The sequence below is a fragment of the Luteitalea sp. genome (assembly GCA_009377605.1).
GTDB lineage: Bacteria > Acidobacteriota > Vicinamibacteria > Vicinamibacterales > Vicinamibacteraceae > WHTT01.
Window position 1 is genome coordinate 1 of the sequence record WHTT01000035.1, and the last position, 57192, is coordinate 57192.

The following is a 57192-nucleotide window of genomic DNA, read 5'->3' on the forward strand; positions in this document are numbered from 1 at the left end:
AGTAGCCGGCGTTGTTGGTGGTCGCGTGAGTTGCGATTCCTGTCTGTTCATTGGTGACGATGATCGTGGCGTCAGGAGTGACTGCCTCGGTCGCGTCAGTCACACGGCCGGTGATCTGGGCCACCTGGCTGAAGCCGACGTGCGGCCAGGCGAGGAACGCCAGCAGCAGCACGATCGAAGGCCTCGAGCGTCGATGTCGCGTGCGTGAGCTCGTCAAGGGTTTCATCTCAACCTCCACCCAGCAAAGACCGAAGCGGCACGCCTCGGTCACAAAGGACACATGCACTTCGCAGCAGCTGCACCGGTCCAAATTACGGCGGGAGAAGCATAGGCCTCAGCCGGTGCGCAATGAAACCAAACTTAAAACAAATTATGAGAGGAGCATATGCCTGCGATCAGCCCTTGTCAAGCCGAGACGAGGACTCAATGTCAAGAGAAAACTGAGAGAGTTGCGAAGAAGAGGAAGAAGTCGAGGGTGGATTACGGAGAAGGGCCCGTAAAAATAAATAGCGATAAGACACTGAAACGTTTGACATAAATAATGAAGGCAGCGCGGTCATGATCGCCCGGTCGACGGCTGGCCAGCAGCTAAATCGCAAAACAGGGCAGCCATAAACAGGGCCATAAAACAGGCCATAAACAGGACAATTGACTCGGGTCGGGAGCTCGGTTATCTTGTTGAGCGAACAAAAGACGAAACTATGCCTGCTCTCGCCCGTGCCGATCTCGAAGCGCTGCTCCGAGACCGCAAGTTGGATCGGACATTACTGGACACCCAAGTGCCACGGTCTCGGGCCGTGGCAAAGACGGGTGTCGCTTGGTTGGATGCACAGCTTGGCGGCGGTCTTCCTCGTGGAGAGACCTCGGAAATTACTGGTCAGCGGTCCTCTGGGCGCACAGGAGTGCTGCACGCGGTGCTTGCCGCAGCGACTGAGCGTGCCGAGGCCGTGGCCGTCGTCGATCCGCTCGACCGGTTCGATCCGGTGTCTGCAGTGGCTGGCGGGGTGCAGCTCGAATGGCTGCTGTGGGTGCGCGGACCAGCGCTTTCGCCGGGCGAGCTCGCGCGGCGTGCCCCGAACGACGAGCACGATCTACTTGGACGAGCGTTGACGAGCGCGCTCAAGGCGTCGGGACTCATCCTCCAAGCGGGTGGCTTTGGCCTTGTCGTGCTCGACTTGGCCGATGTGCCGCGCCGTGCGCTCGCGCGTGTGCCGTTTACGACGTGGCTGCGGCTCCAACGATCGATAGCGGATCGCAACACCGTGTTGCTCATCGTCACAGGTGAGCCAGTTGCGCGTAGTGCCGGTGGCGTGTCGCTGCGTCTCGCGCACGCCATGCCGCGATGGCAGGGCGAGAGCGATCGCGCGCGCATGTTTGCAAGCTTCCAGCCTTCGCTCGCCTGCGGCGAGCTACCCGCTTCCGCTGTCGCTTCGGCGAGGAATCCTGAATCCTGATGTACCTTGCGCTTGGATCGTCGGCATCCGTGCACGAAGCGCTTTGCCGTGTTGCGGCTGATATGTCGCCGCGTGTCGAGGCGCTTGCGCCGGGGCTCGTGACCGCTGATGTGAGTGGCCTTCGTCGCATGTTCGGTGAGGCGCATGCAATTGCGCGCGCCGCCGAGTGCCTCGCGGCGGACCGTGGCTTGTCCGCGATCAACGTGGCGGTTGCCGGCACGTGGATGGTGGCCGCCTTGCTCGTCCGGACACGCCGAGGGCTCACTGTCGTGTCACCCGGTGAGGAAGCGAGTTGCCTGGCGGATCTCCCGGTGGCCCAGCTCGCCGACATGCCAGCTATCCAAAAGCAGGGGCTCGATTCTCCAGAACCGATTCGCGCGAAGGGCAGGCGGGGGAGAGGCCCCGCGGGTGGAGCGCATCGTCACTACCGCATGGCGCCCAGCCCCAACCTCCATGAGGACGCCGACATGCCGTGTGCCGAGATTGTCGCCACGTTACAGCGCTGGGGCATCAGGACGTGTGCCGATCTCACCCGACTGCCAGCCGACGCACTGCATGCACGGCTCGGTCTGGATGGACTGGCGCTCCAGATGGTTGCACGCGGCGAGGATCCACGGCCACTGATGGCGACTCGTCTTCCCGAGATCTTCGAGGAGACGTGCGAGCTCGAATGGCCTGTCGAAGAGATCGAGCCGCTCTCGTTCGTGCTGGCGCGCGTGCTCGAGCCGCTCTGTCAGCGCTTGGAGCGGCGCGACCGCGGTGTTGCCGTGTTGCGCTTGCGACTGAAGCTCGTCACGCGCACATGGCACGAGCGCGCCATCGAGCTGCCGGCGCCGCTGCGCGATCCAAGAACGCTACGCACGCTGTTGCTGCTCGATCTCGAAGCGCACCCGCCGGACGCCGGCATCGATCGCGTCACGGTGGCCGCCGATGTCGTCCTCGGTCGCATCGTGCAATACACGTTGCTCGGCTCGCATCCACTGCCAGCGCCAGAGCGGCTGACAACGCTCATTGCGCGGCTGAAGGCCCTCGCAGGCGAGGGACGTGTAGGAGCACCACGCCTGCTCGATGCTCATCGGCCCGACGCGTTCACCATGACGGGATTCGAGCCTCCCGTCGAGCAGGCCGTGACCTTACCGAAGGCACGGCTTCAGCTGTGCCGAAAAGAGAGCGCGAGCCTCGCCGACAAAACCGCCGAAGATTCTTGCTCGACCAGTCCTCCCTTGCGACGTTTGCGCCGCCCGTGGCCGATCCGTGTGCGGGTCGTCGAGGGGCGGCCGGTCTCCGTGCAGCTCGGGACCAGTACGCCTGGTGGTGGGCTCGTTCGCAAGGCGGCCGGTCCTTGGCGCACGTCGGGCGCATGGTGGAACGATGCTTCGCGCGGAACGGGGTCCACACGCGCCTGGGATCGCGACGAATGGGATGTCGCGCTTGCCGATGGTGTCTATCGCATCTTCCAGGATCGATCGACCGGCGGGTGGTTTCTCGAAGGAGAGTTGGACTAGAAAAGGAACCGGGCACCTTTTCGGCCCCGAAAAGGTGCCCGGTTCCTTTTTCGCTATTCCGTGCGGAGCGCGCGCACCGGGTCGACGCGCAGCGCTCGCTGGGCGGGAATGTACGTCGCGACGAGCGCCACGACGAGGAGGAGCGCCGACACGGCGCCGTACGTCAGGACGTCGGTCGCTGTCACGCCGACGAGAAATGTCGCAATAGATCGGCTGAGAACGAGCGCAGCGCCCACACCCAGTGCCAGGCCGATCGCGGACAACCGCAAGCTGCGGCCGAGGACGAACGTCAGGATGTCGCGGCGGGACGCGCCGAGCGCGACGCGCACGCCGATCTCGTGCGTGCGCCGCGTGACGATGAACGCCATCACGCCGTAGATGCCAATGGCTGCCAGCAGGAGGGCGATCGTGCCGAACACCACCATCAGGAGCACGTACTTTCGCGGTGTGGCTAGCGACTCGCTGACGACCTCTTCCATCGTCATCATCTGATAAATCGGTAGCGCGGGATCAAGTGCGCGTACGACGGCGCGGGTGGGGGCGGCAAGTTGTGCCGGCTCGCCGGACGTGCGCACCACGAGATCCATAGAGCGTTCCATCCAGCCCCAGAATGGTGGTGGAAGCTGCGACATGGCGATGAACAGCTCGGGTCTTGGCTCTTGCCGGAGCCCAAAGTGCTTCGTATCACTGACCACACCGATGACCTCGACAGGTTCACCCGCATCATCTGGGTGCAGACGAGCGCCGATGGGATCGTCATTGGGCCAGTACTGCCGTGCGGCGGTCTGATTGATGATCGCCACGCGAGGCCGACCCTCGCGATCGTCGGGAGAAAAGTCGCGGCCCTTGACCACGGCGATGCCGAGAGCCCGGAAGTAGCCACGTGTGACGCCGCGGTAGAAGAACATCGGGAACTCCGGTTTGGGCCGTCCGTCGATGGGTGCAACGAGGTTCACGCCGCTGCCCCTTAGAGGCAGCGCCGACGTGGCGCCTGCGCTCATCACCTGAGGGACCGCGCGGATGCGCTCCAGGACGGTCGCGAAGAAGGTGCTCACGTGCGCCGACTCGGGGTACCGCGCCTCAGGTAGAGAGACACGAAACGTCAATACGCCCTCCGTGCGAACGCCCGGCTCCGTCGCCTGCAGCGACAGAAAGCTGCGCATCAGTAGGCCGGCGCCGATCAGGAGTGCTAATGCAAGCGCGATCTCAATCACGACGAGCATCCCACTGACGCGATGCCGTTCTGGGCGGGCGGTACCACGCCCACCTTCGCTCAAGCGATCGCGAAGGTCGGGACGGGATAATTGCCATGCGGGAGCGGATCCAAACAACAGCCCCGTCGCGATGGTCACGACTGCTGCGAACGCCAGCAGGCGCACGTCGAGAATGGACCCGGCGAAGCGTGGCTCTGTATCGGGAAGCAGCCACGGCATCAGTTGTGCGGACCAGGCACCCACGAGCACACCTGCGCCGCCGCCGAGCAGCGCCAATACCAAGCTTTCCACTAGCGATTGCCTCAGGATTCGATGGCGGCCCGCGCCCAAGGCGGCGCGAATGGCGACTTCGCGCTGGCGGCTGGTGGCGCGCACGAGCTGCAGGTTTGCGACGTTCGCACATGCGATAAGCAGTACCAAGGCGACGGCGGCCATGAGCACAAGCAGCGGTCGACCGAGATCGCCGACGAGCGTGTCGTGCATGTCAGTCAGTCGGGCGGACCAGTCACGGTTCGACTGTGGGCGCAGCAGCGCCAGGCGCGCCATGATGGCCGCCATAGCGGACTGTGCGTGCTCGAACGAGACGGCGGGCGCTAGGCGCGCGATCACCCTCAAGAAGCGATTGCCCGGCTGGCTCCTCTCGGCTGGGGTGAGTGCGAGCGGCAGATAGAGCTGTTCCGCTTCTTCCTCGAGTACGACGTTTGGCGGCAGCACGCCGATGACGGTGTGGCGCTCGCCGTTCAGGATCAGCTCGCGATTAAGGACGGAGGGATCCGCACCGAAACGGTTACGCCACAACGCGTCACTCAGGAGCAGCGTCTTTGGTGCGCCGAACGGCTCGTCAGCCGCGGTGAAGTCTCGTCCCAGCGCCGGCCGGACGCGGAGGACCCGGAAGTAATCCGCCGAAACGCGGCGCGCTGGCAGGCGTTCTGCTTCGCTGCCCGCCGTCAGGGCGACCGTGGTCGAGGTGAAGGCCGCCAGCCGTTCGAAGACGCGCTGATCGCGGTGCCAATCGAGGAAGTCGGGCGCGGTGACGCTGATGCGATCCTGTTCCCCCACGGTTTCCCACACGAACACCAGCCGGTCGGCGTCGGGGAACGGTAACGGTCGCAGGAAGACAGCGTTAACACCACTAAAGATCGCGGTCGTGGCACCAATCCCAAGCGCGAGCGTGCCGATGACCGAGAACGTGAGCACCGGCGCGCGACGAAGGGACCGGAGCGTGAAGCGAAGGTCCTGTGTGAGCTCGTCGAGAAACTGCCAGGCCCAAACGTCGCCGGATCGCTCTCGCGCGCGCAGTGCCCCGCCGAGCGCTCTCCGTGCCGTGGTATGCGCTTTGTCTGCGGGAAGGCCGCTTGCCTCGAGCGTGTGCGTCTTCTCTTCGAGGTGAAACGCCAGCTCCTCATCGAGCTCGCGGTCGAAGCGCCGGCGGCGTAGGTAGAACCAAACTCGAGAAAGGAGTGTCCGCACGGTGCTCCCCTTCTTTCCTTGCCGTAGCGCCAGAAGCGCCGTGCGCTACGCGCGCTGTGACACCTGCATCACGCGACGGATGGCAGCGAAGATCTCGGAAAGCCTGGTCTCCTCGACGCCCAGCTGCTGGTGTCCGGCCTTTGTCAGCTCGTACACACGCACGCGGCGATTCGAGGGGGTCGTGATCCACTTTGCTCTGGTCCAGCGCTTGAGCAGCAAGCGCTGCAGCGCGGGGTAGAGTGAGCCTTCCTCGACGGTGAGCACATCCTTCGATACCTTCTGAATGTGCTGCGCGATCGCGTAGCCATGCATTGGCTCGATAGAGAGTGTCTTGAGGATGAGCATTTCGAGCGTGCCGGGTAGCAGCTCACCCCGCCGCATGTCGCGGTCTTTAGTCATAGGTGTCCTGTGCATAGATAATCTATGAGTATAGATGGTCTTTGTCAATAAACTGCGTTCGCACCCCCAGGTGCGACCGCCAGCATCGGTAACAAAATAGACCGCCGGCGGTCTGAACTGTTTACCTGTCGGCCCGCATTCAGGCGGCGACCTATGAGCTGCTGGTCTTGATCCGACAGTTCGATGCGCGGGCGGGCTGGCACACCGGCTTCACCTTCTGCGCCCACTGGCTCAGTTGGCGCACCGGCCTCGAGCTCGGCGCTCCGCCCGCTCAACAACGGGTACGTTTGACGCGCCGTATTCGCGGCCACTAAAGGCGAACAAAAAGCGAATATAATGGTTCAAGCAGCGACCGTTAACGTCAACCTTCTCACGTGCCAGCGCCATGTCCGGGTATATCGAGCTCCATGCAGCTTCGGCCTTTTCTTTCCTCGAGGCAGCGTCGACACCAGAGCGGCTCGTCGACCGCGCCGCGGAATTGGGCTATCCCGCGCTTGCATTGTTGGATCGCGACGGTGTCTACGGGGCGCCACGATTCCACGGTGCGGCAAAGGCGGCAGGCATCCGCGCCCTCATTGGTGCAGAGCTGACGATCGCGGGCGCTGGAGAACGAGCCGCACCCAGCACTGCGCACCAAGCACCAAGAACCAAGCACCAAGAACCCTTTCTATGGCGCCTCCCTGTTCTCGTGGAGTCGCGTGAAGGCTATCGCAATCTCTGCCGGCTCATCACGCGCATGAAGCTGCGCGCGCCGAAGGGAGAAGGGGCGCTCGGATTGGACGAGCTCGACGGGCACACGGCAGGCCTCGTTGCGCTCGCGGGCCGTCCCGCGTGCGACGCTTCCCGCTACGGCGTCGGCGGGTTGCTCGATCGACTGATCGGGATGTTCGGCCGCCGCAACGTGTATGTCGAGCTGCAGCGGCACCTGCGGCGCGACGAGGAGATCGACAATCAGGTCCTGCGCGCGCTGGCCTCCGCATTCCGCGTGCCGATTATGGCAACCAACGGCGTGCGCTTCGCCACGCCAGACGAGCGTCCGCTCCATGACGTGCTCACCTGCGTGCGCCACAAGACGACGCTCGCGGAAGCAGGGACGCGGTTGGCGGTCAATGCCGAACGGTATTTGAAGACGCCGGATCAGATGGCCCAGCTCTTTGCCGACCAGCCGGACGCATTGGCGGCGTCGTCGGAGCTGGCGGATCGCCTGCAGTACACGATGGCCGATCTCGGCTATCGATTTCCGTCGTATCCGGTACCGCCTGGCGAGACGGAGGCCTCGTTCCTGCGCAAGATGACCGACGCAGGTGCTCGCGCACGCTACCACTCGTTCGACGAGCGCGTCGCGCGTCAGCTCGAGCACGAGCTCGCCGTCATTGAAAAGCTGGATCTCGCCGGCTACTTTCTCATCGTGTGGGACATCGTGAACTTTTGCCGGCAGCACGACATCCTCGTGCAGGGGCGTGGCTCGGCGGCAAATAGTGCGGTCTGCTACAGCCTGGGGATCACTGCGGTCGACCCGGTCGGCATGGAGCTGCTCTTCGAGCGGTTCTTGTCGGAAGAGCGCGGCGAATGGCCGGATATCGATCTCGACCTCCCGAGCGGCGACCGGCGTGAGCGCGCCATCCAATATGTTTACGAGCGCTACGGGACACATGGTGCGGCGATGACGGCCAATGTGATCACGTACCGTGATCGCAGCGCCGCACGCGAGGTTGGGAAGGCGCTGGGCATGGATCCCGTGCTCGTGGACCGACTGGCGAAGCTGATGGCGCACTTCGAGTGGCGAGATCCGCGAGACACGCTCCAGCGCCACCTCCGTGAGCTCGGGTACGCGTTTGATGCGGAGACCGTTCGACATTTCGCCGCCTTGTGGACGCGGATTCAAGATCTCCCACGCCACCTCGGCCAGCACTCGGGTGGGCTGGTGATCTGTCACGGACGACTCGACGAGATCGTGCCGCTCGAGAACGCGGCGATGCCAGACCGGGTCGTCGTGCAGTGGGACAAAGACGATTGCGCCGAGATGGGGCTGATCAAGATCGACCTGCTCGGTCTCGGCATGATGGCCGTGCTGCATGACGCCATCGCAATCGTCAATCGAAGCGCGAAGGTCCAAGGTGCAGAAGGGCAGCACCTCGAGCTGGCAAGCGTGCCACCGGATGATCCGCTCGTTTACGAGGCGCTGCAGCAGGCGGATACGATCGGCCTCTTCCAGGTGGAGTCGCGCGCGCAGATGGCGACGTTGCCGCGCCTCAAGCCTCGATGCTTCTACGATCTCGTGGTCGAGGTCGCCATCATTCGGCCCGGGCCCATCGTCGGGCGCATGGTCCACCCGTACTTGCGTCGTCGCAGCGGTCAGGAGCCGGTGACGTATCCGCACCCGTCGCTCGAGCCGATTCTCGCGCGGACGCTTGGTGTGCCCCTCTTCCAAGAGCAATTGCTGCGCATTGCCATGGTGGTGGCTGGGTTCTCGGGCGGCGAGGCGGAGGAGCTGCGGCGCGCGATGGGTTTCAAACGGTCGGAAGCACGCATGAGGAAGCTCGAGACACGACTGCGCGAGGGCATGGCACGACGGGGGATTGCCGGGGAAGCCGTGGAGCAGATTCTCCACGCGATCATGTCGTTCGCGCTGTATGGCTTTCCCGAGTCGCACGCGGCAAGCTTTGCACTGCTCGTCTATGCCAGCGCATACCTGAAGGTCTACTACCCGGCGGCGTTCTTCACGGCAATGCTGAACAACCAGCCGCTCGGGTTCTACCATCCCGCGACACTCGTCAAAGATGCCCAGCGGCACGGCGTGCGCTTCAAGCCAATCGACATACAGGTGTCGCACTGGGATTGCTCGATCGAGGAGGATGGCGCGATCCGGCTCGGGCTGCGCTCTGTGCAGGGCTTGCGAGCGATCGTGGGGCAGAAGATAGAGGGGCATACCTGCGCACCGAGATTCCAGACCCTCGAGGAGCTGATTGCGGCGACCGGCATTCGCCACGACGAGCTCGTCACGCTCGCGAGTATAGGTGCGCTCAACGGGTTCGGCGCCGATCGCCGCGGCGCCCTGTGGGAGGCGGCACGGGCAATCCGGCCAGCCGGCGAGCTGTTCGAGACGTCACTGGCTTTGTCACGACCGCTGCGCAGTCCGCTTCTGCCAATGGCGATGCACGAGCGAACGACTGCCGATTACGAGGGCACTGGGCTGACGATTGGACCGCATCCCATGACGTTTCGGCGTGCAGAGCTCGCAACACGTGGCGTGCTGCGTGCTGTGGACTTGCCGCGACAGCAAAACGGCCGGCGTGTGCGGGTCGCTGGGGCCGTGATTACACGCCAGCGTCCTGGCACAGCGAAAGGCTTCGTCTTTCTCACGCTCGAGGATGAGACCGGTCTCGCGAACATCATCGTCCGGCCGAACGTGTTCGATGGCTATCGATCAATTCTGCTGAGCGAGCCGTTCCTGTTGATTGAAGGCATTCTCCAGCAACAAGAGGGCGTCACATCGATTCGCACCGAGCGCGTCGTTGCGTTGGGTGGGACGAATCCTCCTATCGCTTCGCACGACTTTCACTAGTGGGAGAATAGGCGCATGGGCGGGTCGCTGTTGGTGGTGATGCTCCTGGCCGCGTTCCTCCTGGCTGCAGGCGTCGTTTACCAGTGGCGTGGGACGAAACGGGACATCGAGCGACAACCTGCGCCGGGACGGCTGGTCGATGCGGGCACCGGGCAGCGTCACGTTTATGTCTTGGGTACCGGTAGCCCGCCAGTGGTCTTCGAATCCGGTGTTGCCGCTTCGTCTCTCAACTGGCGGCAGGTGCAAGTCGGCGTTGCCCGGTTCACGCGTGCATGCGCGTACGACCGCGCCGGTCTGGGGTGGAGCTCGCGGCAGGCCGGTCCAACGACGGCTGCTCGTGCGGTCGGCGAGCTACGTGACCTGCTCGCGGCGGTCGGTGTGGCGCCACCATGGGTGCTCGTCGGTCACTCTTTTGGAGGCTACATCGCGTTGCAGCTTGCCTTGGGCCATGCGGACGAGATCGGCGGCCTCGTCCTCATCGATCCAATCACGCCTGAAGACTGGTGCGCGCCGACGCCGAAGCAGCGACATTTGATCGCGGGCGGCCGCCTGTTCTCGTACGTTGGCGCTGTCCTGGCGAGCGTTGGTCTCGTCCGTCTGTGTCTTGCCAGGCTGCAACGAGGCTCCGGCCGCTTGGGCCGGATAGTGCTCCGCCGTTTCGGCCGAACCGCCTCCGCAACAGTGGAGCGCATCGTTGGTGAGGTGACAAAGCTGCCCGCCGAGCTCTGGCCTGCTGTACAAGCGCATTGGAGCCGGCCGAAGAGCTTCATGGCGATGGCAGCCTGGATCGCCGGCGTTCCGGCAAGTGCGCGCTCGTTGAAGGAAGCTCTTGCGCGGGCGGAGAAACGCAGCAGCAGTGAGGGAAGCGCACTGCTCGGCCGCGTCCCGCTGGTCGTCATCAGTGCAACCCACGGTGGCTCGTCGCCACGGCGCGAGCACGAGTCGCTTGCCCGGCTCTCGGAGCGGGGCCGCGTGCTCGTCGCGCTCAAGGGGGGGCACTGGGCCCACCTGGACGATCCCGATACCGTCATCGAAGCCATTCGCGAGACGGTCGAGACCGTACGGCGGGCGCCGCCGGTGACAGCGACGCCACCGGCGGCGCCCGTATAGTAGGACGCCTCGCGAGCGCTGGCGACTCAGTGAGGACGCCTCGGCGAGGCGTCCCTCCCTTAGCTCTTTCGACCCATCAATCGGTCGACGCTGAAAGCGCCGGATCCACGGGAGGCCATGTAGAGGAACAAAAAGCAGTAGAGCACCGCGAGCTCACCCTGATTCACAATCGGCCAGAAGCCGCCAGATGCATGCCCCATGAAATAGGCCACCGCCATCTGGCCGCTTGTGATGAACGCTGCCCAGCCGGTAAAGAACCCGACGGCAACGAGCGCGCCGCCGAAGAACTCAATCGCGCCTGCGACTGTGTTCAGAGGCTCGGGTATCGGGCTGCCGCCGAAGGCGCCGAAGAGCTTTTGCGCGCCGTGGCACGCGAAGAGAATTCCAACGACGATCCGGAGTGCGGCGTAGATACCATCTGAGTACTTGCCTAGAATTCGCTCCATGCGTGGCTCCTGGTTGTGGGCGACCGACTGATGGGTGACCCTCTCATCCAACTGCACGTCGAATGTTACGCTGGCCATCGCGGCGAGGAAACACCTCGACGCTTCTACCTGGGCGAGCGTGCCATCGAGGTTGTAGAGGTTCTCGACCGCTGGCTCGACCCAGACCACCGCTACTTCAAGGTTCGCGGCAACGATGGGGACCTGTATATCCTACGCCACGACGTCTCGACGTTCACCTGGGAGCTCACGCTCTTTCAGCGTCGGTAGCGTGGTCGCTCCGAACGCTGGTCTGGGCCGCGCGCAACGCCTGGATGTCCGCGGTCGCTCGGTCCAAGATCTCGGCGATGCGGCGGCAGACCTCGTCCGAGTCGCGCCGCCAGCTCGCGCGATAGACCTCCTTCACGACTCGGCCCGTTGCCTTGTGAACGGCGCTCATCCCGCTGCCGGCCGCCCGCTCCACGGTCTCCTGCACCCGGTCGAAGATGTCTTCGACGATGCCCTTGTTGTCGCGCAGGAACTGGCGCCCCTCGTCGGTGATCCCGTACACGCGCCGGCCCTGGTCTTCCTTCCCCTGGACCAGGCCGGCATCCTCGAGCCACTGTAGCGTCGGGTAAACGGTCCCCGGTGAGGGTGTGTACCAGCCGCCGAGGCGCGTCTGAATCTCCTTCATGACGTCATACCCGTGGCGCGGCTTGTCCTCGAGCACCTTGAGAATCACGTACTTCATCTCGCCGGAATCGAACCGGCGTCGGCGTCGACCCGCGACGCGGTCGATGTACGAGTCCATGTGGGCTGCAAACGTATGCCAATCGAAACCTGCTGTCATGGCTACCTCTCTCAAATCTCTATACGATATATCGTAACGACATATCGTCACGACATATCTTACTGCATTTGAGAGGCAGGGAGATCCTTCTGAATCGCCTGTTAGACTCATCCACCATCCGGCATCTCGCACCAACCCTGGATCGACGGATAGTCGCGCGTGACCCGAGAAGGCGCAATGTTGAAACGGTCGCGGCCATTTTGGCACTCACCGTGGTTCCGTTGTCGCTCGGCGTTCGGGCGCCAGCAGTGACCGAGTTCGCCGATGATCTCAGGACCACAGCGGAGTCGCACCGCCACCTGTTCTCGATCGACAACGGATCGCTGGCGGGGCCAGGCGGCGATTGGCTGCTCGAGCGAGCTGGCAACGCGCGATTTGCGCTACTGGGCGAACGGCACCATAACCTTGAACGCCGCAGCTCACCGGTGCACTGCTGAAGGGGCTGAGAGCGGCGGGCTACGGGACATACGTTCTGGAGAGTGGGCCGGTGACGACGCGCCTGGTCGTCGACGCTGTCCGAGGAGGCGGTATGTTAGCCGCCGAGGCCCTCTTGAGGGAATTCCCCTTCAGTGTCGCGTTCTTGGACGTGCCGGAGGAACTGCGAGTCGCTGCAGATGCTCTCGCCATGGGCTACGTCGTGTGGGGTATCGACCAGGAGTTTGCCGGTGCGGCGCCCTTGCTCCTGCAACGCCCGGCCCTTCTGTACTCGGCGTCAGCCTCTTCCTCGAAGCGAACTTGGGGCGTCACCGCCGGCGGAGCTCGGCCTCACCGCGCCGCCTCACGTCCTCCCAAGGAATGCCCTGCGACTCTCCGGCAAGTACGCGCCGGGCTCGCTTCTCGATTTCCGCGGCCCATTCAGCTTCGACAGCGGCGAGGTTCTCCTCGGGATCGTCGAGACTGGCGAGCAATTCCGCGGCCACGTCAGCACGTTCCTCAGCCGGCCACGTCAACGCTTCGCGAAGAAGCTCTTGCATGCGTGAGGTCACGTCTCATTCTAGACTCGACCGACGCTGCTCAACAAGGAACACGCCGCGGGTAAGGCGACGCGTTTTGCGGGCCTAACCTTTAGGTCCGGCCGGCGTGGGCTCAGCCGCGCCTGACATCAGCCGCGGACGACTGTCCTGTCGCGCGCGACCGATAGGTCCGGCGGTAGACTAACGGGGGAAGGGGCGTGGCGCACAGCATGGTCGAGGTCCACGCCGTCGAGGAGACAGTCGGCGAGGTAGGCGTGACCGGGCGGATCTACGCGTGCAAGCAGAGCTTCGGCTGTCGACGCCGGTTCGATCTGCGATTCTCGCTCCTGCATGCTCGAGAACGTGCCATCTGGCCGCCGCGGGACGAACCGGCACCAGAAGCCGAGGTGCCAGAGGAGGAACTCCCGAAAGCGGGACCGTCCGTGATCGTCGTCTCCCCAATGCTCGCGGCCCAGTCGCGCGTACTCGCTATAGACTTGCCAGCGACACTCAGCCGATTCGTCGAGAACGCCGTTGCACGCCTCCCGAAACACCCACGGCTTGATGAGCGCGCCGCGCGCCACCATCACGCCCGCGCAGCCGGCCGCCCGCCGTTTGTTGTCGATATCATGGGGGTAGAGGATGTCGCCGTTCCCAATGACCGGCACAGCGACGGCGGCGGCCACGGTGCCGATGGCTTCCCAGTCCGCGGCTTTTCGATACCGCTGGCGGCGCGTCCGGCCGTGAACGGTGATGGCGTCAGCGCCGCCATCGACGGCCGCGCGCGCCACCTCGAGGTAGTTCAGGTCGTCGTCGTTCCACCCCAGACGGATTTTGACGGTCACCGGGATCTGCGCCACGGCCTTCTTCATGGCCTCGACGATTTCGCGGATCCGCTTGGGTCGGCGCAGCAGCGCTGCGCCCAGGCCGCGACGCGTGAACTCGTCGATTGGGCATCCCAGATTCAGATCGACCAGATCGGCGCCCCGCGACTCGGCGAGTGCAGCCGCCCACGCCATCTCTGCCGGGTCTCGGCCTGCGAGCTGTACGCCGAAGCGCTGCTCGTCGGGCGCGCGCTGGATGAGCGCGAACTCGCCGCGCTTTCGCTGCCGCAATCGCCGGGCCACCGCCATTTCACCCATGGTGATGGTTGCCCCCAACTGGTTGCAGAGCCGGCGGTAGGGCAGGTTCGATCCCTTGGTCATGGGCGCCATGATGACCGCCCCGGCCAGCACCTGACGAAAATCGTCCATCCGTTTCATCATACGAAAAGGAAAAAGGAACCGGGTACCTTTTCGGTTCCGAAACGGTCCCCGGTTCCTTTTTTCCACCTGCCCCCGTTTGTCTCCGTTTTTCGGCTAGACTACCGGAGGGCTCAGGAGTCAGGCATGCCGCAACCGTTTTCGGTGCAACGGACAGAGGAGGGTGACATCTCGGTTCTCGCGCTCGAGGGATTCCTGGATGCGCACACGGCTCCCATCTTTGAGCAAGCGATTCAGTCGGAGCTCGATAACGGCCGCTGGCGCCTCGTGGTCGACGGGCAGAAGCTTTCCTATATTTCCTCGGCCGGCTTGGGGGTCTTCATGGGCTTCATCGAGCAGGTCCGGCAGGAGGGCGGCGATCTCAAGATCTGCGGCTTGAACCAGCGCGTGCGCCAAATCTTCGAGATTCTCGGCTTTCAGGCCATTTACGACATGCTCGACACGGTACCGGACGCCATTCGGCGTTTCAGCGAGGTGCCCACCCGGGAGGGATGACGATGGGCTCGATCGAGCAGACCTTCTTGTTGCAGGTCCCCTCGTCTACCGAAAACCTCGCGCTGATTCGAGATTTCGTGACGAGCGTCGGCGAGCAATCCGGCCTGGGTGAGGAAGATGTGTCCAAGCTGGAGCTCGCCGTGGACGAAGCGTGTGCCAATGCGATCGAGCACGCGCACGGGCACGACCTCACGAAGGCCGTGACGGTTCGTGCGACCTTCGACGAACAGAGCTTACGCATCGAGGTGGTTGACGCAGGCAGCGGCTTCGATCTCGGCGCGGTTGCGGACGAGCCTCTCGACCGTCTCACCGCCACGGGACGCACCGGAGGCCTCGGTGTGCGCGTCATGCGCGCGCTTGTCGATGAGGTCTCGTACGAGATCGTCCCCGGCGAACCGAACCGGCTGCGGCTGCTCAAGCACATTCGTCGCTAAGTTCTTGGTCCTTAGTTCTTGGTTCTTGGTGCGCCTATTACCCCGGTGCCAAGGCGGACCAAGCACTAAGGACCAAGGACCAAGGACCGCTACACGCTAGCATGCCGGACGTTTCCCACGATCCTTCGACGAGCCTGACTCGCGGGGCGCGTCTCGGGGCGCTGCTGGAATCCGCGCAGCTCCTGCACGCCTCGCTCGACCTGGACCCTCTGCTCGCGCATCTGATCCGCACTGTCATGGGGCGCCTGCTCGTGACGCGCGCCGTCGTGGCGATTGGCGATGGTGATGCTGCCCGCGTTGCTGCGGTGCGCGGCCTTCGGCATCTCGCGGTAGGGGACGGGTTCGATGCCGAGGTGGCCGAGCGTCTGGGGCTGACGTGTGTCCTCCCTATTGGAAGTCCTCCGGTCGGCCTCTTGGGCCTTGGCCCATACGGTCGCAGCATCGATGCCGACGAAGAAGGGTTTCTGCTCGGTCTTCTTGGTATCGCCGCCAGCGGCATTGCCAACGCGCGCGCGCACGAAGAAGCTCGACGGCTGAACGTCGACCTCGATCGCAAGAATCAGGAGCTGGCGTCGCTGGTCGAGCTCGGGCGCGCGGTGGCGCGAACGACCGATCCCGACGAAGTCGCCCGCGTCCTCGGCCTGACGCTGGCTGGGCAATGGGCGGTCAGCCGCTACGCCGTGCTCGCCGCGCGTGCGGGGCAACAACCGATCGCGCGACAGAAAGGCATGCTGCTGCCGCCGTGCGACCGCTACCTCGAGGCGCTCGCGCCGTTGCCGGACGCCTGCACGCTCGACGAGATCGAGGACGCGGCGCTGCGCGACCTCTTGACGGCGCAGCGTGTCGCGCTGCTGTTCCCCTTGCGGATCGGCGGTCACACGGTGGGATTGGCGGCGCTCGGACCTCGGCCGGGCGGGCAAGGCTACGGGCCGAAGGAGCGTGAGATGGGGGCCGGCATGGCCGCTCAGGCCGTCGTGGCACTGGAGAACTGCTGGAACTTTCGCGAGATCCTCGAAAAGCAGCGGATTGAAAAGGAGCTGGCGCTCGCGGCAAGTATTCAGCGCACGCTCTTCCCGGCGGAGCTCCCACACGTCGACGGCCTCGACATCGCCGCCGCCAGCCGGCCGGCCCGCACGGTTGGCGGCGATTACTATGACGGCCTGCGGGTACAGGGGAGCGGCACACCGTACCTCTTGTGCGTGGCGGACGTGGCGGGGAAGGGCGTTGCGGCGTCGCTGCTCATGAGCAACATGCAGGCGACGCTCCGCGCACTGATCGGATACGACCTGTCACTCGACGCGCTCGCCGTGCGCACAAACGATCTGTTGTTTGTCGCAACACCCGGGAATAAATACGTGACGGCCGTCCTGCTCCTGGCCGATGCCGTGACGGGGCAGTGCCAATACGTGAGCGCCGGGCACAACGACATGTTGGTGCTCAGGAGCAGCGGCGCGGCCGAGTGGTTTCCAGCAACCGGTCTCGCCTTTGGCATGTTTCCGGGCGCCACCTACGAGGCGGGTTCGTTCACTCTGGGGCCCGAAGATGTCAGCGTGTTGTATTCCGACGGGGTCACCGAGGCGCAACGCGCCGACGGCGAAGAGTTCGGCACGGCGCGACTTCTCGGCGCCGTCCGCGCGGTCGCCTCCGCGCAGGCGGAGGCGACCGTCGCGCATGTGCTGCGCGAGCTCGACCTGTTCACGCACGGCGATCCGCAGTACGACGACATCACGATCGCGGTGGCCAAGAAGGTGCAGGTACCATCTCAACCCCGATAGTTCCCGAACTGCAGATCGATTCCGAAGTCCTCATTTTCGAGGAGCCGCATCGCCGACTGGAGATCATCTTTGGACGGTGAGGAGACCCGCACCTGATCGGCCTGAATGGCTGCTTGGACCTTCCTGAGCTTCTGGTCTTTCAAGAACTTGACGATGGCGCGAGATGTGTCCGTCGGGATGCCCTGCTGAAGCGTCAGTGTGCGCCGCACCGTCGACCCGGCGGCTTGCTCTTTGTCCCCGAGCTTGAGATTCTTTGTCGGGACGCCGCGGCGGACCATGCGACCCTGGAGCACATCCCAGAGCGCTTGCAGCTTGAAGTCGTCCTCCGCGGTGAGGACGATGAGGCTCTCGGCGCGGCGGAGATCGATTTCCGCCTTCGAGCCCTTGAAGTCGTAGCGCTGTGCGATCTCCTTCTTGGCCTGGTTCACGGCGTTGTCAACCTCCTGCAGGTCGACGGTGGACGTAATGTCAAAGGATGTTTGCGCGGCCATAGCCGATCAATCCTAGCAAAGACCCATGCGCACGACGAGCCCCCAACCACCACCCCCAGCACCCAACCAGGGGGCCGAGCCCGCATCACCGGCCCGCCCGCACCCGCTCGAGGGGCTCCGGATCCTCGAGTTGGGGCAGCTCATCGCCGGGCCGTTTGCGACGATGCTCCTCGCCTGGTTCGGCGCCGATGTCATCAAAGTCGAGCCGCCAGCCGGGGGGGACCCGTTGCGAACCTGGCGCCAGATGCACCATGGCACCTCGTTGTGGTGGTACATCATGGGCCGGAACAAGCGCTCGGTCACGGCGGATCTGCGCACGGCCGACGCGCGGGACCTCGTGCGGCGACTCGTTGTTCACTGCGATGTCGTCCTCGAGAACTTCAAGCCAGGCCGGCTGGAGGCGTGGGGGCTCGGCTACGAGGAGCTTCGGCGAATCAACCCGAAGGTGATCATGGTGCGACTTTCAGGCTGGGGGCAGACCGGCCCGTACGCCAACAAACCGGGCTACGCATCTGTGGCCGAGGGCATTGGCGGCCTCCGGTACGTCAATGGCCACCCTGACCGGCCCCCAGCGCGGGCGAATCTGAGCCTCGGGGACACGATAGGCGGCTTGCATGCGGCGTTGGGCATCTTGGCTGCCGTCTACAATCGCGACGTGGGCGGCTCCGGGCGCGGGCAGGTGGTCGACGTTGCGCTCTTCGAAGCGATCTTCAACATGATGGAATCGACACTGCCGGAGTACACGAAGTACGGGGCGGTGCGCGAGCGACAAGGCTCGACGGTCAGTGGGATCGTGCCCACCAACACGTATCCTTGCAAGGACGGCACGTACCTCATCATCGGCGGGAACGGCGACAGTATCTTCAAGCGATTGATGCGTGTCGCGGGACGGCCCGACATGGCGGACGACCCTCGTTTCGCGCGCAACGACGGGCGCGTGCAGCATCAACAGGAGATCGACGCCGCCATTGCGGCCTGGGCGTCGCAGTGCAGCTTCGACGAGGCGCTCGCAGCGCTGGAGGCGGCGCAGGTGCCGGCAGGGCCGATCTACTCGATCGCTGATCAAGTGAAGGATCCGCACTTCGCGGCGCGTGGCCTCATCGAGGAGGTCAGCCTGCCGGACGGCGATAGGGTGACGCTGCCCCGACTCGCTCCCGTCTTCTCCGAAACCCCGGGTGGCACGCGGTGGCCCGGCCCGCCACTTGGCGCTCACAACGAAGAGGTCTACGGGGAGCTGCTCGGCCTATCACGTGAAACGCTGGACGACCTGAAGGCGCGAGGCGTGATCTAGTGGGGTCAAGGGGTCAAGGGGTCAAGGGGGCAAGGGGTCAAGGGGGCAACGAATCGAGAGGGTGGAGGATCTCGTTGCGACGACGTGCACCTCGAACATCGTTCGAACCCCCACCCTAGATCCCTTGATCCCTAGATCCCTTGACCCCTAGATCCCTTGACCCCTGACCTTAAAGCCCCGCCCTCCCGTCCACCGGCATGCTCGGCGGCACCGGAACACTCTGCGGTGCTCGCCAGAAGTCCATCATCGACACGCGGTGGACACAGCCGACGGTGCAGAATGGCGCGCACGATTTGGGTGTGAGGAACTCTCGCTTGATGTCATCGACTGTGTACCCGATCAGCGGGACCCCAGGATAACTGCGCTGCTGTGAGCAGTAATGGACGAGACCGTCCTCGCACACATAGAGGTAGCGCGCCCCCGCACGGCAGCGCCACACGTTGGGCTTACCTTCCGCCAGATTGTCCTGGAAGCCACGGATCCCCGAATAGAGGTTCTTGACGATCTGCCAGCCACCGCTGATCTCGCGCGAAACCTCGTCGAACACGCGTCGCTCGACCGGCCCGAGCGGCTTCAGATGGCCGTTCCCGTCGTGGATGATGCCGATCGGTGCCGTCGTCGAGATGTCCGCGACCTTCCAGGACCTCGGTCGTGCGCCCCGCCTGTGGCGTGAGTTCATCATCACGTACCAAGACCGCGTTCTGATCGGCTCTGACGGCAATCCCACTCGCCAGCCGGACGAGTTCTGGATCCCGCACTGGAGATATCTGGAGACATACGACGAGTACTTTTACCACCCGGCACAGATTCGCACACCCGGGGGCTCGCCGGGGCACGGCCGCTGGAACGTCTCGGGTATCGGGCTTCCGGACGAGGTGCTACGCAAGGTGTACTACGAGAACGCGCTCCGGCATCTGCCGTCCCTGCGAACGTCCATAGAGAAGCAGCTCGCCCAACGTCGGGCTTCCGCGAGAGCAGTCGCTCGTCGGTAACGGCTCCATCATGACGATGCATCTGGTCCTGTCGATGCTCCTTCTGATTCTTGTCTCCGCCTGGCATTCAAATCGGTGAAGATCGCGTTCTTTCCACTATGCGGAGAACGAGGGCCTGTCCCTGTTTTCACAGCTCGCCGCGGGCGATCACGGCGGGGTCGAGCAACGACGTGGAGGCGCGATCGGCGAACAGCGTCGTGCCGGCATGCGTGCGCAAGATGGACGCGGGCGCCATCGGGCTGATGCCGTCGCCAAGGCACGCCTTGACGGCCGCCGCCTTACGCTGATCGGACACGATACAGACGATGCGGCGCGCTTTGAGAATCTGCTGAATCGACATCGAGATCGCACGCCGCGGGACCTCGTCCAGCGCCGGGAACCATCCTTCCCCAATCTGCTGCCGCCGGCATGCCTCGTCGAGGTCGACGATCAAGTACGGCTGCTCGGTGTGGAAGTCGGCGGGCGGGTCGTTGAAGGCGAGATGGCCATTCTCACCGATACCAACGAACGCCACGTCAATGGGTGCCGCGGCTATCGCCCCACCCGCCTCTTCGCAAACCCGTGCGGGATCACCCATGCCGTCGAGGAGATGATACGTCTCGATTCCAGTGGGGCGAATCAAGCGCTCCAACAGATACTTTCCAAAGCTGGCTGGGTGCGTCATCGGAAGGCCAATGTACTCGTCCAGGTGGAACATCGCGACGCGTGACCACGGCAGATCGGACCTCGCCGTGATCGCCTCGAGGAACGCGAGCTGCGACCTGCCGGTCGCCGCCACAATGCGAGCGTCACCGCGGGCAGCGACCGCGCCGGCGATAATGTCGGCGGCAACTGCCGCGGCGGCCTGCCCAAGCACCGAGCCATTGTCGAAGACTTCGATCCGCATAAGGCGTCAGGCTACCTCCATACGACGAGCGTGGTGTCCTCGGACGGCTTGCTGCGTGGCACCGACGCTGCGAGCGCTGCTGTCGTTGATGTCCGTGGTGACGTGATACTGACTTAGTACAGCGTTTCGTAATTACGGCGACGTATTTTGTGCAGTTTCAGGCCTAATCTCGGCGATTCCTGCGTCACCGTAATTGTGAAACACGGTACTTAGGTCAACGCCGTGGTTCCCCCATGCTGAAGCGAGATATCCATTGACCGCTTGTTGGTCTTCCATGCACCGGCCGTAAAATCAGGCACTTTCACGGAGGTGCCTTCGTGGGCTACGGACCACTCGCTCAATGGGATGATCGCGCTCCACAGCGCCGCATCATAGACGTCCACTTCCAGCGGAAGGCCGTTACGGAGACAGTCGATCAGGCGCCAATCGCTGGCGGTCACGACCTCATATGACCGTCCTTTGCTGATCGATTTCGCCTGTTTGGCTTTTTCATCGAACCTCTTGACGAGCTCGGGTATGTACTTCTGGATCAGCGCGTCGAACTCCTCCTTCGGGATCCAGCCCTGGTCACTCGTGGCAATTCTGGGAGGGTCCGCGTGATAAATGGCCTTGTCGCCGCTTATCAGTTGGAATCGCGATCCGGGGCGTGGCGAGCTGGTGTCGTGTTGGAGCATGATCGTCCGGCCGTTGTGAGTACGGATGACCGTAATATTCATGTTCCCACGAAATGTTCGGCCGATGTATGGCTTGTAGAAGTCGTCCGCGACCGCGAGCTCCTTCATCTTGTCTCCCAGTGTGAAGTCGTCACTGGAGATCGAGACCATGTAATTCATCTGGTCCCCATAGTTCAGATCCATCATCTGCGCCACCGGCCCCAAGCCGTGTTGCGGATACAGCGTTCCGTTCCTCTTGGCATTCTCGTCCAAGCGCCACGAGCGGAACCCAAACGCCCCATGGTCTGCCTTGTCTCTCAGCCATCGCGCCTCCGTATCGGAGACACGGTCATGCACATAGTTGCCTTCACCATGAACAATCTCGCCGAAGAACCCATCTCTGACCATGCTCAAGACGATGGCCGACATACCGTCATGACAGGAGCCGCACCCCATGAAGCAATGTCGACGCATGCGCTCGGATGTCTCCACCACCTGCCAGCATTCCTCGATCGTGTTTGCCACAGGCAGCTCCGTATAGACATGCTTTTCACGCTCCATCGCGTATGCGGCGATGATAGGATGCAGGCGCCAGGGGGTCGCGATGTAGATCAGGTCGATGTCGTTGCGGTCACACACCCGCTTCCACTCGTCTTCGCCACCGGAGTACGACTCTGGGCTGTGCTGAGCAAACTCGCGAATCGATTCGATCGCTGCGCTCACCCTATCGGGGAACAGGTCGCACAACGCCTTGATCTCTACGCCTTCAATGCCGGCCATCCGCCGCGCGGTGCCGGACCCGCGGCTGCCGATGCCAATGAGGCCGAGCCGGACCGTCTCCAGTTTCGGCGCAGCGTATCCGTGCATATTGAAGGTCTGACGTTGCGCAGGCTGGCGCCGTTCAATATTTGCAGGCTGCCGCATACCTACCACGCCGGCACCCGCGAGGCCGAAAAGCGCTAAGAAGTCTCTGCGGTTGTTCATGTCCATCGTGCCACCACGCCCAGTTGGCTCGGACCATTGAATGTGTAGGTGTTACCAGCCATGCCACGCCGGTCTTAGACGTTCTCCCAATTCAAAATCCTCTTGGCATTGCGCACGTACAGCGACTCCAATACTGTGCCGGATAGCTCGAGGCCGTAGTACGGCCACCACACCCGACCGACCATGTATTCGTCGGCGGTCTCCAACAAGCGCCACCAGCTCTGATACATGGTCTTCTCCATGCCCATGTCGGTGCCAAACAGCACTCGGTCGGCGTACTTCGTGAGGAAGGTCGCCGCGGCACGCGGCGTCCGCCCGATTTCGTAGTCTCGCGCGGAGATATCCAGGTTGAGGTTGGGATACTGGTGGAGGAGCCTCCCCAGCCGGGCGAGGTCGTTGCCCTGATTGGCCAAGTGGCAGGCAATAAACGTCGTCTTCGGATGCTTCTCGAGCAGACGAGGCAGGATGGCCAGCAACCCTTCATAGGAGAGCGCGTCTTCACCAGCCTGATTGAATTGCTGGAAGACCGGCGTGCGCTCCTGAAAGACATCCGGAGGCTCCCACGCGGACAGGTGGTCGGCAATGTGAATGTTCACGGGCAGATTCAGCTCCGCACACATGTTCCAGACACCACCCAAGCGTGGGTCATCGTGGTGGAGCCTCTCACCAGGGGGCAAGTCTGAATCTCTCGTCAGACCATAGCCCTTGTCGGTGATTTCTCCCACGCCGCGAGCGCCGTTCCTGTAACAGCGCTCGAGCTCCACGACAACCCGGTCCGGGTAGTCCGGCTTGCCGATATCAGTGACCTCCAGACCGCAGTACAGTTGAAATCGATCGGGATATGGCTCCAGATACATCTTTAGTAACCGGTCGAAGTCGGAACCGGTTGCTCCCGTCAGGACCACTGATGTCTGAATGCCGACCTCGTCTTGCGTCTTGACCCACTCGGCCAGCGTCACCTCCGCGCTCTTGCCTTGTGCGCGCGCCGGATAGTGGTGCACATGAACGTCGACGACGGGATAGCTGGCCTTGGGGACGAACGTCTCGTCGGTTACCACGGAGGATCTGGGAGCGTAGTCTTTGAGCAACACGCCGTCCATGGGACCGGCGCCGATGGGGACTCCGGGACCACGCCAGGCGCCGTACTTCACTTCCTGCCACTTGGGATCGGTCTGCCACCGCTCGTCGGGCGTGCTCGTCTCACCGGATTCTGAACGGCACGCCGGCAGAATCGTGACACCCGCCACAGTTATGCCAGCCACCCCGCCACGTTTCAGGAAGCTCCTTCGATTGTCGCGCATCGAAACGGGGCGTGTCGTCAACTCCAAATCTGTGAAAAGTGTCACGTAGCGGTGAAATAGTGTCATGCCCAACGAGAGGTGTCAACCCCCGACATGCCGTCATAAACTGCCGACATGTGCGGCTCTCAACACCCTCTCGTTTGGATGAGGCAGGCGTAGAACCGCTCTGGGCTCCAGTCGCCCCACTATCTGCGCGCCCGTTCGAGGCCGTTGTCGTGTGATACAGTTTCGTAGGATCGGGAACTCGAGAACCGGAGCTTAATGCGCAAGAAACCGACGCTTCGTGATGTGGCACGGCTGGCCGGCGTGAGCCCCTCGTCGGTCTCCCGTGTTGCGAACGGCAGTGCGTACGTCGGCCCGACGGTCCAGTCGCGCGTGCGGAGCGCCGCGAGCCAGCTTGGCATCGATCTGACGAAGGCGATGAAGAGTCGCATCATCGTCTTCTTGTTGGGAAACCGCGATGTGCTCCATAGATTCCAGGCGCGGATCCTCGCTGGCGCCGAGGAGTATTGCACGAGCCATGGCTGGGAGCTGTTGTTTCTCTCTTTTCATTACCCTTCGACCACGGCGGTTGGGGAGCTCAGCCTACCGCAGGTTCTGAACAGGAGAGATACGGTTCGAGGCGTCATCTTGGGGGGAACCAATCCGGCGAGCCTCTTGCTTGCTCTACATGAACGCAAGGTTCCCTTCTCGGTTCTGGGAAACAACGTGCTCGGGGAATGGCAGCCTGAGCAGCATGATGTGGTCTTCTCGGATGATGTCCTCGGGGCGTACGAGATGACGTCGTACCTCATCTCACGGGGACACGTGCACATTTGGTATGTGGGCGATGTGCGATTTCCCTGGTTTGCCCGCTGCTTTCAAGGCTATCAGCGCGCGATGGCGGAGGCCAAGCTACAGGCGCGTTGCAGTCAAATCCGCTCGGATCGGCAAGAGCTCGGCTATCTTGCCGTGAAGTCGTTGATCGCATCCGGCGAGCCGGTCACCGCCATATTCGCGGGCAGCGATCAGGTGGCGCACGGTGTCTACCGGGCTCTTCGTGATTTCCATCTGCGAGTGCCCGACAACATCAGCGTGGCCGGATTCAACGATACCGAGGGCGCGATTCTGCATCCCACCCTGAGTAGCGTGCGTGAGTTCCCCGAAGAGTTGGGCAGACATTTGGCCGAGTTCGTGACCACCAGGATCGTCAACCCCGATCTGGATCCCCGACAGCTCTGCATGCCGACCGAGTTAGTCATACGCGAGTCGATCCGACCATCCGAGGCTTTGACGAGCACGAATGCTCGTGCTGATGAGGACGCCCGGCCGGCCGTTGAAACGCAGCGGCGGCTCGGTTGACGATACGGCGTTGCACATGCCCCTCGAGTGCGCGGGCAATCAATGGACAGACGCTGGTAGCGGTTAGCGGCTCTTTCGCCCGTATGCCGAGGGCCGCTGCTGACGCTGGTACGTATCCCTCCAGTCCCCGATATAGTCCTGCGGGAAACGCCTTGTGAGATCGATCTCGGCGACGGCCACAGCCGGACCCTTGTCGAGCGGTGCTGCGGCGAGTATCTCCCCGAGGGGAGAGATGATTTCGCTGGGATAGCTGTAACCGGACGTCACGACATAGAGGCCGGTCTCGACGGCTCGTGCGCGCACGAGCGTCTCCCGGCCGCCCCAGATCGGCATTAGGATCATCTCGACGCCCTTCAGCGCCAGTTCGCGCGCGGCTTCCGGGAACGACGCATCGTGGCAGATCAGCATGCCGACGGTTCCAAAGTCGGTAACGAATACCGGAAAACGGTCGCCAGGCGCGATGCCGAGCGAGAGCTCCTCGAACGGCAGTTGCACCTTGCGGTACGTGCCCGCGATTCGCCCGTCACGGTCCAGCAGGACGGCGGTATTGAACAGATCAGGACCGTCGCGCTCGACGATGCTGAAGGCAATCCATGACCGGTATTTTGAAGACGGCACGGAGAAGACATCACGATGTTGGTCCTGTTGAGGATGATGCCGTTGACATCGTCGCCAAACCAGTGGTCCTTGTCTTCCTCCCATCTGTCATAGTGGATCCGAGCGAAGATGCGATGGTTCGAGGTGAACGCGTGATCGCCACGAATCATATGGACGAAGTAGTCCTGCTCCCCTTTGAGCGACCCGTTGAAGTAGTTGTCGCTACCGTCGGCCGTGCCGGGTCTGTTTGGCAGCGGATACAGATTCGCGAGATTCAGGCCCAGCGCGTCGAGACGGTGCTGTGGAATGATGTTGTTCGGGAACGGCTGACGGGTATAGCGGCCGTTGTAGAGCCCCGGAAGGATCAGCGGGCCGCCGGCGGACGCGCCGTAGCGGTTGTCCTCGTACGTCGGCTTCGGCGTGTTGTCCTTGTTGTTGAAGAAGTTGGCGGCATCGAGCGTGCTGTTCTTCGTGAAGAAATGCATCTCGCCCTTGAGTGTGTTCGTGCCGCTCGCCGTGCTCACGTTGACCACCGAGCTCATGGTGTGACCGATGCTGGCGTCGTACGGCGTCGTCTGCATCTTGAACTCGCTGATCGCGGCAGCCGGCGGCGCGAACGCGTATCGGTTCCTGCCGGTATTGCCTTCGGCGAAGGTATTCGACACGCCGTCGATCTGGTATTCGGTCGTGTAGCTTGGATTGCCGTCGCTGGCGATGTTCCGGAAGTTCCATGCGGCTTTCCATGTGAACTTGCTCGGCTCGATCATGCCCGGAGCGAGCAACGTCAACTCGAGCGCGTTCCCCGCGACGATTGGCAGTTCCTGGATTCTCCTGGGGTCGATGATCTGGCCGAGCGACGCCGACGCGGTATCGAGCAGGGGCGTTCCCCCTTTGACCTCGACGCGTTCAGTGACCGCGGCGGCGCTCATCGTGATGTTCAGCTCGGTTGTTTCGCTGACCCGGAGCTGCACGTCGCTCCGCGACCAGGAGTTGAACCCGGCGAGGTCTGCCTCGATCGTGTAGATCCCGGCTGGGAGAAACGGGATGCTGTACATCCCTTCTTCGTTCGTTTCGGCGGACACACGAACACCGGTCGTGACATTCGTCGCGGAAATCGTTGCGCCCGGTACGATCGCGCCGGACGAATCAAGGACGCGTCCGCGAATCGTTCCTCGGGGATCCTGGGCGAAGGCGGTGCCCAGCATGCAGAGAACGGCTACGAGAGCCGCCACCGTAGATCTCGGCTGCATTCGAGCTTCTCCTGGAGGTCTCAACCATCCCACGGCAAATATGCAGTCCTGCGTCCCCCGCCACGGCGTATCCAGACGGCAAGCCTGTTTCCCTGCTTTGTCCACCCGGCCTCCGGCACCGTCACACTCCCGGCATCTCCGATAGCCAGAATGTGCAGGAAGCGATGGGTATCCTGCCGCGGTGTCTCCTGCGAGCCGTTACCTGTGACCTCGACCCGATATCCTGCGAGCGTCTCGGTGGTCTGGATCGTCGCCTGTGTTGGCAGAAGGGTAACTGCACGCAACTCTCCAGCGCCGTTGACAACGCCGAATTCTGACTGCCCGACGTCTGGCTGGGTGACTGTCTGCATGAGCCAAATCGGGGACCTGCCGGATGGTGTTATCAGAACATGGTAGACCACAAGCAGGTGAGGTTTCATGAAGACCAGGTGCCGAACGAAGCGCTCCAGCTGCGATCTGCGATAGGCGAGGGTGGCATCGACGGCGACATGGGCATGGTCCTTTGCTGACTCAAATGTGACGATATCGCCGGTTTCGAACATGCTGTGACCGGGGTAGTCGGGGTGGCGTTGCTGTTCGTACTGCTCCACATCCTTGACACATCGTGTCAAGTTCGGGGCTCGCAAGTGAGCGTCGGGAGGCGCGGCTGAAAGCCGCGGCTCGCTAGAACACAAGCTTCATGCCCAACTGGATGATGCGTTGATTGTCTCCCACGGTGGCGGTAATCCTTCCGAACTGCGGCGACGAGACGTTCGCATCCGGGAACGCAAAGTTCGGATTGTTGAACAGGTTGAAGGCCTCCGCACGAAACTCCAGCCGTACGCCGCTCGATAGCTGTGTGTTCTTGATCACACCAAAGTCCGTCTTGAAGTAGCCAGGCCCCGTCACGCTATTGCGGCCGGCGTTCCCGAATGTGCCGACTTGGTTCACGGTGAACTTGGAGGTATCAAACCACTCCGCTACCTGCTCGCCACGCGACCGCCCGGAACCGAGCGAGGCCTCCCCGCCGAGAAAGTCGGCCTGGTCGGCGCCGTTGCCGCTGAACGCGTTGTCTTGGCCACTGACGACGGTGAACGGCATACCGCTCTGCCAGATCAGCATCGAATTGACCTGCCACCCGTTCAGAAGCTTGTCGGCGAGCCCCGTCAGGTTGAACGTCGGAAGCTCATAGATGGTCGAGAACTTGAAGTTGTGCCGCACGTCCTCGCTCGCCAAACCGCGCCCGATGCTACGCCGGTCGAACGGGTTCGCGGCGTCGGCGTCATCGATCATCTTCGACCATGTGTAGTTGGCCAGGATGGAGTACCGATCGGAGAAGCGCCTTTCGATGTTCCACTGCAGCGCGTTGTAACTCGCGTTGGCGCCGGAGTCCGTCCGCGTCACGGGGCCGAAGTGCGGATAGATTCTGCGGTCCTGCGTGTTTGCGACAGTTGATGCGCCCGGCACGTAGACGGCGGCGTTCTCCTGCACGTTCACGGGAAGGAATGTCCCCTTGTTACCCAAATAGGCGATGCCAGCCACCCAGCTCTCCCCAAGCTGTCGCTCCAACCGGAGGTTCCACGTGATGAGCTGAGGGATCCGAAAGTCCCGGGGGCGATATCCCCGAATGGCATTGAAGTCGTTGAAGCGGACGTCCGGTCCCGGGATCTCCGGGCCGAAGTTCATCGGAAAGGGATTCGGCACACCGATGCTTCCCCACGGATCGTCGAACGCGACGTCGTTCACCGTGAACGTTCCGGCGAACGGCGCCGTGTTCGTGTAGGGATTCATCGTATGGGTGGCGGGCGGCGTATAGTACACGCCGACGCCGCTTCGCACGCTCGTCTTGCCATCGTCGGTCAGCCGGTAGGCCACACCGACACGCGGACCGATGTTGCCCCAGTTCGCATCCGAGCCTGCCACGGGGCATCCCGAGTCGCCGCCGTACAGCATGCCCTCGGGCGCATTGGGAAACCGATCAGAGCGGAGGGCCGCGCCCGGCTGGAAGCAGACGACCCGACCCTGCCGATCATAGTAGGGGAGGTAGGGATCCCAGCGGACCCCGAGATTGAGGGCGAGTCTGTCGCCTGCTCTCCAGTTGTCTTGGAAGAAGAAGCCCCACTTCGTGCCAAGAAGGTCTTTGAATTCGCCGCCACCCTGCGTGAATGTTGTGGCCCTCCCGAACATGAAGTCCGCCAGCGCGTTGCCAGACAGATCGCCCGTGAAGCTGAAGTTGCCCATCGTCTGGAAGGTGTTGATGTTCTCGTTGGCGACGCGGACGATCTCGAACCCGACGCGGAGCTCGTGCGCGCCTCGGATGTTGGTGACGACTTGGCGAATCGTGAAGTCTCCGCGATTGAAATCGCCTTTGTGGCTCGTGCCAATCGAGAATCCGCCCGACACGGACAGGTTGAGGGCGGGCGGCGCCTGGAAAGGCAACGTCATGTCTTGCGGCCCGAGGATGTTCGATCCCGCGTCGCGAAAGCTGAACGGCGCGCCCGACAGCGAGCCGCCTCGCTGCCGGTTGAGACCGAACGTGGTGTTGAAGAGCAGCGTGGGTGACGCGGTGTACGCGTAGCTGATCGAGATGTTCTGCACCCGCACGGCATTGCCACCTCGCGCTTGCAGAATATGGTCCGCCGGCCCCGGGATGCCCGCCGGGCGGGAGAAGTCGGTGAAGAAGTAGCGTCCGCTGAGCTGGTGGCGGCCCGCCACGTAGTCGATCTTCGGCATGAACTGGTTTTCCGACTCGACGATTTCGAGGCCGGGATACGTCAACTGTCCGTCAGGACCGTTGGGCAGCGGGACGCGGTCGAGAAAGAACGATGAGACAGGGTTCAGCCGGCTCGCAGGTATGTGGTTGTTCGGAAGCGGCCGACCCGTCTCCGGATCCACGAGCTCGGTCGAGAGAGCCGAAAAGTCGCCCCGCCGTTGCGCGTCTGTCGGCACAAAATCGATCAATCCCGAGGGCGTGTTGTTCACCCGTGTGCCTTGATACGTGGCGAAGAAGAACAGCTTGTTCCTCACAATCGGACCACCGAGGCTTCCTCCGAACTGGTTACGTTTCAGCTCATCTCGCTCCGGCGCGAAGAAGTCGCGCGCGTTCAGCCGGCCGTCGCGCAGAAGGTGAAACCAGGTGCCGTCGAGGTTGTTGGTGCCCGACTTCGTCACGACGTTGAGGATGGCGCCACCGGCGTTGCCGTACTCCGCCGTAAAATTGCTGGTCTGCACGCTGAATTCCTGCACGGCGTCCGGATGAGGAAAGGGCAGGCCGGCATTCAGATAGGTGTCATTGTTGCTGGTGCCATCGAGCTGGAAGTTGACCTGGCCCAGTTGTGCGCCACCGGCACCGGCCGTCTCCTGGCCGGGGTACACACCGCCATGTCCGCAGATCCGACACGCGTTCCGGCCCAGATCCACGGTACCGGCTGCCAAGTAAATGAGGCGCTCCGGCCGACGTCCTTCCAGGGGCAGCTCCACGATCTGCTTCTCGTCCACGAGTTGCCCGGCCGTCGCCGTTCGCGTGGGAATCAACTCCGCTCCGCCTCCTACGGTGACGGTCTCGGAGAGCTCCTTCACCTCCAACCTGACGTTCTGCGTCGCCACGCGATCAACGGTCAGCTCGAGGCCTGTCTGGAGATATGGAGTGAAGCCTTCGAGCTCCACGCGAAGCTCATAGGCGCCGACGGGCAGTTGCGGGAACAGATACGCCCCGACCGAATCGGTGATGGCCGTCCGGGTAAAGCCGGTCGCCACGTTCCGTACCGTGACGGTTGCGCCGGCAATCGCGGCGTCACTGGCATCGGTCACGGTGCCGCTCAGACTGGCCGTCGTGTACTGCGCTGTTACGGGTTTCGTGAGGCACACGACGGTGACCGCACACGCCAGCACCCACGTCAGAAGTCCCCAGTGAGCCGATGCCCGTGGCCGGCGAGCCGCCATTTCCAATCCCGTTCTTGCTGTGGAGGGAACGCACTGCTGATAGTCCATGTCACCCTCGACTCTCCTCTCCAAATGCCTACGGGGAGAGAAACATTTCTCAATACCAGGAATCGTGCCGGCAGTAAAACATAGTAGAGAGGCCGTGTCAACCAGCAGTGCTGGAAGCCCTCCTTCATCGTGGGAGGAGGGTTGACGCTATCCAGTTCGGAGGCCCTTCTCTGGGCCGGGGGAGGCCTTCTGACGACGCGACGCCGGCGTCTTGTTGGGCAATATGACATGCAAATGTGAAATATTTCCTGAGGTCGCCTATCATTGAGCTCAACGTCGGCCCGACAGAGGAGGTATCGATGGAGCGTCAGCGGGGTTTCTGGATTCTTGGATGTGCTGGGATCTTCTGCGCGCTACTGGGAGGAGCCGCCACCCAACGCGGGCCGGACCACCGGGCCGGGTCGCTGATGGATGCCAATCACTTCGAGGCGCGCATCCCCGAGGTCGCGGACCGCCAACAATGGGAGGCACGGAAGAAGGAACTCCGGGAGCTGGTGTTGAACAGCACCGGTCTCTGGCCGCCACTTCCCAAGACACCGCTGAGGCCCAAGATGTTCGATGAGAAGCAGGGGGACGGCTTCCGGGTTGCCAAGGTCTATTTTGAGAGCGTGCCGGGATTCTTGGTCACCGGGAATCTCTATCGCCCGGCGTCTGGCAATGGACCGTTTCCGGCCGTCATTACCCCTCATGGGCACTGGCCTTACGGGCGGCTCACCAACTCGGAGAGCGGGAATATTCCAGGCCGATCGATTGATCTCGCGCGAATGGGATTCATCGTCTTCGCCATCGATATGATTGGCTACAACGACAGTTTGCAGCTCCCACACGATTCCTCCAAGAGTCGCGCCCAGTTGAACGCAGACGTGCCGCTTCCGTACGAGCCGCGGCTGTTTCGGGCCGACTTCGACTTTCCGGAGGCGGAGCTGTACGGGTTGAGCCTCGCCGGACTGCAACTGTGGAACGCCGTCAGGGCGGTGGATTTTCTGGTGTCGCTTCCTGATGTCGACCCGCGCCGCATCGGGGTGACGGGGGCGTCGGGCGGTGCGACCCAGAGTTTGCTGCTCATGGCCGTGGACGACCGGATCCAGGTTGCCGCCCCGGTCAACATCATCGGCGCCACGAAGCATCCCGGATGCCGCTGCGAGAATGCTCCCGGGCTCTGGCGAGACATGTCGACCATCGAGCTCGCGGCGACCTTTGCGCCGAAGCCGCTGCTTCTTCCCTCTGCAACGGAGGATCCGTGGACCCACAGGTTTCCCGAGCGGGAGCTCCCGATCGTCAAGAAGTACTACGCGCTCTACGGAGCAGAAGACCATGTCGCCAACGTACATGTGACGGCCGGCCACAATTACAACGCCGAGACTCGAGCCGCCGTGTACGCGTGGTTTGCACGCCATCTGAAGAGCCCCCACGCGGCCATCACCGCCCCGGTGCCGGTGGCTCCGGAGCTGAAAGCGCTCGGCGATCTCCGCCTGTTTCCCGAGCACATCCTGCCGGAGCACGCGCTCTCGGGCCAGGACGTGATTGAGAACTGGATCGCCCAGTCGGAGAAGGATCTTCACGCCGCCCTCCCTGGATCCCCCGCGGACCTGCCGGCATTCGTGTCGACCTTTGGGGCACGGCTGGCGCAGGTCTTGGGTGTCGAGGCCCAGCCGAGCGTCGACATCCGGCCGCTGACGGAGACAACCACCGGGAGACTGCGCTATGAAAGGTTCGTCACGGGGCGATCTGGACGGGACGAGGCCGTTCAGATAGATGTGCTGAGCGCAGACCGCTCATCTCGCGGAACATTGGTCCTGGTACGGAGTCACGAGCTGGAGGGCCTGGTCACGCCGGATGGCACGCCTGCCGCCTATGCAACGGCCCTCGTATCCCAAGGGTACCGCCTCGTGACCATCGGCGGCTATGCCTCAGGCGAGCTACAGATTCCTCGCAAAGACTGGGAGGCCCTGAGCTGGCCTCACGTCTACAATCGGGACCACAGACTGAACGGCATCCAAGACGTCGTGACCGGCTTGGCGTTTGCACGCAAGCGGTGGCCCGACGCGCGTCTGACGCTGGTTGGACTCGGCCGCTACGGTCTGCTGACAGCCTTTGGCGCGGCGATCTCTGGAGTGGCTGATCGGGTAATTGTCGACTTGGCGGGCCGCGACCCAGGTCTTGACTCAGAGCTGCTCGAGCTGCTGCCTGTTGGTAGCCTCCGGCGCGTGGGCGATCTTCGAACGGCCACGCTACTCCTCGTGCGGAAGCCGCTCGACCTCGTGAATCCTGGCCCCAGCTTTGATCGCACGTGGTACCAAGAGCGAGCCGCGGCGGTAGGGCTCGCAGAGAACTTGCGGTTTCGGAAGACCACATCGATCTGGCCGCCAAATCGGTTGCTCGACTAAATGCGATAGCTCAAACGGGGAGGTGACACCTGAGTCGACCGATTAGACACTTGCGATGGTACATCGGTGGCCTTCTGTTCCTCTCGACGGTCATCAACTACATCGATCGGCAGACGCTGAGCGTCCTCGGCCCGTACCTGAAGACCGAGTATCAGTGGACGAACACCGACTTCGCGCTCGTCCTCATCGCCTTCCGCGTCGCCTACGCGATCGGCCAGACGCTCGCCGGCCGTCTGGTCGACCGACTCGGGACACGCACGGGCTCGAGCCTTGCCGTCCTCAGGTACTCCGTGGCAGCGATGGCGACATCGCTGGCGACCGGGCTCCGTAGCTTCGCTGCTTTCAGGTTTGCGTTGGGCCTTGGCGAGGCTGGCAACTGGCCGGGCGCGACCAAGGCCGTCTCCGAGTGGTTCCCGCGACGAGAATCGGGATGGGCAGTCGCCCTGTTCGACAGCGGATCGTCGATTGGCGGGGCACTGGCACCTTGGATCGTGCTGACGATCTATCACGCGTTCGGGAGCTGGCGGCCAGCCTTCCTGCTGACCGGCATGCTCGGGCTCCTGTGGTTGCTCGCCTTCCGCACGCTCTACCGTCGTCCGGAGGATCACGGGAGACTCTCGGTCGAGGAGCGCGAGTACATCCTCGCGGATCGACCGACGCTCACGTCGAGCGAAGAGCAGGCCACGCAAGCCATGCCGTATCGCACGCTTCTCGGATTGCGCCAGACGTGGGGCTACATCCTCTCGAAGAGCTTCACCGATCCCGTATGGTTCTTCATTACCGACTGGTTCGCCATCCTCACCTTTGGGTTGCCGGTGAACGAAGGGCGGTTCTCTTCGGCGGCGGAGATCGACGGCTTCTACCGGCAACTGCTCGAGCAGTTCCGGGCGGTTCCTGGCGTCGTCCGCGCCAGCGTGTGACGATGGACGAGCTCGTCCCGGGGACCGTGGGATTCGTGCCTGGCGTCCCGGGTCCTCCTGTCGAGTGGCGCATCGTCGGGGTGTTCCGCGATGTCAGCAACGTCGAGCGGTTCGACGTTCCTGAAGCGCCGCAGATCTACGTGCCCTTCGCGCAACGCCCGTGGCCACAGGCAATGGCTGCGGTTCGTTCGGCGACCAATCCTGAAGCCTTGCGACAGAGCCTCGCGACCGTGGTTCATGCCGCCGACCCGGAGCTGCCGCTGACCGACGTGCAAACGATGGATGAGATCGTTGGTGCGAGCTTCGCGCCCGACCGACTGAACATCGCGCTCAGTGTGCCTGTGCTGTTGGCTGTGGGGAGCGTACCGCTCACCGCCGCGGCGGTCGCTTGCTACGTGCCAGCTCGCCGCGCAAGCGCGGTGGATCCCATGATTGCTTTGCGCCAGGAATAGGCGGGCATGAGCGAGCAGGAATCCGCAATCGGGCGATCCTCCACAACCGCCGCCGTGCCGTTCATCTCGGTGCACGATTAAATTGAGCGCACGCATTCGTGAGACGCCTTTCTTGGATGCATTAGCATAAGGAGGAATGTTCCGCGCGACGATATTCCCTACACTGGTGGCGTGGCTGCTGATGGCGCCGAGCCTTCTCTCTCGACAGGCACCGCAGCAAGTCACATGGTCATTCGACAGAACTGACGAAATCGGGGGCAACAAGACCAAGCTCGAAGGCAATCCCAAGGTCGTCGACACGCCAATGGGGAAAGCCGTCGAGTTCGACGGCGTAGACGATGCCCTCTGGATCGAGCAGCATCCGCTTGCGGGCGCGTCCACGTTCACCTTCGAAGCGATCTTCAGGCCCGATGGCGGTTCAGCCGAACAGCGGTGGTTTCATCTTGCGGAGCGCGACCCGAAAACGGGATTGCTCGCCAGTCGAGACCGACCCAAGACTGGTCAAGATGCTAACGCGCGGTTCCTGTTCGAAATTCGCGTTCTCAACATGAATCAGTGGTGTCTTGATGCGTTCGTCAATGGACCCGGCTACTCCAAAGCACTACTATTCCGTGGCAAACTTCATTCGATCGGCCACTGGTACCACGTTGCCCAGGTCTACGACGGTAAGTGGTATCGCAGCTACGTCAACGGTGAATTGCAGGGCGAAGCCGAGATTGCATTCACGCCGCAGGGACCTGGAGCGGCATCGGTCGGCACCCGCATCAATCGGGTGAATCACTTCAGGGGTGCGATCCTTCTCGCACGTTTTACACCAGAAGCGCTGGCTGTGTCTGAGTTCCTGACGCTCCCAACGCACCGTCCTTGACGAGCGGGCGAGGGGCGAGGTGCAAGGTGCGAGGGACAACGAAAAGCTAGCGGCCGTAGATAACCGCACCATTGATCGCAATCGTCGTCCCTGTGGATCGCTCGTTCTTGTCCGGACGGGTACGGATCTGCAATGTGTGCAGTCCGGGCTCGAGGCCCGTGACGTGCCAGTACACATCCTCGTAGGTGCGGGGCACCTGCCAAGCGTCGATCTCACCGGCCTTCTTTCCGTCGAGCCAGACATCGGCACGGCCGCCATCCTCGAGGTACCTCCCGGCAATGGGACGATAGACGGTATTAGACCGGTTTTCGGAGGTTGAGGTTAACGTAAACCATGATCCAAAAGTAGGACCGCCGTAAAATTGGCGGGGTTAAAGCTCCGCCCTCCCGTCCACCGGCATGCTCGGCGGCACCGGAACACTCTGCGGTGCTCGCCAGAAGTCCATCATCGACACGCGGTGGACACAGCCGACGGTGCAGAACGGCGCACACGATTTGGGTGTGAGGAACTCTCGCTTGATGTCATCGACTGTGTACCCGATCAGCGGGACCCCAGGATAACTGCGCTGCTGTGAGCAGTAATGGACGAGACCGTCCTCGCACACATAGAGGTAGCGCGCCCCCGCACGGCAGCGCCACACGTTGGGCTTACCTTCCGCCAGATTGTCCTGGAAGCCACGGATCCCCGAATAGAGGTTCTTGACGATCTGCCAGCCACCGCTGATCTCGCGCGAAACCTCGTCGAACACGCGTCGCTCGACCGGCCCGAGCGGCTTCAGATGACCGTTCCCGTCGTGGATGATGCCGATCGACGTCGAAAAACCGAGCTCACGCGCCCGTCGTGTGATGGTGCGGGCATCCTCTGGGTTCTTGATGCCGCCACCCACGACCGAGTTGATGTTGACATCGAAGACGCCGTAGTCGCGGAGCCATGTGAGCTTCTTGTCCAGCAGCCGTAGGCTCTTCTTCGAAACCTCATCGGGCTCTACGTTGTCGATGCTGATCTGGAGAAAGTCCAGCCCGGCGTCGTTGAGCGCAACGATCCGCTTGGGCGACAGCAGGTAGCCGTTGGTGATCAAGCCGGCCATCATCCCGCGCGATCGAATGTGGCCAATGAGCTGGTCGAGATCGGGATGCAGCAGCGGCTCTCCTCCGCTGAACGCCACGACAGAAGCGCGCAGCCGAGCGAGCTGATCGATGCGCGCCAGCATGACCTCGGTCGGCACTGGCTGCGAGACCTTGTCGTACTCGTTGCAATACCCGCACTCGATGTTGCAGCGGCGCGTAGGAATGATGTGGACGAGGAGCGGATGCGACGTCTCGACGAATCCACGCGCGAACTTCCGGACCAGCCGCGCCTTGCGCTCGGCGCGCACGCGCAGGTGCGTCATGAGACGTCGAGGCTTTAGCGGTGCCAGGGCAGTAACCGGCATACTGAGTGAGCGTCGCCGCGGAAGGGCGGCCTGTCCCCTTTTCGCCGAAATTGTAGCAGCTGGCCGGCCTGAGGCACCCTGATGGACCGCTGAACGGGCGAGAATCCGGGTTCATCGGGTCGAAAGGACGCCTCGGCGACGCGTCCCTACCGCTACTAGTTGCTCGCCGAGGACACCCGGTCGCGGACCCGCCTGACGGCTGCGCCGACCTTGAACGACGTGTCGAAGATCGCTCCCACGCGCAAGCCGCCACGCAGCCGATGTCGACCGACCGCTCCCAGCCCCGCCGACGCGATGCAGCCGCACTGCGAGCAGTCAGGCTCTCCTCCAAACTGGCAAGGCGTGACCCGCGCCTCGAGGTCTGACGAGATGCACGTCGTCGTCTTGGCGAAGATGCACTCCTCCGGTGACGGAGGCGGCTCGGAGTAGACCTCGATCATACCCTTGGGCATGGCGAGCTTCGGATACTTCGCGCGGAGACGAAGGAGGTCGCCGACGACGCGCTGGCGATCCTCGGGGGTCAGCATCTCTGGAGACTGCTCGCCGACTTGGGGCGTGTAGAGGCTGACCCAAATCTGCTGCGTATCGTCGTTGCGCGACCACAGGTCGATGAACTCGTCGAGGTATCCGTCTCGACCGACCTGCTGGCGTGTCACCGTGCAGTGGACCGTGATCTGTTGTCCGACGATGTGCTTGAGGATGCGATCGTAGGTGGCCGGTTTGCGGCGCACGTCGTGCTCGGGTGGGAGCCCATCGATCGAGACAACGATCTGGAGGCGGCGAATGGCCGCCCACTCGGGCGGGATCGGCCGGACCGCGCTCGTGACGACCTGTGTGTAGATGCCCATTGCCTCGAGCTTTGGGAGGAGCACGTTGAGCTCCCGATACCGGACGAGCGGCTCACCGCCAACAATGGACAGGTGAAGCGCGCGGTGCTCACGGACGAGCTTGATGACGCCGTCCACCAGCGCGTCCCCGCGATAGTCGCTCATCTGGCGGAGATTGACCTCGCCACCGAGGTGATCATCGCCATACGCATAGCAGCCAGGGCACCGCAGCGGGCACTCGCGGGTGATCTCGATCGACAGGTTGGGCGTGTAGCCGCGAAGGATGCGTCCCCACGCACGAATGATGCCTTCCATGTGCCTCCTCGCCGAAGTGGCTCCCAGTATGACACAAGGTCACAAGGTCACAGGGTGACAGGGCGAGAGGGTGACAGGGTGAGAGGGTGAGAGGGTGACAAGGTGACAAGGTGACAATGGCCGAAGGCACGCAGTTCGTCCTGCCCGTTCACCTTGTCACCCGTTCACCCGTTCACCCCCTCACCCCCTCACCCCCTCACCCTTCACCCCCTCACCCCCTCACCTGATCACCTCGTCACCAACCTCACGCGCGGCGCGAGCGACCAGGCGAACTCGGAGAGACGCGCGGGACCGAGGCGCTCGACCTCGGCCAGCGCACGTGCGGCGTCAACCAAGAGCCGCGCGACGTCGACGCCGAGACAGATGGGCGGCAGGTCACGCAGATAACTGGAGCCGCGCGTCAGCATGTAGACCGTACCGTGATAGTTGCCATCTTGCAGATGGTGAAACGCAACGCCGATCTGGAGGACGCCCTGATACAATCGGCGCACAGGGCGCGTTTCAGCGCGCCACAGGATCTCGAGCGTTTCGTGCTGTTCGAAGTACCGGCCGGCATTGAGCTCCTCGATGCCTTGAAGCAGGAGGGGCGGCGTGGGGTCGCTGCAGCACATTGGGTGAATGCGGAGGGCGAACTTGGGAACGAACGGATCACAACCGAGGAAGTGGTCCAAGCGGCAATGGCTAAAGCGTACCAGATCGGAGGCGGCGTCTCATGCTCGCCTCGTCCAAGGACGGCTCATCGTCACGGCGCCACCGCGGCTCGAGCCGCCGGCGATCGAGCGCCGGCGCTCGCGCGTGCACGGATGGGGCGTCTTCGCGCTCGAGCCAATCTCGAAGAACAAGCGCATCGTGGACTACGCGGGGGAGCTCGTTGCCAATTCGCGAGCAACGCCGCGTGAAGAAAGATACTTGGAAGAGGGCTGCATCTGGTGCTTTCAACTCAATCGTCTCTGGGTGATTGATGCCGGCGTCGGGGGCAACATCGCCCGCTTCATCAATCACTCGTGCCAGCCCAACTGCCATAGCCGCATCGAGCGTGGCTTGATCTGGATCTGCGCGTCCCGCGTCATTCGACGGGGTGAAGAGCTGACCTACAACTACTTTACCGAGGGCGCTGCCGAGATCCCGTGCGGCTGCCGTCCCGGGTGCCAGAATATGCTCTAGCCCACTAGATGCACGTCCTCTACCTCCACGGCTTCGCTTCCTCCCCGAGCTCGTCGAAGGCCCGCTTCTTCGCCGAGCGTTTGGCGACCAAGGGTCTGACGCTCCACTGCCCGGATCTCAACGAGCCAGACTTTTCGACGCTCACGGTGACTCGTATGCTGCAGGCCACCGAGGATGCGATGCGTCGGCTGGCGCCGGACCGCGTCGTTTTGATCGGCTCGAGCCTTGGCGCGCTCGTGGCGTGGCGTACGGCGGTGCGACTGCATCCGGACGCAACGCATCCCGTCGACCGCGTGGTACTGCTCGCGCCGGCGCTCGAGTTCGGCCACGACCGCCTCGGGCTGACGGAGGGAGAGCTTTGCGAGTGGGAGCGGACTGGCTGGCGCGAGGTGCTTCACCACGCATACGGCGAGGTGCGGCGCATCCACTTCGAGATCTATCGGGACGCGGCCCGCTACGATTCCGAAGGAGTCGATGTGCGCGTGCAGACACTCATATTCCAGGGGCGGCGGGACGAGCTGGTCGACGCCGACGCGGTTGCACGATTTGCGCGCGCGCGCAAATCGCATGTCACGCTGCACCTGCTCGAGGATGGTCATCAGCTGCTGAACCACATGGAGTTGATGTGGCGCGAGACGTCGACCTTCCTCGGCCTGGATGCCGACGTCGCGCTACGTCCGACGTGAAGAGTACGCGGCGGAAAGGGGACCCATGTCCGGCCACGACGGGTGCGCAAGGATGCTCGCCGCTGCTGTTGTGCTCGCTCTCACGTGGGCCGGTGCGGCGTGCGGCCCGAGCGGCGAGGCGCCACGCCGTAGCAGGCCCACGCGATCGCCCGCCGTTGCCTCTCCCTCGGCTGATTCCGGTCAGACCGACGACACGCTGCAGACCGCTATCGACCGTAGCGCCTTTCTCGTGCTCGCGTTGCCGGGCACTCAGGTGCTTGCGAGCCAGCGCCTCGAACGGTTGGACGAGCCCGTTCGGCCAGGCTCCATCGCGAAGATCGTGACGCTGGTGGGCGCGCTCGAAGCAGGCGTCGTCCGCGAGACGAGCCGCGTCCGCTGCAGTCGCACGCTGCATCTGCCTCCACACGATCTCACCTGCGCCCACCCGGATCTGGGGCAACCGCTCACGCCTGCCGACGCGTTGGCGCATTCCTGCAACGTGTTCTTCGCCACGGTCGCGAAGCGCCTGCCCCGCGCGGCATTCAACCGCGCCGCGCTCGCCTTGGGTCTCTCACCGATCAGCGCCGATGTCGATCTTCCCCTTGCCGCCCTTGGCTTGGCCGGCGAGTCCGCAACGCCGCGCGCGCTCCTCGCCATGATGCAGCGCCTCGTCCAGGGTGAGCAGATGTCAATTCACGACAGCACTCGTCGGGTCGTTCTCGAGGGCCTGCGGCGTGCCACAGAGGAGGGTACCGCTGCCGCGCTCTCCGCTCACGAGCTGCAGGGCTGGGCGAAGACGGGCACGGCGCCAGGCGCGGGCCGGTTCGAAGGGCTGGCGGTGGCCGTCACGACGGACGCTTCGGATCGTCCGTCACGAGGCGTTGTCGTCCGCGCTCCAGGTGCGGCTGGTCGCGACGCCGCCGCGATCGCCGCCGAGATCCTGGCACGCGAGCGGAGCGAGCGAGCGCGGCCGAACGTCGCGTCGGCACGCTCGACCGACGGGCCTTTCGTGCAGGTCGGCCGCTCTGCCCAAGCTGGCTCGGTCGACACGCTCGCGCTCGACGACTACGTGGCCCAGGTCGTGGCTGGTGAGGCACCGCCAGACGCACCGGCCGCTGCGCTCGAGGCGCTTGCGATCACGGCTCGCACGTTTGCCCTCGCACAGGGAGGTCGTCATCAACGAGAGGGCTTCGATCTCTGCGACCTTACTCACTGTCAGGTCCTTCGGCCGGAAACGGCTTCGTCCAGGGCCGCTACCGTTCGCACGAGAGGTGTCGTGCTCGTGGAGCCACCGAGCACCGAGCGCTCCCTGCACCAGGTTCGACCTGCTGCGGTGTTCTACAGCGCATCCTGCGGCGGCACGCTCGTGATGCCAGCCGATGTCTGGCCGGATGGACAACGCCTCGAACACCTCCGGGAGGGCGCTGATCCGGCCGCACATCCGGTTGCGTCGTGGCAGACAAACGTCGCGGCTGTCGATCTCGAGCGCGCTCTTCAGTCGGCCGGTGCTCGTGGAGGCACGCTGCGTGACCTACGCATCCTGGCTCGTACGCCGGCCGGCTTGGTGGCACGCCTCGGGCTCGACGGTCTGGTCCCGAGCGAGCTCGATGCCGAGAGCTTTCGACGGCTGCTCGGCGACCGACTCGGCTGGCACATCCTGAAGAGCAACGAGTACGACATCACGCGCACGGCCGCCGGCTATCGGTTCGATGGCCGGGGGCGTGGTCATGGCATTGGGTTGTGTCTGCGAGGCGCGATCACGCTCGCCCAGACGGGACGATCGTCGGAGCAGATCGTCGAAACCTACTTTCCAGGGCTCGTCGAAGCCGGCCTCGAGGATGTGCAGGTCCGCAGCGGGAGCGAGCACAGCCGAGATGTCCGGATCATTCTCCCGGCAGCTGATGAGCAGGCGCGCTCTCGCTTCTCGGCGCTCGTCGAGCGGACGCTCGCCGATCTCCAGAGGCAGACCGGCCAGCCTCGGCCGGCCATTGTCTTGCGCGTCCACCCGACCATTGAGAGCTTTCAGCGAGCGACCGGTCTCGCGTGGTGGACAGCGGGAGCGACGACACGCCGGGACGCCAGAAGCGCCGCTGGGGAGTCGAGGGCCGCGGCAGTCGATGTTCACCTCGTGCCATTACAGCTGCTCGAACGTCGCGGCACGCTGGCGGCGACCCTGCGGCACGAGCTGTCGCACGCGTTGACGTTCGATGCGTTGGTCGACCGGCCTCTCTGGGTACGCGAAGGCATGGCAATGCACTTCGCCAAGCCGTCAAAAGAAGAAACGGGAGGCGGACATCTTGCTGCTGCTGATACTTCGTGTCCCACGGAGACCGAGCTGCGGCGTTCCGGCTCCGCGGAGGCCCTCGCGCGCGCACAACGCCGAGCCCTGGCCTGCGTCGAGACCTCCTTGGACGCAGGCACTCCTTGGTGGGCCGTGGGCGACGACACCATCACTGTCACGTCGTCAGGAAGACACGTTCGATGAACCAGTATCCGCCGGCCAGGATGACGCCAATCGAGCCTGCCAGCGTCAGTCGTTCGCCGAGGCGCAGGTTGTGCCGGCGAATCGCGCTGAGGGCCAATGCGACCACCAAGACAATCGCGAGCTGCCCGATCTCCACACCGAGATTGAAAGAAAAAAGCGACCAGCCGAGCGCGGCCCGGGGAAGCCCGAACTCCCTGAGGACGGTCGCAAACCCGAATCCATGCACGAGCCCGAAGATTGCTGCCACCCACGGACGGATGTCACGCGCGCCCCTGGACGCGCGCGCGGCGACATCATCCCCTGCCGCTCGCGCTTTGACGACCAGAAGATTGTCGGCTCCCACGAAGACAATGCTCAACGCAATCGTCGGCTCGACGATGCCGGCGGGCGGTGAGAGGAGATCGAGGGCGGCGAGCGACAGGGTGATGCTGTGTCCAAGGGTGAACGCCGAAACGATCCCCGCCAGGCGCCACAGCGATCCTCCCAGCAGAAGTAGTCCAATGAGGAACAGGACGTGGTCCGGCCCGATGAGGATGTGCTCGATACCGGACGGCACGAACGTGGCCACCACCGCGAGCGTTCCCTGGATCGTGCCAGCGTAGTAGACCAGCCGTTGCTCTCGAACATCGAGGATTGCCTGGTGGGCGAGGGCCTCATTCTCGTAGACATTCACGAATGTCTGATGGATCGGGTCGTACGGGAACAGGAGAGCGTCGATCTGCAGGGTAGCGGGGCGAGCCGCCGCCAGGCGGAAGGTGAGCCGAAGGCTCTGCTGGTCGACGAGCGGTTGGATGTCGCGCCACTCGGGCGTGATCTCGCGACCGTCGAGCGTTAACCGCAGTCGCTCGGTGAGGAGCGCGACGAGCCCGTCCCGATGGGACCGTGCGACTGCTGGGTCGAGCAGCAGGTCGGGCGGAACAATCGTCAGATCGTTCGCGACGTCGAAGTCGTGGACGACCAGCGAGCCGTGCACAGCCTCCGCACCGAGGTGCAGGTCGAGATAGCTGAACGGCGACGGGTGGGCGGCCACCGGTTCCGGTAGCGCCAGCAGCACCACGGCCAGCAGGAGATGACGCACCGTCATAGTGGAGCGGCCGTGATGTTCAGGGTAGGCTACCTACCCTGCGGGGACTAGTGCCGGACGGCTGCCAAATGCTCGCGCAGCAGATCGTGTCCGAAGTCGCCATCGAAATCGCGCCAGACGGAGTGGATGTGGTTGCCGTCGTTCTGTGTGTTGTCGTATTCAATCAGGAACGTTGGTCCCTGAACGCGATAGTAGTGCTTCTTCCCGAGCTCGCTCTCGCCGCTCCATGCGAACGCAATCTTCTCGATTCCGGCCTCGCGGAGCTTGGTCATGCGATCCGAGCGAATGTCGTCCGCCATGTGCGACGTGTAGGCGTCGATGATCTCCATCAGCAGGTCACGCTGCGCGGGCGTCATCGCAGAGGCCGTGATGCCCACCGGTGACAACGGGTCCGCCTCGGCGGCATTCTTCGTCACGATTTCCCTGGGCGCCACGTCGGCGATCACCGCGGTTGCCCGCTGAGACTCATCGAGCGCCATGAGGAGCTCCCGGGCGGTGTCCTCCTCTACGGCGAGCACGCGAAGGCCCTTCTTCGGCCCTTCGCGAACTTCACCCGGGTTCGAGCCAAAGAACAAAGGCGAGCTGGCGATGGCAGTGCCGTTCACGATTGTGAAGTGCAGCGATACGTGGTGTCCTTCGACACGCCAGCCCCAGGCGTCGTCGGGCGACGGTGTCCCGAACACCGTGAAGAAGTACAGCTCCGGATCGCGGCTGATTCGGCCTCTGCGCTCGATCGCCTTGAGTACCGTCTCGAGGTCCATGATGGCGGTCGCGGTCAAGTACCCCCGGGCGCTGAGACCCGCTTCGAGCAGCGTGTGCGCGCGCTTTCGCTGCGGCTCGGTCATGTCCTTGATCGGCAAGCCCTGGCGCGGAAACTGCTCCGTGGGAATGAAGTTCCACCTCGTGCGCTCGTCACCATCGAAGGGGAAGGAGGCCCGCTGGCGCTCGTCGGGAGCGAGCTCTTCGAGGAACTGGTCGGCGGCTGTGGCCATGGTGGACGCCACACGCTGCGACGCGACCATGTGGCCAACGAGCCAGACTGCGAAAAGCCCCAGGACCAGGGAAGCACGAAGAAGCTTCAAGCGATTCATGGATATGACCTCTATCAGCCTGGGTGAACGTGTCGTACGTAGCGCAGGGCTTTAGCCCTGCCTGCCGCCCGCGCCCATTTGGCAGGCCTGAAGGCCTGCGCTACGGATGTCGTGGGCGACGATCGGCACACGGGTTCTAATGTGACTCACGGGGTACCGCATGTCCGCGGCAGCCCACCAGGAAGTCGAAGTCCGCGCCCGCGCTTGCTTGTTGGACATGCTCTACGTACAGCCCTTGATAGCCACCTCGCATGACGGGATCGAGCGCACGCCATCCCGAGCGACGCCGCTGCAGCTCTTCGTCCGAGACCGCCAGGTGGAGGCGCCGAACCTCCACGTCGAGCTCGATGACATCGCCGTCCTGGACCAACGCGAGAGGGCCGCCAATCGCCGCTTCAGGACAGGCGTGCAACACGACCGTTCCGTATGCCGTGCCGCTCATGCGCGCGTCGGAGATCCGAACCATGTCGGTCACCCCTTGGCTCAGCACCTTCGGTGGCAGCCCGATGTTGCCGACCTCGGGCATGCCGGGATAGCCCTTGGGCCCACAGTTCTTCAAGACGAGGACCGACTGCGCATCGACGTTCAGGTCTGGATCCGCGATACGCTGATTATAGTCTTCGATGCTCTCGAAGACGACGGCGCGGCCGCGATGTCGCATCAGGTGCGGCGACGCCGCCGACGGCTTCAGCACGGCACCATCGGGCGCGAGGTTGCCACGCAGAACGGCGAGGCCGCCCTGCGCGACGAGCGGGCGGTCGAACGGCCGAATGACCTCGGTGTTCCAGGTCGACGCCTCTCGACAATTCTCCCAGATCGTCCGGCCGTTGACCGTCACCACGTCACGATGGATCAAGCCATGCTCGCCCAGGGCCCGGATGATGGCGGGCAGCCCGCCCGCGTAATAGAAGTCCTCCATCAAGTAACGGCCTGACGGCATCAGATCCAGCAAGGTGGGCACGTTGCGTCCGAGCCTGTCCCAATCGTCAAGCGTGATGTCGACGCCGACGCGGCCGGCAATGGCAAGCAGATGAATGACGCCGTTGGTCGAGCCGCCCACGGCGCCACACACACGAATGGCGTTCTCGAACGCCTCTCGCGTCAGGAGGTGCGAGAGGCGCTGATCCTCGCGCACCATCTCGACGATCCGGCGGCCCGCCAGATGCGCCAGCACCGCGCGGCGCGAATCCACGGCTGGAATCGCGGCACTGTGTGGCAGCGTCAACCCGAGCGCCTCGACGATCGAGGCCATCGTCGAAGCCGTGCCCATGACCATGCAGGTGCCTGTCGAGCGCGACATGCCGGTCTGCGCGTCCATGAAACCCTCGAGGCTCATCGTGCCTGCCTTGACCTCCTCGCTGAAGCGCCATACATCGGTGCCGGATCCGATATCCCGGCCGCAGTACTTCCCATTCAGCATCGGGCCGCCCGACACGACAATGGCCGGAACGTCGCAGCTTGCGGCTCCCATGACCAGCGCTGGTGTCGTCTTGTCGCAGCCGCACATCAGCACCACGCCGTCGATGGGGTTGGCGCGGATGGACTCCTCGACGTCCATGCTGACGAGGTTGCGGAACAACATGGCCGTCGGCCGCATGTTGGTCTCGCCGGTCGATGTCACGGGGAACTCGACGGGAAACCCGCCCGCTTCCCAGATGCCGCGCTTGACGCGATCCGCGAGATCGCGGAAGTGCGCGTTGCACGGCGTGAGCTCCGACCAGGTGTTACAGATGCCAATAACAGGGCGCCCGTCGAGCACGTCGGTCGGCCAGCCGCGCATCCAACTCCGGTGCACGAACCCATCCTTGTCGCGCTTGCCAAACCACGCGGCCGACCGATACTTCTGTTTGTCGTCGTCGTTCATGATCTTCCGAAATTCCTAGGGCGGCGCGTTCGGCGAACGCGCCCTACCATCGTGGTCGGACGCGCCGCCGAGGCGCGCATCGTGGTAGGGACGCCTCGCCGAGGCGTCCGTTTTCGCTGTTGAGGCCGATCTTACGTGGCCTTGGCCGTTGTCCCGTCCCACGCAATCGTCTTGCCCTCGCGGATTGCGAGGACGGCGAGCAGACAGGGCAGCGTGGAGTTGAATCCGATCTCCATGTCGCATACCGGCTTCTGCCGCGATTTCACGCAGTCGAGGAAGTTACGAACGTGCCGACCGGTTGCGGAGCCGAACTGCGAGTCCGCGACCTCGGACATCCCCGATGGGTCCTGGAACTTCTTTGGCTCGAGTGGTGGCGGCGGCTCCGGGGCATCCGGCGGCCGACGGCGATCATCGCGTGGGAACGGCTTGACCTCGTAGCCAAGGCGGTTGACGAGGAGCACGCCGCGATCGCCAAAGAAGTAGTTGCCGTAGAGCTCCCGCGCGTCTTCTTCCCCCGGCACGACGGCATTCGAGAGCGTTGCCACGAACTGGTCGTACTGCCAGGTGACCGAGAAGGTGTCGGGGGCCCGCTCCGGGTCGCGGCGGCTCCGCACGTACTGCGCCGACGCGCTCGCGAGCAAAGGCGTCTTCGTATCTCCCTGCATGTACCAGTTCATCACATCCACCAGGTGGACGCCCCAGTCGGTGACCGAACCGCCGCCGTAATCGTAGTACCCACGCCATCCTCGCTGCCGGCTGGGGACGTAGGGCTTTCGCTCGGCGGGCCCCTGGAACATCTCCCAGTTCAGATCCGCCGGAGGGTCTTGTGGCGTCTCAGGCGGCTGCGTGCGCCGGCCTCCGCCACCGCCCGGCGGGCTCATCACGCAGTGAGTGATGAGCGAGCCGAAATAGCCGTCCCGCGTGAGCTTTGCCGCCTCTTGGAAATGGTGCCAACTTCGCTGCTGCAGCCCCACCTGCACGATCCGATTGTGCTGGCGCGCGGCCTCGACCATCTTCAAGGCCGGCTCGATGGCGTTGGAGACCGGCTTCTCGACGTAGATGTCCTTGCCCGCGTCACACGCGTCGACGGTCATCGGACTGTGCCAATGATCCGGCGTTGCGATGAGCACCACATCGATATCCTTCCGATCGAGCAGGCGTCGATAGTCTTCGACCATGTCCACCTTGGTGCCGCTTTGTGCCGCGTTCAGCTTGGCGGCGGTCTCCTCGAGCTTGGTCTTGGCGACGTCGCAGGCGGCCACGAACACGCTGTCTTTGTGTGGTAGCCAATCGTTCATCACCTGGTTGCCCCGACTGCCGCAGCCGATGATGCCTACTCGAATCAGATCGCTCGCGCCGGCACCCTGCGGCGTGCGGCCGAACATGGCTCGCGTCTGTGCTGCCGCCGCCCCGGCAACGGCCGCCTGCAAGAACCCGCGTCTGTTGATCATGGCGATGTCCTTTCCGGGCCCACCTTGGGATGCGATTCCGTGCTGCCCTCGGTGAGGCCGAGTGCCCACTTGATAGCCTCGAAGTACATGGTGGTCACGTCGGGATCGGTCCAGCTCTCGTTGGTGTGGCCGAGCGTGGAGTAGAACACACGGCCCTTGCCGTACATCTTCGACCACGCCACGGCAAAGTCGCGGTCCGTGCGGCGGATCCGTGGGTTGTTCTCGTAATCGAGCTTTGTCTCGTCGAGCCGCAGCAGCACGTTCACCTCGTCGCGCGACCACTGCTTCGCCTGGTAGATCTCATCGCGCTTGGTGAAGGCCTTGGGGAAGTGCCTCACGGCCGGGAACGTGGGGTCCTCGAGGAGGATCGGTGCGTCAAAGGTGTTCCACGGATGCGCGTCGAACCAGCCCCCGATCATCTCCGCGTACTCGGGCCAGTCGTAGTTTGCATCCAGCGCGGCATGGACACCGACGAACGCCTTTCCATCATCGTGGACGAACGAGAGCAAGTCCTGCTTCTGACTGTCGCTGAGCTCCATCCGGCCGGTGGTGTTCACGAACACGAGCGCATCGAAGTCGTCGAGATTCTTCCCGTTGGCGCCGACCTTGCCCTTGGTGATCCACTCGTAGTCGGTACGGAGATACGCCTGCCACATGCCCGTGTCTTTACCCATGTTGCGAATGGTGACCATGCCATCCGAGATCGAGTCGTGCTGGAAGCCCGTGGCGGCACCGAGCACCAAGATGGTCTTCTCGAACGGGGGCAACGACGGAGGGCCTTGCGGTCCTCTCCGGCGAGGGCCACGCTCGGCGTCCGGCGGCGGCTGTCCGGTTGGTGCTTGCTCCGGCGGTTGCTGATCCGCGCTGCCCGCCACGTGGACGGGCGCCACACAGATTGCAAGGAGCACGACGAATGCTGCGTTGTGAAGTCGCTTCATGTTGCCTTCCCCTTTGCTCCTTCCCTTTTTATCCCTTGACCCCTTGACCCCTTGACCCCTTGACCCCTTGACCCCTTGACCCCTTGACCCCTTCCACCGTCACAGCTCTTTGACCGCGATGGCACGCCAGCGCCAGAAGCCGCCATCGACCCAGCGTGGCGTCTCTTCATCGCTGTAGTGCATTTGAATGGCGATCATGCCGTCGGTCGCACCACCCGCAGCATGATTGGCCGTGTCGGTGAAGTCGGTCACCAACTGGTCGTTGATCCAGACGGTGATGTGAGGGACGTCGCCTTCGATCCGGGCGCGAATGGAATTCCAGGCTTCCCGCTTCCACGCCTTCTGCCACGTCTCGTTGCGCTCGCGCATTCGTTCCTGCCGTTCCTCAGGGCTCAGGCTCGCCAGGTCACCGCCGCTACTGACGCCTTTCAGGCGCTCGCCGTAGATGCCGCCCATGTTTCCACCGGGCAGATAGTCCAGCATCACCTGATACGCCTCGCCCGCCTCGCTCGAGCGCAGGAACAAGCCACTGTCACAGCCCCAGTCTGGCTTGACCTCCATATACACTTCGAAGTTCTTGTACTTCTTGTCGGTCAGCAGGATGCCGCCCTTTCCGCCCGGATTCTGGCTGCCGACGATCAGGCCATGCAGGATGCGAAACTCCGGCGTCGTCCCATGATGATTCGTCTTGCTGACGTGCCACCCTGTGAGGTCCTTCCCGTTGAAGATGGGCGTGAACCCTTCAGGGATCGTGGGGCCTTTGTCAGGCGCGATGTCGGCTCCAGCATCGCTGCGATCAGGCGATGCCGAACGTTGGGCGGCGCCTACAGACACCGCGGCGGCCGCGAGCAGGATCGCACCGATGAGTGGGATTCTGGTACTCCTCATAAGACTCTTTCAACCTCCTGACGGTTACTGCACGCGCTCGCTTGCCCGTTCCAACGGCGTGTGCGCGTCGGCGCGGCCAGACTGCGCGGAACGGACACGGGTGACGGTGTAGATGTCATCTGATTCTTAGCAGCTCCTCTTCGGTCCAGGGGCGTGTCCGATCTGCTGACAACGCCCGCACCTGCTTCACGAGGGCCGGATCTACCGGTGAGGCGGTTTGTCCCCACGCACGCCGTACGTAGGTCAGCGCCGCGGCGATCTGCTCGTTGGAGAGAGACTCCAACGGCGGCATCATCTCTTGACCCTCTTTGCCGTTGAGGACGATCCGTATGGCGTGGCCTGGCTCACCGACGGCCCATCTCGATCCGACGAGTGTCGGGGCCACGTTCGGCAGCCCACGCCCGTCCGTCTGATGGCATGCCACGCAGAGATTCTCGTAGACCTCCCGGCCGGCTGCAAATCGCTCTTCTTCTTCGGCGGTGAGCGGCGCCTTCTTGGGAGATCTCGACCCGCCAGACGCGTTGGCTGTGGGGTTGGGCTTGCCGGGCCAGTCCAATCGCGCGGCAACGCGCGCCGCCAGCTCACTGAGGCCGCCGCGACCGGCCGCCGCCAACCTGACGAGCGCGTCCGGCTTGTGCGCTAGAGCCATGGCCGGTGCTGTTCTTCCCCGACCGCGGCCACCACCGCTAGGAGCGCTGCCTGGCGCGCCGCCCGGGAGCGCGGCTTCCACACCGCGGAGGAGCGCCTCGGACTGCCACGAAGCGCGTCCAGTCTGCCCTGCCCACTGGAAGATACGCTCAATCGCCGCAGGCTCGCCCTCCCGCATGAGCGCACCGGCAAGCATTGCCACCGCGTCATCGAGCTCGTCGGTTGATTCGAGCAGCGTCTCGAGGACGGCGGCTTCACGCCCCTGTAGGCCGCTGATGGCCGCATCCACGGCCACCGGATCGTCGCCGAAGCGCTCGAGCACCGTGATCAGGGACTTCTCTCGCATGGGCTCCGGCAGCGCGCCAAGCGACGCGGCCAACTGCCGCCGAACGGCGTTGTCGGTATCGTCGAGACGCTCGAGGACGGCGGCTTGCAGCGGGTGATCCGGTTCACCGAGCCAACGTTCAGCGAGCCGGATCGCCGAGGCGCGGACATATGGCGATCGGTCGGTCAACGCTCGCGCGACCGTCGTCTCGTCCATGGCGCCAAGCCCGTCCACGGTCCACAAGGCGTGCAAGCGCGTACGGTGATCCGTCGCGCTCGAGGCGTGCCGCTTCAGGGGCGGCACCACTGACGTCTCGCCCCGTTCCACCAGCAGGCGCTGCGCTGTGTCGCGCCACCAGCCGTTGGGATGCGACAGCAACGCCACGAGCTCTGACGGCGTGGCCTTCGACAGCGCCGGCTTCCGATCACGCCGCGTCGACTCGTGGACGACGCGGTAGATGCGGCCAAGACCGAGGGGGACGTCGAGCTTCCGAGTCTTGATGTAGTTCCGGAGGTACTCCGTTTGGTACTGCCCTTCCTGAATGATCCCTCGATACATATCAACGACATACAACGTGCCGTCGGCGGCCGCGAGCAGGTTCACCGGGCGGAAGCGCTCGTCGGTCGAGGCGAGAAACTCCCCGCGCTCGTACGCGTTCTTGGCGCGGAGGTTCCCCTCTTCCTCGACCAGGACGAGCCGATGCACGAGGTTGCCAGCCGGCTCGGTCACGAAGAGATTGCCCTGAAGCTCGGTCGGAAGACGGTCACCGCGGTAGACCGTTGGCGTGCCTGCCGAGACGTAGGTTCTCAGCGTTCCATCCGGCCGCAGCGTCCCTTCTCGGTATCCTCGGTTGACGCCACGGGTCGGCCGCACCGGCCAGATGGTCATCTCTTCGGGATCCATCAGGAGCTCGTAGCTGCCACGCGTTCGCACGAGATTAGGATTTCGCGCGTAGTAGCGCCCTGGCAACAGGTCGACGAAGGCGGGCTGCTCGTTCCAATTGCGGTAGACGCGGCCCACGTCATCCATCGTGAGGCTCCACTGTCCGCGCCTCACGGTCGGGTGGTGTTCCAGCTTGCCTCGCTCGAACCGAAAGTGACCGTCGTGCTCGGATGTGTAGATCCAGTTGTCGAGGCCCCACAACAGGCCGTTCGCATTGTGCTCTGGGTTGCCTTCGTATCGCCCGAAGTCGTCACGGACGAGCTCCTTGCTATCGGCACGGAGATCACCATCCGTGTCGCGGGCCAGCCACAGATTCGGCGGCTCCGCGATGAGGACGCCTTGGTCGAGCACCTTCAGGCTGCGCGGGAGCACGAGATCATCGAGAAAGACGGTGCTCCGATCCATCGCGCCGTCGTCATCGTCGTCTTCGAGCACGACAACGCGACAGACAGGGGCCCGTGTCGTGTTGCGCTCGTCGGCGGTTGGCATGAAGCCGCGCATCTCGATGACCCAGAGCCTGCCGTCAGGGTCCATATCGATCCATATCGGGTCGACAATCATCGGCTCGCTGGCCACGAGCTCGAGAGAATAGCCGGGTGGCATGTAGAACGTCTTCATCGCCTCGTTCGGGGCGAGAGGGATCGAGGCTTCTGCCACCTCCTGAACATCAGGCGGCCACTTGCGGTCCGCGCGTGTCCGATGGCAAGCGGTCAGGCCGGCCGCGAGGAGCAGTACGAGCCAGAGGGATGACCGGATCACGCTCACCTTCGCGCATCACCTGACGGGTTGGCTGTTCTAGCGGACCGCGGGCCGCGCTCCGCGACGCTCACTTGCGAGCCCCGAACTTGACGCAAGGCGTCAAGTTTCGCGCTCTCAAGGGCTCCCGTGAGCAGATCGATTGGACGCTTGCCCGCCCACGCAATGCCACGTAGCAAGAGCTGACGGTATGGCTCGAGCTCGAAGATCGAGTAGTAGTGCCCCTGGAGCGACACGAACGCGCGATACGGCTCACCGCCGGACAACGTCTTCTCGTAGGTCCACAATTGTGGAACCGAGCCCTGGTCTGGAATGGGCGCGCTGGCGAGGGCCTGCATCTCCGGTGCCTTCCGGAGGAGGAAGAATCCTTCGTCGTCCATTTCGAAGTCAGAGACTCCTTGTAGAACTGGGTGCGATGAATCCTCCAGGTGCATCTTCAAGACGCCGCGCCACCAGTTCCGCTCGCCGTGTTGCTTCGCGCCTCCGGCAACGCCAGCGAACCATGTCGCGTCATCACCGCACATCCCGTCGTGAAGCACCACCAAACCGCCTCCGCGCTCGCGGAAGCCGTCGAGCCGTACACGCTCGTCGGGCGTGATGTCGGCGCCATCTCCTTTGTAGATGATGAGCACGTCCGCTTTGGACAACTCCGCTTCTGTCGGGAAGCGCAACGCGCCGTCGACCACCGCGCCACGGTCGGTCAGCAGCTTCTTCCAGTCCTCGAGGAAGCGTGGGTAATCATGCTCGCCCGGACCGTGCGTCTTTTCGCCAGCGCGGATGAAGATGCTGAGCGGCTGCTCTTGGGCCGTGAGTGGCGTGTACACGCACACGGCGAAGATCGCAAGGAGGGCCAGGCGGACGGTCGTAAGGTGTGTAGCGCTCATGGGTTTTGCTCTCGGTCGCGCGATCGCGACGGGTAGGTCTTGCTGAAGTCGTTCCGGCTGTTGGTGACAGTGAACGTGCCATCTGCGTGCGCCGAGACCTTGATCCAGTGCGCCGGCCCGGTATGACCTGGGCCTCGGCGGCCTCGTCGAGGCGCTCCTGGTGGGGGCGGAGGGGTGGTGAGAATCGTCGCGAGAGCCGCTGGCTCCTCGACGTTCGCGATGAATGCTCCCGCAGGGTTGTACTCGATGCCGCCAGTGTGCGACCAGTGCAGCTGCCAGAGATCCTCGAGGCCTGGAGAGGCGTGTAGGATGCGAAACGTCTGCTCGGCGGCGCCTTTACGCGTGCCGTTCTGGGTGATCGCGACGCGCGGTTGAAGCGCGTGCACCAGGACCGCGGATCCCGACTGGTCGAGCCCGTGGTGCGACGTGAGGTACAGATCCACCGTTCCTATCGGATTGGTCGGGCACATCAAGTCACGTTCGTTGTTCCACAACAAATCGCCCAGGTCGATCAGGCGGAACTCGCCGTAAGCAACGACGCTACCGACCGACTGGCCATTTTCTGGATCTCCTGTGTTTTCTCGGGGCTCGAAGTCGTCACAGTACGGGTTCGGCTGACCTGCACCTGAGAGAGGGTCTTGCAGAGTCTTGCCGGCAGCGGTGACGATGCGCCACTCGAGGCCTGCCACAGGCACGGTGTCGCCCGGCGTCACCACGGTGTGCTTCGCCTTGCCGTACAGCGACGCGTACGCCTCCTGAAAACCCTCCACGTGTTCCTGCTCCTCCACCGTCGGCCCGTGATCGAGGAAGTGGCGGATTGGAATCCGCTTTGCGAGCTCTTGAAGCCCACCGATGTGATCGCCGTGATAGTGGGTGCTAATCAAGTAGTCGATCTGCTCGAGCCCGGCGTCGGTGACCGCTGCCATGATCCGTTCGACATCACGGTCGCCAGGACTCCCGGTATCGACGAGCACCGACTCACCCGAAGGCGACACGAAGACCGTGGCTTTGCCGCCCTCGACGTCGACAATGTAGATGTCCAATGTCTGCTGCTGGCCCTGCGCGCGAGCCGTGAAGACCATCAGGGTCAAGGTGAGAACGCATCCAATCGTTGCTCGCATCACAGTTCATCCTCTTAAGGGCCCGTCAAGGAATAAGGGTGGCATTCTGGCCGCCGAGGCATCCCGCCTGGCGGCGTTGCTCGTCGCTTACATACGGCCTGGTATGCGCGCTCCTCGCGCCTTGCCAGACGGGCGCCTCGACACCCAGAACGGCACACTTATTCCCTGACAGGCCCTTACTCGTCGCCAGCCGGTACGAGCCGCACGATCATGCCGGGGGTCGTATCCGACACCCTCACGCCCGGTACGGCCAGGGCCACGTAGAGATAGCCGTCCGGTCCGGTGCTCACATCACGAACGCGGCCGAACTCCGTGAAGACGACCTCTTCGTGCAGGACCTTGTCTCCGTCGATCTCGAGACGCCGGAGCGCTTCGCCACCGAGGCCGGTCACGAAGAGGTCGTTTTTCCACGCCGGGAAGCGGTCGCCAGTGTAGAACGCGATGCCGCTCGGTGCAATCGTCGGGTTCCAGTGTGTGACAGGCGCCTCCATCCCGCGCTGTTCAGTCGGAATCGGCTGGGCGTTTCGTCCCATGCGACCAAAGGTGACGAGCGGCCAGCCGTAGTTGCGGCCAGGCTCGATCCGGTTCAGCTCGTCGCCGCCGATCGGGCCGTGCTCTGCAGCCCACAGCTCCCCGGTCACGGGATGACGGGAGAGCCCCTGCGGATTCCGATGGCCGTAGCTCCAGATCGACTCCAGCGCTCCGGCGCGTCCGACGAATGGGTTGTCGCGTGGCACCGTCCCATCGCCGTTGACGCGGTGCACCTTCCCGTTGGACCGCGACAGATCTTGCGCGTCGGTGTCGTGGCCGCGGTCACCGATCGTGTAGAAAAGATGTCCCTGCTTGTCGAACAGGAATCGTGAGCCGTAATGGACGTTGGTGGGGAAGAAGAGATCTGCCGGCGCCCGATACAACACTTCCTGATCGACCCAATGGCCGTTCTGGATGCGGCCGCGGACGATTGTCGTCATCGACGTCGCTTGCTTGCCAGGCTCCGCATACGACAGATAGAGCCACCCGTTCTCTGCGTAATCCGGGTGCGCCTCGATGTCGAACAACCCACCGTCCTGCTCGGTCCACACCGTGGGCGTGTCGGCGATAGGCGTTGGCAGCAGCTTGCCCTTCTCGATCACGCGCAGCCCACCAGGACGCTCGGTCACGAGCAGTCGGCCGTCGGGTAGGAAGGCCATGCCCCACGGCGTGGCGAGCCCTTCCGCCACGACCTCGAGCTTGAACGTCTGCTGCTCGGAGCGCACGACTTGACCCGCGGGGTGTCGAGCCCTCGACGCGTTCTTCTCGACGAGCAGACGCTGTCGGCGGAGATAGCCGATGAGGCCCTCGATCTGCGCTTCCGTCAGGACCTCCTTGAACGGCGGCATCTCGGTGCCCCGCAGCCCTTCTCTGATGCTCGTCGTCAGGCTCGCGTCGTCGCCGCCGCCGCGCCAGGTGTCATCGAAGAGGGTGGGAGCCCGGCCGCCGCTCAACGTCGAGCCGTGACAGCCTGAGCAGTAGTCGGTATAAATCTGCGTATACGGATCGGCAGGCTGGCGCGGCTTCCGTGTTGCTCGAGGCGGCGTCTCCGGCCGCTCGGTGGGGGGAGTCTGTAACGGGGACAGTTCTGCGACCGATGTCATAGCGAGCCCGGTCATGACAATGGACGCTATCGCTGCAACGTGAGAGCCGCTGATGACGCGCACCGTGAGGGATACCTTCCGCCGGGGGAACGCGCCGGGGCTGGATGGCGCCGGTGAAACGTTCCATACTGACGACCGTAGATCAACCTGAGCTCAGGACACTAGTTCCGCGCTGGAACCGATGTCATACCTTTTGTTACCAATCGCCGCGCCATCGTCATGAGCCGGTCATCCGACGTTCTAAGATGTCGCGTTGACGCTGGTGCCCCGAAGGAGGCTTCTCGATGTCGATGAAAACGTGGTCCTGTCTCGCTGTGAGCGCTGTGGCGTTCGTCAGCGGTTTCCTGCTTCGCGACCTCGTCGTGCCGATGCCGGAGTTGCATGCGCAGTCGGCCAATCGGGTGTTCGAGATCAGAACCTATACAGCGTCCGAAGGCAACTTCGAGGCGCTCAAAGCCCGTTTCCGCGATCACACCATAGGTCTGTTCGAAAAGCATGGGATGACCAATATCGGCTACTGGACGCCGCAGGACGGTCCGTTGTCGCAAAATACGCTCATCTACATCCTGGCCTACCCGAGTCGGGAGGCGGCAAAACAGAGCTGGGACGCCTTTAGAGCCGATCCGGTGTGGCAGAAGGCGCTTGCGGCCTCGGAGGCCGAGGCCGAAGGTTCTCTGACCGACAACGTCGAGTCCCTCTTCGTGGAGCCTGCCGATTTCTCTCCCCTCAAGTAAGGTCAGGGGTCAGGGGCGTGGCCTCTGAGCCCTGTCTTTACAGTTTTTGCCGTAGCCATCGCTCCAGCCCGTAACGATAGCCGCGGCTCAGCATCAACTCCGTCCCATCGGCGAGGATGACCGTGTAGTCGCCGCGCGTCCGCGGCTGGAGCTCGCGAATGCGGGCTGGATTGACGGCCGCGGAGCGATGGATCCGCACGAACAGCCTCGAATCGAGGCGCTCGAGGAGCTGGGTGACGCTTGCGCGGTGCGGGTGCGTCTTGGCTCCCACATGGAGATGCACATAGACACCGGCCGCCTCGATCCAGTCGATCTCGTTGACGTCGAGCAGCGTGATGCGGTCCGCTGATTTGACTACGATGCGCTCGAGATATCCTGGTTCTTCGGTTCCAACCTGCGCACGTGTAGTCTGTGTGTTGCCATTCGGCGCCGCGTGGCTCCGACTGTACCAGTGCGCGTGTGCTCGTGTCGCCGCTTCAGCGTCGACGATGGCTGTCCGGAACTTCTCGATGATCATGGGAGGTCGCTCGCTAAACCTCGGGCCTCGAACCTTCTACGAAGTTGACCGGAAAGGCAGCGTCAGCTCCACGGAGACGCCGCCCTCCGGCTGGTTGAAGATCGCGCAGCTTTGATTCGTCTCGCCGTACAACTGCC

The 57192-nt window shown here is 63.6% G+C and carries 51 protein-coding genes (1 of these 51 only partly in view); 20 read left to right on the plus strand and 31 right to left on the minus strand.

Annotation, left to right across the window (positions count from 1 at the left end):
- The coding region (locus tag GEV06_13420; GenBank protein MPZ18895.1) for a hypothetical protein at positions 1 to 226 on the minus strand (226 nt) is incomplete at its 3' end.
- A 475-nt stretch (positions 227 to 701) separates the two neighbouring features.
- Between GEV06_13420 and GEV06_13425 the strand changes: the two genes are divergently transcribed.
- Both GEV06_13425 and GEV06_13430 read left to right on the plus strand, forming a co-directional pair.
- Complete coding sequence (locus GEV06_13425; protein MPZ18896.1) at positions 702 to 1454, plus strand: hypothetical protein; 753 nt, start codon at positions 702 to 704, stop codon at positions 1452 to 1454.
- Positions 1455 to 1483: 29 nt separating this feature from the next.
- Entirely contained in the window at positions 1484 to 2959 is a 1476-nt protein-coding gene (locus GEV06_13430) for a hypothetical protein (protein ID MPZ18897.1), read from the plus strand.
- 53 nt (positions 2960 to 3012) lie between these two features.
- On the opposite strand, the gene GEV06_13435 is transcribed toward GEV06_13430, so the two are convergent.
- Positions 3013 to 5676 (minus strand): FtsX-like permease family protein, encoded by a 2664-nt coding sequence (locus GEV06_13435; GenBank protein ID MPZ18898.1) that lies wholly within the window; start codon positions 5674 to 5676, stop codon positions 3013 to 3015.
- A gap of 12 nt (positions 5677 to 5688) precedes the next feature.
- Positions 5689 to 6024 (minus strand): PadR family transcriptional regulator, encoded by a 336-nt coding sequence (locus GEV06_13440; protein MPZ18899.1) that lies wholly within the window; start codon positions 6022 to 6024, stop codon positions 5689 to 5691.
- Positions 6025 to 6427: 403 nt separating this feature from the next.
- Here GEV06_13440 and dnaE point away from each other — a divergent pair, with 403 nt between their 5' ends.
- Positions 6428 to 9607, plus strand: coding sequence for a DNA polymerase III subunit alpha (dnaE, locus tag GEV06_13445; protein MPZ18900.1), 3180 nt, complete (start codon positions 6428 to 6430; stop codon positions 9605 to 9607).
- A gap of 15 nt (positions 9608 to 9622) precedes the next feature.
- A complete protein-coding gene (locus tag GEV06_13450; GenBank protein MPZ18901.1) occupies positions 9623 to 10717 on the plus strand; it encodes an alpha/beta fold hydrolase in 1095 nt (364 codons plus the stop codon).
- A gap of 59 nt (positions 10718 to 10776) precedes the next feature.
- Here the strand turns inward: GEV06_13450 and GEV06_13455 are convergent, their stop codons facing one another.
- Positions 10777 to 11163, minus strand: a complete 387-nt coding sequence (locus GEV06_13455) for a DoxX family membrane protein (protein MPZ18902.1) — start codon at positions 11161 to 11163, stop codon at positions 10777 to 10779.
- Positions 11164 to 11193: 30 nt separating this feature from the next.
- Between GEV06_13455 and GEV06_13460 the strand changes: the two genes are divergently transcribed.
- Complete coding sequence (locus tag GEV06_13460) at positions 11194 to 11430, plus strand: hypothetical protein (GenBank protein MPZ18903.1); 237 nt, start codon at positions 11194 to 11196, stop codon at positions 11428 to 11430.
- Here GEV06_13460 and GEV06_13465 read toward each other — a convergent pair.
- On the minus strand, positions 11408 to 12100 hold the full coding sequence (locus tag GEV06_13465; GenBank protein MPZ18904.1) for a hypothetical protein: 693 nt from the start codon (positions 12098 to 12100) through the stop codon (positions 11408 to 11410). The two genes, GEV06_13460 and GEV06_13465, sit on opposite strands and share 23 nt — an antisense overlap.
- Before the next feature lie 101 nt (positions 12101 to 12201).
- Between GEV06_13465 and GEV06_13470 the strand changes: the two genes are divergently transcribed.
- Positions 12202 to 12426, plus strand: a complete 225-nt coding sequence (locus GEV06_13470; GenBank protein ID MPZ18905.1) for a hypothetical protein — start codon at positions 12202 to 12204, stop codon at positions 12424 to 12426.
- Positions 12427 to 12732: 306 nt separating this feature from the next.
- Here the strand turns inward: GEV06_13470 and GEV06_13475 are convergent, their stop codons facing one another.
- Entirely contained in the window at positions 12733 to 12963 is a 231-nt protein-coding gene (locus tag GEV06_13475; GenBank protein MPZ18906.1) for a hypothetical protein, read from the minus strand.
- A 128-nt stretch (positions 12964 to 13091) separates the two neighbouring features.
- A complete protein-coding gene (locus GEV06_13480; GenBank protein ID MPZ18907.1) occupies positions 13092 to 14207 on the minus strand; it encodes a hypothetical protein in 1116 nt (371 codons plus the stop codon).
- Positions 14208 to 14330: 123 nt separating this feature from the next.
- Here GEV06_13480 and GEV06_13485 point away from each other — a divergent pair, with 123 nt between their 5' ends.
- The 3 genes from GEV06_13485 (at position 14331) to GEV06_13495 (ending at position 16908) form a co-directional block, all read left to right on the plus strand.
- Entirely contained in the window at positions 14331 to 14699 is a 369-nt protein-coding gene (locus tag GEV06_13485; protein MPZ18908.1) for an anti-sigma factor antagonist, read from the plus strand.
- On the plus strand, positions 14696 to 15133 hold the full coding sequence (locus tag GEV06_13490; protein ID MPZ18909.1) for a hypothetical protein: 438 nt from the start codon (positions 14696 to 14698) through the stop codon (positions 15131 to 15133). The genes GEV06_13485 and GEV06_13490 overlap by 4 nt, the downstream gene beginning before the upstream one ends.
- A gap of 101 nt (positions 15134 to 15234) precedes the next feature.
- Positions 15235 to 16908, plus strand: a complete 1674-nt coding sequence (locus tag GEV06_13495) for a SpoIIE family protein phosphatase (protein MPZ18910.1) — start codon at positions 15235 to 15237, stop codon at positions 16906 to 16908.
- On the opposite strand, the gene GEV06_13500 is transcribed toward GEV06_13495, so the two are convergent.
- Positions 16896 to 17399 carry a YajQ family cyclic di-GMP-binding protein gene (locus tag GEV06_13500; protein MPZ18911.1) on the minus strand — a complete coding sequence of 168 codons (504 nt, stop codon included), beginning with the start codon at positions 17397 to 17399 and terminating at the stop codon, positions 16896 to 16898. The genes GEV06_13495 and GEV06_13500 overlap by 13 nt on opposite strands.
- A gap of 25 nt (positions 17400 to 17424) precedes the next feature.
- Between GEV06_13500 and GEV06_13505 the strand changes: the two genes are divergently transcribed.
- Positions 17425 to 18690, plus strand: coding sequence for a CoA transferase (locus GEV06_13505; protein MPZ18912.1), 1266 nt, complete (start codon positions 17425 to 17427; stop codon positions 18688 to 18690).
- Between the two features lie 169 nt (positions 18691 to 18859).
- Here GEV06_13505 and GEV06_13510 read toward each other — a convergent pair whose 3' ends face one another.
- On the minus strand, positions 18860 to 19237 hold the full coding sequence (locus tag GEV06_13510; GenBank protein ID MPZ18913.1) for a hypothetical protein: 378 nt from the start codon (positions 19235 to 19237) through the stop codon (positions 18860 to 18862).
- A gap of 49 nt (positions 19238 to 19286) precedes the next feature.
- Here GEV06_13510 and GEV06_13515 point away from each other — a divergent pair, with 49 nt between their 5' ends.
- The gene (locus GEV06_13515) at positions 19287 to 19682 is read left to right on the plus strand and encodes an amidohydrolase family protein (GenBank protein MPZ18914.1); all 396 of its coding nucleotides are present in this window, start codon (positions 19287 to 19289) and stop codon (positions 19680 to 19682) included.
- Positions 19683 to 19809: 127 nt separating this feature from the next.
- Here GEV06_13515 and GEV06_13520 read toward each other — a convergent pair whose 3' ends face one another.
- The 3 genes from GEV06_13520 to GEV06_13530 form a co-directional block, all read right to left on the minus strand.
- Complete coding sequence (locus tag GEV06_13520; protein ID MPZ18915.1) at positions 19810 to 20568, minus strand: glucosamine-6-phosphate deaminase; 759 nt, start codon at positions 20566 to 20568, stop codon at positions 19810 to 19812.
- Between the two features lie 209 nt (positions 20569 to 20777).
- Positions 20778 to 22205, minus strand: coding sequence for an acetylgalactosaminidase (locus GEV06_13525; protein MPZ18916.1), 1428 nt, complete (start codon positions 22203 to 22205; stop codon positions 20778 to 20780).
- 74 nt (positions 22206 to 22279) lie between these two features.
- Positions 22280 to 23506, minus strand: coding sequence for an amidohydrolase family protein (locus GEV06_13530; GenBank protein MPZ18917.1), 1227 nt, complete (start codon positions 23504 to 23506; stop codon positions 22280 to 22282).
- Positions 23507 to 23767: 261 nt separating this feature from the next.
- Here GEV06_13530 and GEV06_13535 point away from each other — a divergent pair, with 261 nt between their 5' ends.
- Complete coding sequence (locus tag GEV06_13535) at positions 23768 to 24847, plus strand: LacI family DNA-binding transcriptional regulator (GenBank protein ID MPZ18918.1); 1080 nt, start codon at positions 23768 to 23770, stop codon at positions 24845 to 24847.
- Positions 24848 to 24910: 63 nt separating this feature from the next.
- Here GEV06_13535 and GEV06_13540 read toward each other — a convergent pair whose 3' ends face one another.
- The 4 genes from GEV06_13540 to GEV06_13555 all read right to left on the minus strand — a co-directional run bounded on the left by GEV06_13540 (position 24911) and on the right by GEV06_13555 (position 30663).
- Positions 24911 to 25549 carry a hypothetical protein gene (locus GEV06_13540; GenBank protein ID MPZ18919.1) on the minus strand — a complete coding sequence of 213 codons (639 nt, stop codon included), beginning with the start codon at positions 25547 to 25549 and terminating at the stop codon, positions 24911 to 24913.
- On the minus strand, positions 25249 to 26694 hold the full coding sequence (locus GEV06_13545) for a hypothetical protein (protein ID MPZ18920.1): 1446 nt from the start codon (positions 26692 to 26694) through the stop codon (positions 25249 to 25251). Before GEV06_13545 ends, GEV06_13540 begins: the two co-directional genes overlap by 301 nt.
- Positions 26695 to 26714: 20 nt before the next feature.
- Positions 26715 to 27284, minus strand: a complete 570-nt coding sequence (locus GEV06_13550) for a hypothetical protein (protein MPZ18921.1) — start codon at positions 27282 to 27284, stop codon at positions 26715 to 26717.
- 73 nt (positions 27285 to 27357) lie between these two features.
- Positions 27358 to 30663, minus strand: a complete 3306-nt coding sequence (locus GEV06_13555) for a hypothetical protein (GenBank protein ID MPZ18922.1) — start codon at positions 30661 to 30663, stop codon at positions 27358 to 27360.
- Between the two features lie 299 nt (positions 30664 to 30962).
- Between GEV06_13555 and GEV06_13560 the strand changes: the two genes are divergently transcribed.
- From GEV06_13560 to GEV06_13575, 4 genes are all read left to right on the plus strand, one after another.
- Positions 30963 to 33050 (plus strand): hypothetical protein, encoded by a 2088-nt coding sequence (locus tag GEV06_13560; protein MPZ18923.1) that lies wholly within the window; start codon positions 30963 to 30965, stop codon positions 33048 to 33050.
- Between the two features lie 29 nt (positions 33051 to 33079).
- Positions 33080 to 33970: an MFS transporter gene (locus GEV06_13565; protein ID MPZ18924.1), complete on the plus strand. Its 891-nt coding sequence runs from the start codon at positions 33080 to 33082 to the stop codon at positions 33968 to 33970.
- Positions 33971 to 33972: 2 nt separating this feature from the next.
- On the plus strand, positions 33973 to 34422 hold the full coding sequence (locus tag GEV06_13570; GenBank protein MPZ18925.1) for a hypothetical protein: 450 nt from the start codon (positions 33973 to 33975) through the stop codon (positions 34420 to 34422).
- 136 nt (positions 34423 to 34558) lie between these two features.
- On the plus strand, positions 34559 to 35290 hold the full coding sequence (locus tag GEV06_13575; GenBank protein ID MPZ18926.1) for a LamG domain-containing protein: 732 nt from the start codon (positions 34559 to 34561) through the stop codon (positions 35288 to 35290).
- Between the two features lie 370 nt (positions 35291 to 35660).
- Here GEV06_13575 and GEV06_13580 read toward each other — a convergent pair whose 3' ends face one another.
- The 3 genes from GEV06_13580 to GEV06_13590 all read right to left on the minus strand — a co-directional run bounded on the left by GEV06_13580 (position 35661) and on the right by GEV06_13590 (position 38475).
- A complete protein-coding gene (locus GEV06_13580) occupies positions 35661 to 36680 on the minus strand; it encodes a radical SAM protein (protein ID MPZ18927.1) in 1020 nt (339 codons plus the stop codon).
- Positions 36681 to 36877: 197 nt separating this feature from the next.
- Positions 36878 to 37864 (minus strand): radical SAM protein, encoded by a 987-nt coding sequence (locus GEV06_13585; protein ID MPZ18928.1) that lies wholly within the window; start codon positions 37862 to 37864, stop codon positions 36878 to 36880.
- 227 nt (positions 37865 to 38091) lie between these two features.
- Complete coding sequence (locus GEV06_13590) at positions 38092 to 38475, minus strand: DUF309 domain-containing protein (GenBank protein MPZ18929.1); 384 nt, start codon at positions 38473 to 38475, stop codon at positions 38092 to 38094.
- 7 nt (positions 38476 to 38482) lie between these two features.
- On the opposite strand from GEV06_13590, the gene GEV06_13595 reads away from it, so the two are divergent.
- Genes GEV06_13595 through GEV06_13605 form a run of 3 tightly spaced genes read left to right on the plus strand, consistent with a single transcriptional unit; the run spans position 38483 to position 42178 of the window.
- The gene (locus GEV06_13595; GenBank protein ID MPZ18930.1) at positions 38483 to 39028 is read left to right on the plus strand and encodes an SET domain-containing protein-lysine N-methyltransferase; all 546 of its coding nucleotides are present in this window, start codon (positions 38483 to 38485) and stop codon (positions 39026 to 39028) included.
- 8 nt (positions 39029 to 39036) lie between these two features.
- The gene (locus GEV06_13600) at positions 39037 to 39714 is read left to right on the plus strand and encodes an alpha/beta fold hydrolase (GenBank protein MPZ18931.1); all 678 of its coding nucleotides are present in this window, start codon (positions 39037 to 39039) and stop codon (positions 39712 to 39714) included.
- Positions 39686 to 42178: a SpoIID/LytB domain-containing protein gene (locus GEV06_13605; protein MPZ18932.1), complete on the plus strand. Its 2493-nt coding sequence runs from the start codon at positions 39686 to 39688 to the stop codon at positions 42176 to 42178. The genes GEV06_13600 and GEV06_13605 overlap by 29 nt, the downstream gene beginning before the upstream one ends.
- On the opposite strand, the gene GEV06_13610 is transcribed toward GEV06_13605, so the two are convergent.
- The 10 genes from GEV06_13610 to GEV06_13655 form a co-directional block, all read right to left on the minus strand.
- Positions 42150 to 43262: a hypothetical protein gene (locus tag GEV06_13610; protein ID MPZ18933.1), complete on the minus strand. Its 1113-nt coding sequence runs from the start codon at positions 43260 to 43262 to the stop codon at positions 42150 to 42152. The two genes, GEV06_13605 and GEV06_13610, sit on opposite strands and share 29 nt — an antisense overlap.
- Before the next feature lie 47 nt (positions 43263 to 43309).
- Positions 43310 to 44254, minus strand: coding sequence for a DUF3500 domain-containing protein (locus GEV06_13615; GenBank protein ID MPZ18934.1), 945 nt, complete (start codon positions 44252 to 44254; stop codon positions 43310 to 43312).
- Positions 44255 to 44489: 235 nt separating this feature from the next.
- Positions 44490 to 46217, minus strand: coding sequence for a dihydroxy-acid dehydratase (locus tag GEV06_13620; GenBank protein ID MPZ18935.1), 1728 nt, complete (start codon positions 46215 to 46217; stop codon positions 44490 to 44492).
- A 131-nt stretch (positions 46218 to 46348) separates the two neighbouring features.
- Positions 46349 to 47668 carry a hypothetical protein gene (locus GEV06_13625; protein ID MPZ18936.1) on the minus strand — a complete coding sequence of 440 codons (1320 nt, stop codon included), beginning with the start codon at positions 47666 to 47668 and terminating at the stop codon, positions 46349 to 46351.
- Complete coding sequence (locus GEV06_13630; GenBank protein MPZ18937.1) at positions 47665 to 48606, minus strand: ThuA domain-containing protein; 942 nt, start codon at positions 48604 to 48606, stop codon at positions 47665 to 47667. The genes GEV06_13625 and GEV06_13630 overlap by 4 nt, the downstream gene beginning before the upstream one ends.
- A gap of 99 nt (positions 48607 to 48705) precedes the next feature.
- Complete coding sequence (locus GEV06_13635) at positions 48706 to 49494, minus strand: DUF1080 domain-containing protein (protein MPZ18938.1); 789 nt, start codon at positions 49492 to 49494, stop codon at positions 48706 to 48708.
- Positions 49495 to 49609: 115 nt separating this feature from the next.
- A complete protein-coding gene (locus GEV06_13640) occupies positions 49610 to 52168 on the minus strand; it encodes a c-type cytochrome (GenBank protein ID MPZ18939.1) in 2559 nt (852 codons plus the stop codon).
- A 2-nt stretch (positions 52169 to 52170) separates the two neighbouring features.
- Positions 52171 to 53049, minus strand: coding sequence for a hypothetical protein (locus GEV06_13645; protein MPZ18940.1), 879 nt, complete (start codon positions 53047 to 53049; stop codon positions 52171 to 52173).
- A complete protein-coding gene (locus GEV06_13650; protein MPZ18941.1) occupies positions 53046 to 54170 on the minus strand; it encodes an MBL fold metallo-hydrolase in 1125 nt (374 codons plus the stop codon). Before GEV06_13650 ends, GEV06_13645 begins: the two co-directional genes overlap by 4 nt.
- Positions 54171 to 54346: 176 nt before the next feature.
- Positions 54347 to 55804: a glucose sorbosone dehydrogenase gene (locus GEV06_13655; GenBank protein MPZ18942.1), complete on the minus strand. Its 1458-nt coding sequence runs from the start codon at positions 55802 to 55804 to the stop codon at positions 54347 to 54349.
- Positions 55805 to 56172: 368 nt separating this feature from the next.
- On the opposite strand from GEV06_13655, the gene GEV06_13660 reads away from it, so the two are divergent.
- On the plus strand, positions 56173 to 56538 hold the full coding sequence (locus GEV06_13660) for an NIPSNAP family protein (GenBank protein MPZ18943.1): 366 nt from the start codon (positions 56173 to 56175) through the stop codon (positions 56536 to 56538).
- 37 nt (positions 56539 to 56575) lie between these two features.
- Here the strand turns inward: GEV06_13660 and GEV06_13665 are convergent, their stop codons facing one another.
- Positions 56576 to 57055 (minus strand): hypothetical protein, encoded by a 480-nt coding sequence (locus GEV06_13665; GenBank protein ID MPZ18944.1) that lies wholly within the window; start codon positions 57053 to 57055, stop codon positions 56576 to 56578.
- A 36-nt stretch (positions 57056 to 57091) separates the two neighbouring features.
- Positions 57092 to 57192: the 3' end of a hypothetical protein gene (locus GEV06_13670; protein MPZ18945.1), read on the minus strand. Its footprint extends 811 nt past the window's final position; only the last 101 of its 912 coding nucleotides appear in the window; its start codon lies beyond the right edge, outside the window; the stop codon is at positions 57092 to 57094.

What these genes read in the sequence shown, in the direction of transcription:
- GEV06_13425 (MPZ18896.1), top strand. Translation starts at nt 702, where the DNA reads ATGCCTGCTCTCGCCCGTGCCGATCTCGAAGCGCTGCTCCGAGACCGC.
- GEV06_13440 (MPZ18899.1), bottom strand. Translation starts at nt 6,024, where the DNA reads ATGCGGCGGGGTGAGCTGCTACCCGGCACGCTCGAAATGCTCATCCTC.
- dnaE (MPZ18900.1), top strand. Translation starts at nt 6,428, where the DNA reads ATGTCCGGGTATATCGAGCTCCATGCAGCTTCGGCCTTTTCTTTCCTC.
- GEV06_13450 (MPZ18901.1), top strand. Translation starts at nt 9,623, where the DNA reads ATGGGCGGGTCGCTGTTGGTGGTGATGCTCCTGGCCGCGTTCCTCCTG.
- GEV06_13455 (MPZ18902.1), bottom strand. Translation starts at nt 11,163, where the DNA reads ATGGAGCGAATTCTAGGCAAGTACTCAGATGGTATCTACGCCGCACTC.
- GEV06_13460 (MPZ18903.1), top strand. Translation starts at nt 11,194, where the DNA reads ATGGGTGACCCTCTCATCCAACTGCACGTCGAATGTTACGCTGGCCAT.
- GEV06_13465 (MPZ18904.1), bottom strand. Translation starts at nt 12,100, where the DNA reads ATGAGTCTAACAGGCGATTCAGAAGGATCTCCCTGCCTCTCAAATGCA.
- GEV06_13475 (MPZ18906.1), bottom strand. Translation starts at nt 12,963, where the DNA reads ATGCAAGAGCTTCTTCGCGAAGCGTTGACGTGGCCGGCTGAGGAACGT.
- GEV06_13480 (MPZ18907.1), bottom strand. Translation starts at nt 14,207, where the DNA reads ATGATGAAACGGATGGACGATTTTCGTCAGGTGCTGGCCGGGGCGGTC.
- GEV06_13485 (MPZ18908.1), top strand. Translation starts at nt 14,331, where the DNA reads ATGCCGCAACCGTTTTCGGTGCAACGGACAGAGGAGGGTGACATCTCG.
- GEV06_13490 (MPZ18909.1), top strand. Translation starts at nt 14,696, where the DNA reads ATGACGATGGGCTCGATCGAGCAGACCTTCTTGTTGCAGGTCCCCTCG.
- GEV06_13495 (MPZ18910.1), top strand. Translation starts at nt 15,235, where the DNA reads ATGCCGGACGTTTCCCACGATCCTTCGACGAGCCTGACTCGCGGGGCG.
- GEV06_13500 (MPZ18911.1), bottom strand. Translation starts at nt 17,399, where the DNA reads ATGGCCGCGCAAACATCCTTTGACATTACGTCCACCGTCGACCTGCAG.
- GEV06_13505 (MPZ18912.1), top strand. Translation starts at nt 17,425, where the DNA reads ATGCGCACGACGAGCCCCCAACCACCACCCCCAGCACCCAACCAGGGG.
- GEV06_13515 (MPZ18914.1), top strand. Translation starts at nt 19,287, where the DNA reads ATGATGCCGATCGGTGCCGTCGTCGAGATGTCCGCGACCTTCCAGGAC.
- GEV06_13520 (MPZ18915.1), bottom strand. Translation starts at nt 20,568, where the DNA reads ATGCGGATCGAAGTCTTCGACAATGGCTCGGTGCTTGGGCAGGCCGCC.
- GEV06_13525 (MPZ18916.1), bottom strand. Translation starts at nt 22,205, where the DNA reads ATGAACAACCGCAGAGACTTCTTAGCGCTTTTCGGCCTCGCGGGTGCC.
- GEV06_13530 (MPZ18917.1), bottom strand. Translation starts at nt 23,506, where the DNA reads ATGCGCGACAATCGAAGGAGCTTCCTGAAACGTGGCGGGGTGGCTGGC.
- GEV06_13535 (MPZ18918.1), top strand. Translation starts at nt 23,768, where the DNA reads ATGCGCAAGAAACCGACGCTTCGTGATGTGGCACGGCTGGCCGGCGTG.
- GEV06_13540 (MPZ18919.1), bottom strand. Translation starts at nt 25,549, where the DNA reads ATGGGAGGAAGACAAGGACCACTGGTTTGGCGACGATGTCAACGGCAT.
- GEV06_13545 (MPZ18920.1), bottom strand. Translation starts at nt 26,694, where the DNA reads ATGCAGCCGAGATCTACGGTGGCGGCTCTCGTAGCCGTTCTCTGCATG.
- GEV06_13555 (MPZ18922.1), bottom strand. Translation starts at nt 30,663, where the DNA reads ATGGACTATCAGCAGTGCGTTCCCTCCACAGCAAGAACGGGATTGGAA.
- GEV06_13560 (MPZ18923.1), top strand. Translation starts at nt 30,963, where the DNA reads ATGGAGCGTCAGCGGGGTTTCTGGATTCTTGGATGTGCTGGGATCTTC.
- GEV06_13570 (MPZ18925.1), top strand. Translation starts at nt 33,973, where the DNA reads ATGGACGAGCTCGTCCCGGGGACCGTGGGATTCGTGCCTGGCGTCCCG.
- GEV06_13575 (MPZ18926.1), top strand. Translation starts at nt 34,559, where the DNA reads ATGTTCCGCGCGACGATATTCCCTACACTGGTGGCGTGGCTGCTGATG.
- GEV06_13580 (MPZ18927.1), bottom strand. Translation starts at nt 36,680, where the DNA reads ATGACGCACCTGCGCGTGCGCGCCGAGCGCAAGGCGCGGCTGGTCCGG.
- GEV06_13585 (MPZ18928.1), bottom strand. Translation starts at nt 37,864, where the DNA reads ATGGAAGGCATCATTCGTGCGTGGGGACGCATCCTTCGCGGCTACACG.
- GEV06_13590 (MPZ18929.1), bottom strand. Translation starts at nt 38,475, where the DNA reads ATGTGCTGCAGCGACCCCACGCCGCCCCTCCTGCTTCAAGGCATCGAG.
- GEV06_13595 (MPZ18930.1), top strand. Translation starts at nt 38,483, where the DNA reads ATGCGGAGGGCGAACTTGGGAACGAACGGATCACAACCGAGGAAGTGG.
- GEV06_13600 (MPZ18931.1), top strand. Translation starts at nt 39,037, where the DNA reads ATGCACGTCCTCTACCTCCACGGCTTCGCTTCCTCCCCGAGCTCGTCG.
- GEV06_13605 (MPZ18932.1), top strand. Translation starts at nt 39,686, where the DNA reads ATGCCGACGTCGCGCTACGTCCGACGTGAAGAGTACGCGGCGGAAAGG.
- GEV06_13610 (MPZ18933.1), bottom strand. Translation starts at nt 43,262, where the DNA reads ATGACGGTGCGTCATCTCCTGCTGGCCGTGGTGCTGCTGGCGCTACCG.
- GEV06_13615 (MPZ18934.1), bottom strand. Translation starts at nt 44,254, where the DNA reads ATGGCCACAGCCGCCGACCAGTTCCTCGAAGAGCTCGCTCCCGACGAG.
- GEV06_13620 (MPZ18935.1), bottom strand. Translation starts at nt 46,217, where the DNA reads ATGAACGACGACGACAAACAGAAGTATCGGTCGGCCGCGTGGTTTGGC.
- GEV06_13625 (MPZ18936.1), bottom strand. Translation starts at nt 47,668, where the DNA reads ATGATCAACAGACGCGGGTTCTTGCAGGCGGCCGTTGCCGGGGCGGCG.
- GEV06_13630 (MPZ18937.1), bottom strand. Translation starts at nt 48,606, where the DNA reads ATGAAGCGACTTCACAACGCAGCATTCGTCGTGCTCCTTGCAATCTGT.
- GEV06_13635 (MPZ18938.1), bottom strand. Translation starts at nt 49,494, where the DNA reads ATGAGGAGTACCAGAATCCCACTCATCGGTGCGATCCTGCTCGCGGCC.
- GEV06_13645 (MPZ18940.1), bottom strand. Translation starts at nt 53,049, where the DNA reads ATGAGCGCTACACACCTTACGACCGTCCGCCTGGCCCTCCTTGCGATC.
- GEV06_13650 (MPZ18941.1), bottom strand. Translation starts at nt 54,170, where the DNA reads ATGCGAGCAACGATTGGATGCGTTCTCACCTTGACCCTGATGGTCTTC.
- GEV06_13655 (MPZ18942.1), bottom strand. Translation starts at nt 55,804, where the DNA reads ATGACATCGGTCGCAGAACTGTCCCCGTTACAGACTCCCCCCACCGAG.
- GEV06_13660 (MPZ18943.1), top strand. Translation starts at nt 56,173, where the DNA reads ATGCCGGAGTTGCATGCGCAGTCGGCCAATCGGGTGTTCGAGATCAGA.
- GEV06_13665 (MPZ18944.1), bottom strand. Translation starts at nt 57,055, where the DNA reads ATGATCATCGAGAAGTTCCGGACAGCCATCGTCGACGCTGAAGCGGCG.